Raw genomic sequence first — 54834 nt, forward strand, 5'->3', positions numbered from 1 at the left:
CCGACACCTTGATGTCCGGTTTCGGCATCGCGGTCATCGTGGGGCTGGCCGACGACGTCCAGGTCTATCCGAGCCAGAAGGGCATGTGCATTCGCATGAGCTGGCCCGCCACGGCCAACGGCCTGTCCGCGGTCTGACCGTCCGCACCCCCCACGGCCCGCTCCCGGTTCGGACGTGATCCGGACACGGGATCGGCGAGCGGCTCCACATCGTGATCTGACAGCGTGAGCACCCCGGCAGCCGGGCGCGTCCTCCAGGGCGCGTCCGGCTGTCTGTTTGGGGGGTTCGAAGCGGGGCAAACATAACTTTGATACGTGCAGACCGAAACAGGCGTGAAGGCTGGTGAAGAACCTCCTGTCCCGATTTGAGTCTCCTGTTAACCATGGGAGTCGGGAAGGATTACTGACCCTGTCATCAAATGGCCACGCGCGGAGGCTTCATATCGGCGTCCTCGCTGCGTAGACTCCCGGCACCGGCCAAGGTTTGTCCTTCGGAAACGGCTCGTAGGAGGGCTGAGTTCCGTGGGAGGTCTGCGGACGCAACCGGAAGCGGCATTGCCAACCACCCCGGATGCGCGCCGCTCCCACTGCCGATCATCTATCGCGGCGCAGTCCGGGCAGGACGTGTTCCCGTCTTGCCAAGGAGAGTCGGATGCCTGTGCTCGATCTCGCCGCTGCTGCAGAGCCAGCGGTTTCCCTGAGCGGTTCTCACTTCAACATCGTGATCGTTGTGGCCGTCGTGGCCCTGATAGCACTCGCCGTGGCGGCCGTGCTGGTCCGGGAGGTGCTCGCTGCCAGCCAAGGCACCGAGCGCATGCGGGACATCGCGCGTGCCGTACAGGAAGGGGCTTCCGCGTACTTGACGCGGCAGTTCAGGACCCTGGCGTTGTTCGTGGTCCTCATTCCCTTCCTGCTCTACCTGCTTCCCGCGGACTCGACCGGAGTGGCCGTCGGCCGCTCCGTTTTCTTCGTGGTCGGCGCGGTCTTCTCCGCGCTGACCGGCTTCGTCGGCATGTGGCTCGCGGTCCGGGGGAACGTCCGGGTCGCCGCGGCCGCCCGTGAGTCCGGCGAGAAGGTCGCCATGCGGATCGCCTTCCGCACCGGCGGCGTGGCCGGCATGATCACCGTCGGCCTTGGCCTGCTCGGCGCCGCCATCGTCGTGATCGTCTACGGTGGCGAGGCCCCGGCGGTCCTTGAGGGCTTCGGCTTCGGCGCCGCGCTGCTGGCCATGTTCATGAGGGTCGGCGGCGGCATCTTCACCAAGGCGGCCGACGTCGGCGCCGACCTGGTCGGCAAGGTCGAGCAGGGCATCCCCGAGGACGACCCGCGCAACGCCGCGACCATCGCCGACAACGTGGGCGACAACGTCGGTGACTGCGCCGGCATGGCGGCCGACCTGTTCGAGTCCTACGCGGTCATGCTGGTGGCCAGCCTCATCCTCGGCAAGGTGGCCTTCGGCACGGAGGGCCTGGTCTTCCCGCTGGTCGTGCCCATGATCGGTGTGCTCACCGCCATCATCGGCATCTTCACCACCGCCCCCCGCAAGGGTGACCGCAACGGAATGGCGGCGATCAACCGGGGCTTCTTCATCTCCGCGGCCATCTCCGCCGTCCTGGTCGCCGTCGCGGCCTACCTGTACCTGCCCAGCAGCTTCTCCGCGCTGAGCGGGGTCGACCCGCAGATCGCCGCGATCACCACGGACCCCCGTCTGATCGCCATCGGCGCGGTGCTCATCGGTCTGGTGCTGGCCAGCGCCATCCAGATCCTCACCGGCTACTTCACCGAGACCAACCGGCGTCCGGTCAAGGACATCGGCGAGAGCGCCCGCACCGGCCCCGCGACCGTCATCCTGTCCGGCATCAGTGTCGGCCTTGAGTCTGCGGTCTACTCGGCGCTGGTCATCGGCGCCGCCGTCTACGGGGCGTTCCTGCTCGGCTTCGGCAACGTCACCGTCGCCCTGTTCGCCGTCGCGCTCGCCGGAACCGGCCTGCTGACCACGGTCGGCGTGATCGTGTCGATGGACACCTTCGGCCCGGTCTCCGACAACGCCCAGGGCATCGCCGAGATGTCCGGCGACGTCGAGGGGGAGGGCGCCAGGGTGCTCACCTCGCTCGACGCGGTCGGCAACACCACCAAGGCCATCACCAAGGGCATCGCGATCGCGACCGCCGTACTCGCCGCCACGGCGTTGTTCGGCGCGTTCAGAACCGCGATCGAGACCCAGCTCGCCTCGGCGTCGCAGGGGGTGAAGGACGCGCTCGGCTCGTTCGCCACGTTCAACCTGAGCGTCGACTCGCCGAACGTGCTCGTCGGCCTGGTCGTCGGCGCGGCGGTGGTGTTCATGTTCTCCGGTCTGGCGATCATGGCGGTCGGCAGGGCCGCCGGACGGGTGGTCTTCGAGGTCCGCGAGCAGTTCCGCACCAAGCCGGGCATCATGGCGGGCACCGAGCTGCCCGACTACGGCAGGGTCGTGGACATCTGCACCCGTGACTCGCTGCGGGAGCTGGCCACGCCGGGTCTGCTGGCCGTACTCACCCCGATCGCCGTCGGTTTCGCCCTCGGCTATCCCTCGCTGGGCGCCTTCCTCGCCGGTGCCATCGCCTGCGGCACGCTGATGGCGGTGTTCCTGGCCAACTCCGGCGGCGCCTGGGACAACGCGAAGAAGCTGGTCGAGGATGGCCACCACGGAGGCAAGGGTTCCCCCGCCCACGAGGCGACCATCATCGGCGACACCGTCGGAGACCCGTTCAAGGACACCGCGGGACCGGCGATCAACCCGCTGCTCAAGGTGATGAACCTGGTGGCGCTGCTGATCGCCCCGGCCGTGGTGCTCTACGCCGACAACGTCGCGCTGCGGACCGGGATCGCCCTGGTCGCGGTGGCCATCGTCGTCGGCGCCGTCGTGGTCTCCAAGCGCCGGTCGGCGAGCATCTCCCCGACCGAGGACAACCACGTGGACCGCACGCGGGAGCCGGTCACCAGCTGACGGGCGAGCCGGTGTGAAGGGGTGCACGGTCCTCGTGCACCCCTTTTCACGTACATGAGCCCATCGGTGTGTGCGAGACCCCTCGGTGGAAGACTGATCCGTATGGAACAGCAGCCCTCCGGAGGAGGCAGAACGCTCGTGTTCATCCTGTTGGCGATGGTCGTGGTCTTCGCGGCGATCGCGGGCATGGCGATGTGGGCGTCGCGATGAGCGCCGGGGCGAACGGGGCACGGACGCTGGTCGTCCTCAGGCACGCGAAGGCGGCGCACATCCCCGGGCTGGCCGACAGGGAGCGGCCTCTCACCGAGCGCGGGCGCCGCGACGCGGACCGGGTGGCGCGGGTGCTCGCCGACCTGGGCGTCCAGCCCGACCTGGTGCTCTGCTCGCCGTCCGTGCGCACCAGGCAGACCGCCGAGCTGGCGCTGCCGGGTGCGGACGTCGTCTACGAGTCCGAGATCTACGAGGCCTACGCCGACGAGCTGCTCGCCCTTCTGAGGCGTGGCGACCCCGAGGCCCGCACGCTGGTCCTGGTCGGTCACAACCCCGGTGTCCACGAGCTGGTCCAGTTGCTCACCACGAGAGACGACGAGGGCTTCCCGCCCGGCGCGTTCGCGGTCATCGAGACCGACGACGAGTGGTCCGGCCTCGGCGCCGGGCGTGCCGTCGCGCGCTGGAGCCCCAAGGAGCAGTAGGGGAACACGGGGTGGCATGCGCAGGATCGCCGGGGCGCTACGCGGTGACTTCGCGGTCGCCGCGCGTCCCGCGTGGGGGTACGGCCTGCTGTGCGCCGTGGCCATCTGCCTGCCGCTGGCCGCCGGGGTTCTCACCGGCCACGTCCGCGAGGGCGCGACGGCGGCCCTGGGCGGCTATCTCACCGTCTTCGGCGACGCCCCCGGCCTGCCGTACGGGGAGAGGGCGCGCAAGCTGCTGCGGACCGCGTTCATGGCCACGCTCGGGGTGGGACTCGGGCAGCTGATCCAGCCGTGGCCGTGGCTCGCGGCCGTCGTGATCGGCCTGGTCGCCGCGGCGGGGGCGGTCTGGCCGGTGATCAGCGTCCCGGCCGTGCTCGCGGTGGCCCTGACCTACTTCGCGCCCTCGGAGGCCGGTCTGGCGGCCCGTATGGCGGTCACCGCGGCGGGTGGCCTGCTGATCACGGTGCTGGTCCTGGTGCTGTGGCCGGTGCGCCGCCTCCAGCCGCTCCGCACGGCCTTCGAGGAGGCCGGTACGGCGCTGGCCGACCTTCTGGTCGCGGCGGGACGCGCCCCCCTGTCCGACGAGAGCTGGGAGTCGCTGCGGCGGCGGGCCGTCACGACCCACGACGCCGCGGCCAGGGCCTTCTCCCTCTACCGGGTGTCGCAGGAGGACGACCGGGCCCTCGAACGGCTGCTGACGACCCTGGACCGGATCTTCCGCGAGACCATCGCGCTGCGGGTGCTGCGGGCGGCCGCCGTACAGGAGGATCCGGACGGCCGGTGGGCCGAGGAGCTGGACGAGACGACCGAGGCGCTGGCCCACGCGCTGCGGGAGGCGGTCACACTCGGTGGTCAGGCCGCGGCCCCGGAGGCCATGGACGCGGTCGGGCGCTTCGCCGACCTGAACGAGGAGGTCCGCAGGGCCGCTCACGCCAGGAGGACACCGCTGCCCGCGGCCGTGCTGCTCGGGCAGATCCGCCGCTGCCTGGACCGCGTCGGCACGGCGGTGCGGTCGATCTCCCAGCAGGCGGAGGAGGCGGTCGAGGTCGGGCCGCGCCTGCCCAGGTTCACCCGGCCCCGCCTGCCCGTTCTGTCGACCGGCCACCACCCCGTACGGCTCGGCCTGGCGGTGACCCTGGCGATGGCGTTGATGCTGCTGGCCCACGAGCACTACGCCAAGTGGTTCGTGGTGACCGTGCTGGTCAGTCTCCGTCCCGCCTACCGGGACACGGTCGACCGGGTGACGCTGCGGGTGGTCGGCACCGCGGTCGGGGCGGTCGGGGCGGCCGTCGTGCTCGCGGTCGCGCCGGGCCACACGTACCTGATCGTGTTCATCGGGGTGTGCGCCCTGCTGGGGTTCGCGTTCAGGGGGGTCAGCTACGGCTACTGGACGATGTTCGCCACGCCCCTGTCGCTGATGCTGTCGGACTTCACGCTGCCGCTGGACTGGGGCGCGGCGGCGGCCAGGGTGACGCTCACGGTCGCGGGCGGGGCGCTGGCGCTGGTCGTCGCGCGGCTGCTGTGGCCGAGAGGGCACCGGGCCAGCCTGACCGGCAGGATCGTGGACACCCTCGAACGGCACGCGGCGCTGGTGCGCTCGCTGGTCGACCGGGACCCGAAGGCGGTTCTGGAGCGGATCTCCGACGCCTCGGAGGCGGCGCGGCTGCTCGGCGACTCCCTTGACCGGCTGGACAAGGAGCCGGGCGGAAGCGCTCCACAACGGCTCAGGGACGCCGTGACGGCCGCCAGACGGCTGCGGGACAACGCGCTGGCGCTGCTGGCCGTACCGGCGCCGGTCGAGGAGTCGGGGCCGACGGTCACCCTCCTGGACATGGTCGCCGACCGGCTTGAGGACGTCGCGGAGGCGGTCAGGACGGGCCGGCCGCTGACCAGGGCGGACGACCTCGACCGGGTGCTCGACGAGCTCGGCGCCCAGGTCGACCGGCTGACCGAGCGCCGCCTCGGCGAGGTGGACGAGGGGGCGGCGGACCGGATGACCGGTGTGCGGCGAGGCGTCATGCACGCCGTCGCCGCGCGGCCCGCCCTGAGGGGGCTCGGCGCCGAGGCGCTCGGACTGGCCTCGCTCACCGCCCCGCGCGCCTGAACCGGTCGGCTCAGGCGGTCACGACGCCGTCCTCGGCGTCGGCGGCCTCGACCTCGGCACGTGGGATGCCCAGCAGGTAGAGGATCGCGTCGAGGTAGGGCACGTTGACCGCGGTGTCGGCGGCCTGACGGACCACCGGCTTGGCGTTGAACGCGATACCGAGCCCGGCGGCCGCGATCATGTCCAGATCGTTGGCGCCGTCGCCGATGGCCACGGTCTGGCTGATCGGGATGCCCGCCTCACGCGCGAAGCGTTCGAGCGCCCGCGCCTTGCCGGGACGGTCGACGATCTCGCCGATGACCCGTCCGGTCAGCACGCCGTCCACGACCTCAAGGGTGTTGGCCGCCGAGTAGTCGATGCCGAGGTCCTCGACGAGGGCATCGGTGAGCTGGGTGAAGCCGCCGCTGACGATCGCGAAGCGGTAGTCGAGCCGCTTGAGCGTGCGCACCAGCGTGCGGGCGCCGGGGGTCAGCACGAGCTCCTTGCGGACCTTCTCGAAGGTCTCCTCGCGTAGCCCGGCCAGCAGGGCGACCCGGCGGCGCAGCGACTCGGCGAAGTCGAGCTCCCCGCGCATCGCCTCCTCGGTGACCCTGGCGACCTCCTCAAGGCAGCCCGCGTGCGCGGCCAGCAGCTCGATCACCTCGGCCTGGATGAGCGTGGAGTCGACGTCCATCACGATCAGCCGCTTGGCCCTGCGGTGCAGGCCGCTGCGCTGTACCGCCACGTCGACCTGCTGGGCGGCGGCCTCGACGGCCAGCTCGGCGCGGAGGGTGTCGGGGTCGGCTCCGGAGACGGCCAGCTCGAAGCAGGTCACCGGGTAGTTCGACAGCCGCTCGATCCGGTCGATGTTGGCGCCCGCGGCCGCGATCCGGCCTGAGATGCCCGCCATCGCGGCCGGCTGCAGGGGCGAGCCGAGAACGGTCACGTGCAACCGTCCGCGCCTGCGCTTCTCCTGCAGATCCGAGCCGGTGGACAGCTCGACCTCAAGGCCCAGGTCCCCGGCGGTCCGCTCGACGGCGGTCCACAGGGCACCGAGCGTTCCGCCGGTCCCGGTGGGGGTGTCGCCCGAGTAGGCGACGAGGACGCCGAGGGTGAGCCTGCCGCGGATGACGACCTGTTCGACGTCGGCGACGACTATGGGAAAGCCGGACAGGACGGAGAAGAGCCGCGAGGTTACCCCTGGGCGGTCCGGTCCGGACAACGTGATCAGAAGCGTGCGCTGGTTCATCGGTATCTACGCTACTTGGCCCCCAAAACGATCGTGAATGCGGTTCATCATCCGGACGCCTGACGTTCTCGGCGACCTCCCGTCACCCGTCATCTGGCCCTGCCTTCATATGGTCATGACGACCATCCCCGCGCGGCAGCGGGCCGCCCGTTACGCCGTCGGATACACCGTCGGACTGGCCGAAACCGCCGCCGACATGCGGGAGGCACAACGCCTGCGTCACCAGGTGTTCGCCGAGGAGATGGGCGCTCGGCTGGACACCCCCATAACCGGTCTGGACGTCGACCCCCTCGACGCCTACGGCGACCACCTCCTCGTACGGCACGGCGAGGGCGGCGAGGTCGTGGGGACCCACCGGCTGCTGTCCCCGCGCAGGGCCGACCGGCTGTACGCGGACTCGACCTTCGACCTGCGCCCACTGGCCGGGGTCAGGCCGGACATGGTCGAGGCCGCCAGGGCCTGCGTGCGTTCCGACCACCGCTGCGGCGCCGTGATCGGGCTGATGTGGGCGGCCATCGCGCGCTACGTGGTCGCCGGGGGCCACCGGTGGGTCGCGGGGTGCTGCTCGGTCCCGGTCTCCGGGGTCGCCGGGGTGGACGAGGTCATGCGGCGGCTCCCGCTGTGCCCTCCCGAGTACCGCGTCACCCCGCGCCTGCCCTGGCGCGGCAGCAGGAGGCGGAGAGTGGAGGCGGCGACGGTCCCCGCCCCGCTCAGGGGTTACGCCAGGCTGGGAGCCTGGGTCTGCGGGCCGCCCGCGCACAACCCCGACCTCGGCACCGCCGACTTCTTCGTGCTGCTGTCGATGGCGAACCTGAACCCGCGTTACCGGCGGCACTTCCTGGGAGCCCCGGCATGATCGTGTGGTCTCCCGAGGCGCCGTGCCGGTCGGACACCTGCCTGACGCCCCAGGGCCCGACGGTCGGCCCGCCGCTGCGGGCGCTGCGCCTGGTCGCGGTCTCACTGGTCGTCCTCACGGGCGCGTCGCTCGCCCTGCCGGTCAGGCTCCTCGGTACGGCGGGGCGCGCCCGGCTGGCGAGCGTGTGGTCCAGGCTCGCGCTGTGGGCCCTCGGCGTCCGGGTCGCGGCCAGGCCGGGCTTCGCCTTCCTCGCGGGTTCGGCGTCCGGGCCGCGTGCCCTGCCCGTCTCCGGGGTCGCGCCGCTGATCGTGTCCAACCACGTGTCGTGGCTCGACCCGCTCGTCATGATGGCCGTCGTGCCGTGCCGTGTGCTGGCCAGACGTGAGGTCCGTGGCTGGCCGCTGGTCGGGGAGATGGCCGTCGGCGCGGGGGCGGTGCTCATGGACGGGGACAGGCCGTCCAGGCTGCCGGAGGCGGTCGCCGGGGTGGCCAGGGCACTGGGGGAGGGCGATCCGGTCGCGGCCTTCCCCGAGGGCACCAGGTGGTGCGGCAGGGAGATGGGAGTGTTCAGGCGAGCGGTGTTCCAGGCGGCGCTGGACGCGGGGGCGCCGGTCAGGCCGGTCGCGGTGAGGTATCTGGGACCCGGCGGGATCCCGGCGGCTGAGGCCGCCTACCTGGGCGACGACTCGCTCACCGCCTCGATCCTGCGGGTCGCCGGGCTGCGCGGGCTGACCGTCGAGGTGACGTTGCTGCCGCCGGTCCAGGCCCGTGACCGCAGGTCGCTGGCGTGGGCCGCGGAGTCGTCGATCGCCTCGGTGGTGATCGCCCCGACCGCTCACGGCGCCCAGGTGGCCGCCTGATCCTCCCCGGGCGGTTCGGCCGTCAGCGTGCCCGGCGGCGCGGATGGGCGCCGTGGTTCGCGGACCCCGCCCTCGCCGGGATCGTGGCGCATCCACACGGTCACCGCGCCCCAGCGCTCGATCCGGCTGCCCGGCGGGGGCTTCTGGGCCACCACGAAGTCAGCCAAGTCCCCTCACCCGTGCCGAGCGTACGCCGAGGAAATCGGATCCGCAGCCCCCGCAGAGTTTCGGCCGGCCGGCCGACGGCCGTAATCCGGGGTTTTCGCGGTGGCGAAGTGCGGGCCCGCCCGGCGGACTCCTGAAGATTCACGACTTCGAGGTTTTCCGGGGCCGGTGTCCATGCGGAGGCGGCGAGCGTGGGGTATCCGAAAGGTAAGAGCACCCTGGCCGATTGGGAGGTGTGGGGCTGAGGTGGCGCGGGGGACACTCGTTCCGTCACGCAGAGAAAGTGACTCGTTACACTCCGTTAATGTTCGGCCGGTGGTGACCGGTGCCGTTTCCGGCGGCTGGGAGGCGGTCCGATCGGCCGCCGGCCGGGAAAGGTGATGTATCCGTGCGATCCATACGCCGGATCGGCGCCCTGGCCGCCGCGCTGCCCATCGCGTTGCCCGCCGTGGCCGCGCTGGCTCCCGCCGCCTGCGCCGACCCTCCGGTCTCCTACGTCGGTTCCCGGACCAGTTCGCAGTTCTCCTCCTCGCCCTGGGCGACCGACTCGACCGAGTGGGCCGTTCCGCCGAGCGGGGTCGTCCCCGACCTCGTCTCGGGCGGTCCCTCGGTGGTCCTGGTCACCTTCGCGGCGGAGGGCCGTTGTGTCGCGTCCTCCGGTGCGGGGGCCTGTGAGGTCGCGATCGAGGTCGGCGGGCAGCGAACCCGCCCGCGCACCGTGAAGGGCGCGCCCGACACCGTCTGGCGGAAAGGCGGGTGGGGGAAGCGCGTGCTCAGCCGTGCCGTCTGCGTCCCCTACCAGGAGTCTCTCCGTGACCTCGGAGTAAGGGTCCTGGCCAGGAGTTCCGAGGGGGCCAGTTTCGAGCTGCGCAACCGGCAGCTGAAGGTCGAGCGCCGGGCTCCGGTGCGGGAGGACGGCTGTTCCTGAGGTTCTCGCATTGCGCACAGGTTTGTGTACATCGTAAGCTTACGGCGTACACAAACCTGTGCGTGTGAACCGAGGAGTGCCGCACCATGACCGCCGCCGCGATCGCTGTTCCGTTCGTCTGGCTCGCCTGGTTGATCCTGACCGAGTGGGTGCCGATGTTCCCGCTCAACGACCTGGCCCCGGGCAATCTCAGGAACCGGCTGATCGCGGCGTCGGTGAACTACCCGATCCCCCTGCTGATCGCCGGGGGAGTCGCCCTGCACCGGACCTGGTCGCTGGTCGCGGCCACCGTCCTGTGCTGCCTGATCGTCGCCGGTCACGTCCAGAGCTGGTGGCTGCCCTACTTCGGCGTCAGCTCCGCCGCCCAGCGAGAGCTCTACCGGACCGACTACGCCCGCACCCTGAAGGTCCTGCCGACCGAGGGACGTGACGTCGTCATCGACGTCCAGCACATGGTGGTCGGCGTGCTCTCCGTGGTGATGCTGGCCACCACGCTCACCGCTACCCTGACCGGATGACCCAGACAGCCCGCCGCCGAAGCCAGGGAAGCGGCCGTGGGGGCAGGCCCGCCACGCTCACCCCCGAGCGCATCGTCGCCGCGGCTGTCGAGATCCTGGACGCCGAGGGCCTTGAGGCCCTGACCATGCGCCGTCTCGGCGCGCGCCTGGGCGTGGCCGCGATGTCCCTGTACCGCCACGTCCCCAACCGCGACGCCCTGCTCGCCGAGGTCGTCACCCACCTGTTCTCCGAGGCCGTGATCGAATTCGGCCCCGAGGAGCCATGGCACGAGGCGCTGACCCGCCTGGCCGTGGCCTATCGCGGGACGCTCCTGGCCCACCCGCACGCCGTACCCCTGCTGGCCACCCACCCCGTCGACACCGAAAGGGGGCTGGCGCTGCTGGCCGGGCTGCTGGGGCGCTTCGAGGACTCGGGGATCGGCGAGCAGGACGCCCTGACCGCCGTGCAGTCCGTCGCGGTCTACGTCCTGGGCCACGCCCTGGCCCAGGTCGGCACCCCGTCCGGTACGGCCACGGCCACAGCGACAGCCCCGGCCGCCGACCCCGCCGCGGTCGTGTTCTACGACCGGTGGTTCGAGGCGGGGCTGGCGGCCATGGTCTCCGGGTTCGAGAGGCGGCTCGCCGGAGACCGGTGAGACGACCGCCGGCCCGGCCGCCACACCGAGGCCTGGACCTGCCCGGCCCTGGGGCGCAGGCGGCGCAGACGGCCGGAGAGCGGTCCGGGCAGGGCTTCCGAGGCTCGACGCGGACCCGTGTGGACGTGTTCCGGCTACCGCGGTCCGAGATAGGCGATGACGGCCGCGACCCTGCGGTGGGTGTCCGGGCTGTTCTCCAGGGCCAGTTTCATGAAGATCGAGTTCACGTGCTTCTCGATGGCGGAGACCGACAGGTGCAGGGCGCGGGCGATGCCGCCGTTCGACAGGCCGTGCGCCATCTCCCTGAGCACGTCCAGCTCGCGGGGGGTCAGCTCGGCGGGCGGCGGGCTGTCCCTGACGCCGCGTTTGGCCAACAGGCCCTCGACCACCTTGGGGTCGATCACCGAACCACCCGTGGCCACCGAGCGGATCGCGCCGAGCAGCTCGTCGATGTCGCCGACCCGGTCCTTGAGCAGGTAGGCGCGGCCCTCGGTGCCGTCCCTGAACAGGTCGAGCGCGAACAGCGCGTCGGAGAACTGGGAGAGCACCACGACCCCGATGTCCCGTGAGGCCGCCCTGATCCGGTGGGCGGCGTCGATGCCCTCCATGCCGGGCCGTACGAGGTCGGGGGAGCCGGGCATCCGGATGTCGGTCACCACCACGTCGGGGCGCAGCCGCCTGGCGGCGTCCAGCAGGTCGTCGGCGGTGCCCACGGCCGCGACCACGCCGATCTCGCCCGAGGCCTCAAGCAGTCTGCGGGTGCCCTCGCGCACCAGGTAGTGGTCCTCGGCCAGGACGACCCTCAGCTCAGTCATAAGGAGATGCTGCCTGGTGAGGGGTCACGCCGTACATGGGGCTGTCCGCACAACCGCCGGGAACGCCACGGACCCCCGTCCGGTGGGACGGGGGTCCGTGGGCGGGACGATCAGGGAGGGGTCCTCGTTGACCCCCGTGAGGGTCCCGGTGCTCGTCGTAGGGAGGTGCCGGGTACGGCTAGCGCAGGATGCGGGTCCTGACCTTGACGTACTTCAGGTCGACACCGGCGTCGATGCCGTGGATGTTCAGGGTGTCGATGCCGCCCGCGGGGACGTCGATGGAGGCCGTGGCGAACTCGGCCGTCGCGGTGCCCCGGGCGCTTCCCCTGAGCCACACCTTCACCTTGATGGTCGCGGTCCTGCCGGGCCGCAGTCTGTCGAGCAGGCAGCCGACCTCGCGCCCGTCGGCCTCGCAGTAGGAACCGGAGGGGCCGGTGATCTGGACGCGACGCGCCTGCTTGGGGACGTAACCCCCGACGTAGGCGATGTCGGTCGGCCAGCTGCCCACGTTCCTGGTCTTGAGCGTGTAGACGATCGTGTCACCCGCCCATGCCCTGCGCGGGTAGTAGGCGGTCAGCTTCAGCGGAGAGAGCGGGGGAGAGGCGAGGGCTCCCGCGGAGGCTCCCACGGAGGCCACGGTGGGTGGCGTCACGGCGGCGTTCGCGCTCTGCGGGACGAACAGCAGGCTTCCGGCCATGGCTGTGGCGGCGAAGGCGATAAGGTGCCGGCGCATTTCATACTCCAGTCGGAAATGTGGTTTCCCGTTTTGTTCGCTGGAGCAAGCATGTGGTGTCCCACTTGAGAACCTCTTGCGGATGACTGACTCACCCGAGAATGAGGTGAATGTCGCCGAACTCGTGCCAGAGATAACCCTCTTTGAGCGCCTCCGCGTACGACCGTACGAGCAAATCCTCCCCGGTGATCGCCGACAGCATCAGCAGATGGCTGGAGCGCGGTTCGTGCAGGCCGGTGATCAGCCCGTTCACCACCCGCGTCCCCGAGGAGGGGGTGACCAGGTGCGAGGTCCAGCCGCGTGCCGCCCGCACCCGGCCCTTTACGGGGCCCTCCGCCAGGCCCGCCGTCTCCAGTGCCCTGACCACGGTGGTGCCGACCGCGATCACCCGCCTGCCGGAGGCCCTGGTGAACTCCACCTGGCGCGCCGTGGCCTCCGACACCTCGAAGCGCTCCGGATAGGGCGGTTCGTCCCGTTCCGGGGAGGCCACACCGGTGTGCAGGGTGATCGGCGCCACCCCGATCCCGTGCGTCACCAGGCGGGTCACCAGTTCTGTGGTGAACGGCCGTCCCGCGCTGGGCATCTCCGCGCTGCCGGGTCGTACCCCGAAGACGGTCTGGTAGTGCGACAGCGGCCAGTCCCTGCCCACGTAGGAGTAGCGGATCGGCACTCCGTACCGGTGCAGGTAGGCGGGGACGTCACGGTCCAGTACGGCCCGCCACAGCCGAGGCGTGTGCCGCTCCAGCAGCCGCAGCGTCGCGCCCCCCGGCAGCGGCAGCCACTCCCCGACGGCCCCGCCCCGGTACGGCTCACCCGCGGGCTCATCCCCCGAGCCCGCCGAAGCCCCCGAACCCCTTGGGGCCCCCGAGCCCGCCGAAGTCCCCGAGTCCCGTGAGTCGCGGGGCACGCCACGGCGGCGTAGTTCGACCAGCCACGTCCCGTCCTCGTGCTCCGTCGAGAAGTGCACCGCGAGCCGGTCGAGCCGTACCGCGGCGGGCAGCGTGGCCGAGTCGTTGACCACCAGCAGGTCCCCGGGGCGCAGCAGACCGGGCAGGTCGGTGAACCTGTGGTGGCCGATCTCCCCCGTACGGCCCCGCGAGACCAGCAGTCGCACCTCGTCACGAGCCAGCCCCCGTGCCTCCGGTGGCTCGTGCGCCTCAAGTTCGGGAGGAAGCGTGAAGTCCGCGGCCAGAGCGTTCACCGGACCCCGATCCGTCCACTCGCCGGGCGCTCCTCGATCAGCCGCCGCAGGGCCGCCGCGCTCTTGTCAGGGCCCGGGGCCGTCCCCGCCTCCTCGGCGCCGACCGCCGCCGCGAGCATGGCCGTGTTCATCTCCCCGGGATCGACCCACCAGACCGTGACGTCCGGCTCCTCCACGGCCAGCACGTTGGACAGCTGTTCGAGCGCGGCCTTGGTCGCCCCGTAACCGCCCCAGCCCGCGTACGCCTCGACCGCGGCGTCGGAGGAGATGTTGACGACCGCGCCGCCGCTGCTCCTCAGCGAGGGCAGCGTCGCCTGGATCAGCGCGAGCGGCGCCAGCGTGTTGACCAGGAACAGCTCCCCGAGCTGGTCGAGCGGGTAGTCGGCCAGCGAGGGCAGCGGGAGCGCCCCGAGCCCCGAGGCGTTGTTGACCAGCAGGTCGAGTCCGTCCCGCACGGCCAGCGCCAGCCGTTCCCGGTGGGCGGGGTCGGCGACGTCCCCGGCGATGGTGAGGACGCCCTCGCCGAGTTCGGCGGCGGCGGATTCGAGCGCGTCCGCGCCCCGTGCGGTGAGGACGAGCCGCCAGCCGTCGGCGGCCAGCGAACGGGCCAGCTCCAGGCCGAGACCACGGGAGGCGCCGGTGATGAGTGCCGTCTTCGTCATGTCTCGACGGTAGGAACCGGAAGGCGCCGTCCGCATCGGCCGAGGGACCGGGCTGAAGGTCCTAGGACCTGCGGCCCAGAGGTTCCGCCCGGTGAGCGCCTAGAGTTTCACCGTGGAGAGTGTGGGAGACGACCGGGACGTGGTGCTGCACGCGGTCAGTTCCGCCGTCCTGGCGGTGACCAGGCACCTGTCCGTCAGGGAGGTGCTCCAGGTCATCGTGCGCTCGGCGAGGCGGCTGCTGGACGCCCGTTACGCCGCGCTCGGCGTGCCCGACGACGAGGGAGCCTTCGCCGAGTTCGTCGCCGAGGGCATCTCGGACGAGGAGTGGGACGCGATCGGGCCGATGCCCCGTCAGCACGGCATGCTCGGCGCGATGTTGCGCGAGGGCGCGCCGGTCAGGCTGGCCGACATCCGCAGGGACCACCGCTTCGAGTACTGGCCGAGAGCACATCCGGTGCTCACGGACTTCCTCGGGGTGCCGATCCGCGACGGCGAGGCGGTGCTGGGCATCATCTTCCTGTCCAACAAACGCTCGCCGGGCGGCTTCACCGAGGCGGACCAGGACCTGCTCACCATGTTCGCCGCGCACGCCGCGATCGCCCTCACCAACGCGCGCCTCTACGAACGCGGCAGGGAACTCGCGCTGGTCGAGGAGCGCACCCGGATGGCCAGGGAACTGCACGACGCGGTGACCCAGAAGCTCTTCTCCCTCAGGCTCACCGCCCAGGCGGCCTCCTCGCTGGTGCGCCGCGACCCTGACCGGGCGCTCGGCGAGCTGGAGCGGGTCGAACGGCTCGCCGGGGAGGCGCTCGCCGAGTTGCGCGCGGTGATCGTCGAGCTGCGTCCCGCCGAACTCGACCGGCACGGCCTGGCCGAGACGCTCCGTAAGCACGTCCGCCTGCTCGACCGGCTGCACCCGGCGTCGTTCACGTTCGAGGAGAGGCCGGTGTGCGAGCTGGACCCGGCCACCGAGGCCGCCGTGCTGCGGGTGGCCCAGGAGGCGCTGCACAACGCCTCCCGGCACGCCGGGGCCGTCGCCGTCGCCGTACGGCTCGGCTGTGAGGCGGGCAGGGTGGTCCTTGAGGTGCGCGACGACGGGACGGGCTTCGACGTGGCCGCCGCGACGGGCCGTGGCCTGGGCATCGCCTCGATGGAGGACAGGGCGCACGCCCTGGGCGGGGACGTGCTCGTCAGGTCGGCCCCGGGGGAGGGCACGCTGGTGCGGATGGAGGTGCCGGTGTGATCCGGGTGCTCATCGCGGACGACCACCCCGTGGTCAGGCAGGGTCTGCGGACCTTCCTCGCGCTGCAGGACGACCTCGACGTGGTGGGGGAGGCCGCGGACGGCGCCGAGGCCGTCGCGTTGACGGAGTCGCTCAACCCGGACGTGCTGCTGCTCGACCTGAAGATGCCGGTTCTGGACGGCCACGGCACGCTGCTGCGGCTCAGGGAACTGGGCCTGTCCCCCCGCGTGCTGGTACTGACCTCGGTCGGAGACCGCCAGGACGTCGCCCCGGCCATCAGGGCGGGCGCGACCGGGTTCCTCTACAAGGACGTCGATCCCGCCGCGCTCGTCCAGGCCATCCGCGCGGTCAGCGGCGGGCAGGTGCTGCTGGCGGCCGAGGCGGCCGAGGCGATGCTGACGACCCCCGGCGCCGTGCCCCCGCGCACGGCCCCGGCCCCGGCGTCCTCGCTCACCGAACGTGAGCGTGAGGTCCTGGCGTTGATCGCCTCGGGCCGCTCCAACCGGGAGATCGCCCGTGAGCTGACCGTGGCCGAGAAGACCGTCAAGACCCACGTCTCCAACGTGCTGATGAAACTCGGCGTCCAGGACCGCACCCAGGCCGCCCTCTACGCGGTACGGCACGGCCTGGCCTGAGAGGCCCTGGGGGCCGGGATCAGACCAGTTCGGAGATGGCGTGGTGGGCGGCCACGCGGGCTCGCCGTACGGCACGGTCGAGGGCGCGCAGCGCCTGGGCCCTGACCGCGACCTGATCGGAGGTGAGGCCCCGCTCGTCGGCGATCCTGAGCACCGCGGTGAGCCGGGCCGACAGGGCGGCGACGCGGTGGGCACGGGCGGGGTAGCCCGGCGCCAGGCCGTCGTCGAGGGGCTGGGTGTTCCGGTGCCCCTGGGCGGGCCCGCCGACCCCCGTCAGGGCGTCCGTGGCCTCGCGCATCGCCATGGTCAGGGCGTGCTCGGCCTCCGCCAGGGAGGGAATGTCCGGAATGTTAATGCTGGCCTCAAGCACGCTCCAGCGCACCCCGGCGTACGATGAGCCGCGGCGGTCCCTTGCGGGGACCAGGCCCAGGCATCTACCGGGGAAAACGGCTGTCGCCGCCTGCCCGGCCTCGATCGCCGCGGAGTTGAAGGAGGGCGGTCCGGTGAGACCGAGCGGGTCGCCCGCGACGGGAAGCGCCAGGCGCAGCGAACGCATGCCCTCGACCCGCAGGTCGGCGAGGAATCCGCGCAGGGAGACGTCGCCCGTCTCCCCGGCGACGAGTTGGGGGCCGGCCTGTCGCTCCACCCGGTCGGCGGCCTCGTCGAGGCCGACCTGTCCGGTGAGCCAGGCGTTGCCCCAGCAGACCAAGGTGGCCGAGATCTGTGAATCAGGGTGCACCGATCCACGATATGCGCTTGTCCTGCAATAGGTTTTGTTCGAGCGATACTCAAGGAGGCGTAAGGGATGGGCGGTCAGGTGCTTCGGCTACAGGACGTCACCGTCCGCAGGGACGGGGCGGCCCTGCTGCGGGACATCGACTGGACCGTTCACGAGGACGAGCGGTGGGTCGTCATCGGTCCCAACGGCGCGGGGAAGACGACGCTGTTGCAGGTCGCCGGGACGATGCTGTTCCCGGCTGAGGGCGTCGTCGAGATCCTTGGAGAACGGCTCGGCCAGACGGACGTGTTCGACCTACGGCCCCGGATCGGCCTGGCGAGCGCCGCGCTCGCCGAGAAGGTCCCGCCGGACGAGAAGGTCATCGACCTGGTGCTCACCGCGTCGTACGCGATCCTCGGGCGCTGGACGGAGGAGTACGACTCCAACGACGTCACCAGGGCCGTCGAGCTGATCGACCAGCTCGGCTGCGCCCACCTGATCAGGCGCAGGTTCAACACCCTGTCGGAGGGCGAGCGCAAGAGGGTGCAGATCGCCAGGGCGCTCATGCCCGATCCCGAGCTGCTGCTGCTGGACGAGCCCGCCGCGGGCCTGGACCTCGGTGGCAGGGAGGACCTGGTCCGCCGCCTCTCGGTGCTGGCCAACGACCCGAAGGCGCCGACCATGGTGCTGGTCACCCATCACGTCGAGGAGGTGCCCAGCGGTTTCACCCACGCGCTTCTGCTGCGGCACGGCTCGATCGTCGCGCAGGGGCCGATGGATCAGGTGATGACCGCGGAGAACCTCTCGCGCACCTTCGCCGTTCCGCTCACCCTGGAACGCGGCCAAGGCGACCGGTGGTACGCCCGCGCCTACCAGTTCTGAAAGCTGTTTACGCTGTTCAGGGGTCGGTAACGCGAAAACCAAATACCATTCCGAATGAGAGAGATCCACTTGACTCGACCGTCCGGAGTGGCTCATGGAAACGCTTCTTGTCACGCTCGCCGCGGTGGCTGTCGCAGGTTTCGTCCTTTTTAAGGCGATTCACATCATCCCTCAGGCCACCGCGGGAGTAGTGGAGCGCCTCGGGCGCTACCATCGGACGCTCTCCCCAGGCCTGAATCTCGTGCTCCCCTTCGTCGATCGCCTCAAGCGTACGGTCGACCTGCGCGAACAGGTCGTGTCCTTCCCTCCGCAGCCCGTGGTGACCTCGGACAACCTCGTCGTCTCCGTCGACACGGTCGTGCACCTGCGGGTCGTCGACGCCAAGGCCGCGACCTACGAGGTCTCCGACTTCCTGACCGGGGTCGAGCAACTCACCGTGACCACGCTGCGTAACGTGATCGGCGACATGGAGCTCGAACGGGTGCTGACCTCCCGAGACGAGATCAACACCGAGCTGCGCGTGGCGCTCGACGGCGCGGGCAGCTGGGGGATCAAGGTCGGCAGGGTCAGGCTCAAGGCCATCCAGCCCTCCGCGGAGATCCAGGAGTCGATGGAGCGCCAGATCCGCGCAGACCGGGACAGGAAGGCGGCCCTGCTCGCGGCCGACGGCCAGAAGCAGGCGGCCATCCTCAGCGCGGAGGGGCTCAAGCAGGCCGCGGTGCTCAAGGCGCGTGGCGAGGCGGAGGCCGTGGTGCTCAGGGCGCAGGCCGACGCCGAGGCCAAGGCGGTGCGGGCGAGGGGCGAGGCGGACGCGATCGGCATGGTCTTCCGCGCGATCCACGACGGCAAGCCCGACCAGAGGCTCCTCGCCTACCAGTACCTCAGGACCCTTCCCGAGATCGCCAAGGGCGACGCGAACAAGATTTGGATCGTTCCATCCGAAATGGCCAAGGCTGTGGAGAACCTCGGCGGCCTGTTCTCGACCAAGGACAGGACCGCCGAGGAGACCGGCTGACGGCCGTCCGGGGGCTCACAGCAACAGCAGGCGACAGTCGAGGGCGACCGCGAAGAAGGCGACCGCGCTCAGGGTGAGCAGGGTGTAGGCGATCCGGGCGGGTGGCCTCCACCAGCGGGCGCGCCAGGCCAGCGCCGTGGCCGGGACCATCGGTACGGCGAAGGCCAACGCGAGGGTGCCCAGCACGGGCAGGACGGCCAGTCTCGGGGAGTACAGCGGGATGTCGGCCATGAGGACGTTGGGGTCGGCCATCAGCAGGCCGAACCCGGCGAGGAAGGCGGCGACCAGGGCGGCGCAGGCCCAGGCGGTGAGGACGGCCAGGCGGGCGGGCGGCGGCTGTACTCCCTGACGGCGCCGTGCTCCCCGCAGGCGGCGGACGGCGGCGGTCAGGGGCAGGAAGAGCGCCGCCAGCGACAGGGCCAGGGAACCGGTCACGAAGAGCGGCATGGCCAGGTTCTCGTACCCCGGGACCCGCTCGTAGGTCTCCGAGGGGAGCATCGAGGAGACGAGGACGCCGTCGCGGGGGAAGGAGACGCGGGCCGGGCCGCCGCGTTCGGCGAAGAGGCCGGGGGCGGTCTGGACCCAGTGCTGGACCGGCCGTCCGGGGTCGGGGGAGAGACCGGTCGTGGTGAGGGTTCCGTCGGGGCCCGCGGTGACGACCGGGGTGGCGAACAGGGTGGAGACCCTCGTCAGCGCGGTGCGGCTGGTGCGGGCCGACCGGTAGGAGCCCGCGTAACGGGAGACGTCCGTGGTGAGCGGGGCGGGCGTGGCCGTACGGCCTGCGGGGTCGGGGAAGCGCAGATCGACGATCCGGCCCATGAGCCACTGCGCGTCCCAGGCTCCCACGCCCGAGGTTCCGTCGCCGTTGAGGACGACGTAGACGCCGAATCCCTGGTCGGGCATGAGGGCCATGGCGTTGTGGTAGCCGGGGACGTCGCCGTCCTTGTAGAGAAGCCTCCTGCCGCCCCGGGGACGCTCCTCAAGGACGTAGCCCATGCCGGGCATCCGGTCGTCCACGGTGAAGTGCCGCTCCCGCATCATCTGGGCGACGGGGTCGTCCCCCAGCTGGTCGATCATGTAGTTGGCCATGTCGGCCGGGGTGACGGCGGGGCCGGTTCCCGAAGGCGTCCAGGGGGAGTACTGGCCCCTCTGCTCGACGTAGCCGTCTCCGTCCGGCCGGTAGCCCCTGGCGAGCCGCGCCTCGATCGCGGCGGGGTGCGGCAGGGCGGCGGTCGAGCCGGTCATCCGGTGCGCGGCGAAGACCTGCTCGGCGACGTTGCGCGCGTACGGCTCACCGGAGGCGATCTCCACGAGGTGGCCGGTGAGGGCGAGGGCGTAGTTGTCGTAGGCGACCAGGGTGCCCGGTGGCCGTACCCGGGGCGGCGTGCGGGTGCGCAGGCTCTCGGCGAGGGAGGGCAGCTTCGCCGGGTCGTCGTTTGCGAGGCCGACGATGTCGTCGTCGAATCCCGCCGTGTAGGTGAGCAGGTTCTCCAGGGTCACCGGGTGGCCCGGCCAGGTGTCCTCGATCTTGAACGAGGTGAGGTAGCGGTTGACGTCGGCGCGCAGGTCGAGCCTGCCCTTCCGGACCAGGCGCAGTACGGCCTCGGCTGTGAAGATCTTGGCCAGCGACCCGGTGAGGAAGGGGGTTGTGAGATCGACGGGACGGTTCGAGGTCGTTTCGGCCAGTCCGTATCCCCTGCCGAACACCATCCGGCCGTTCTCCACGACGACGACGGCCGCGCCGGGAATCCTGTCCCTGGCGAGAAGTTCGGGGACGAGGCGGTCGAGGGCCGCGCCGAGGTCGCCCGCCCGGCTCTGGGACGCCGGGGGTGCCTGGGGTGCCGCTCCGGCGGTGTGCGGGGTGAGAAGGACCACCAGGGCTGCGAGGGCGGCGGTCATCGCTCTCTTCATGCCCGTCAGCGTGCCGTTTCGTCGGGACCCGCCATCAGTGTCCTGCACCTGTGTTCGACGTGGAGAATGCACGATCGGGGCATATGGTGCATAAAGTGCTGATCGTTGTGGTGGTCCTCGTCGGTGCCGCGTTCGATCCGCTCCATCCGGTGCCGAGCGCGCCGTTCGCCCTCGTCGTCGCCCTGCAGGTGCTGCACTGTCTGACGCCGTGGCGAAGCCGCTGGTCACTGGCCGTTCAGGCACTGCTCCTGCCCTGGGCGGGCCCCGCGGCGGCGGGCATGGTCGCGGCGTCGGCGCTGCTGATCCTGCGCGGGACGGTTCGCTGGTGCGTGTTCGCCACAGTGATCGTCACAGCGGTCGTCACGGCCGCCGTGCTCGCGCCCGCGACGCCGTTCGGGATCACGCTCGCGGCGTTGAACGCCGTCTGCCAGGGGCTTGTCCTGTTCGGGGTGACCCGGCTCGGCGACACGCGTGCCGCCCTCCACGCGGCCCGCGCGGAACTGGCCGCCGGGTCGGTCTCCGACGAGCGCTCACGGGCCGCCCGGGAGCTGGAATCCGTCCTCGGGACCGCGCTGTCCACGATCGTCTCCCTCGCCGGACGCGGTGAGGCGGCGAAGATCGCCGAGATCTCCCGGGCGACGGCCGCGCGGGCCCGCGCGGTCCCGGCCTCGGCGGCAGCGGCGGCTCCCGAACCGGACCTCATGCCCAGGCTCGCACTGCCGATCCTGGTCGCGGTGCACGCCGGATATCTCGTGACGGCGTTGATCTACCTCGGCGGGCGTCCGGTCCTGTCCCTGCTCGCCGCCGGGATCCTCGGGCTGCACCTGCACCACGCGCTGCCCCGCCCGTACGGCGCCCGCCCCAGACACGGCGTCTGGACGGCATGCCTGCTGCTCCTGCTCACGGCCGTCACACTTCTGCTCCCGGGACAGGCCCATCCACAGCTGGCCGGGTTCGCGGTGGCCGGGTTCCTGACCCTCGGGCGGGCCTGGTGGCCCGTGGCCGGGGCGGTCGTGGCCGCGCTGGCGGTCGTGCTGGCCGTACGGGGACAGGCCCCGGCGGAGAACCTGTACTGGACGTTCGACGCCGTGGCCGTCGCGGCCATGTTCCACGGGCTGGCCGTACAGACCTCGCTGGTCCTGCGGGCGAGACGGGCCCAGTGGGCGCTGGCGGCGCTGGCGGCGGCCGACGAGCGCAGGCGCATCTCCAGGGACGTCCACGACCTGCTCGGATACGGGCTTTCCGCCATCACGGTCAAGGCCGAGCTGGCCGTACGGGCGGGGGAGGAGGACGCGAGGGGGCAGCTCGTGGAGATCGCCGCGATCGCCCGCCGCTCGCTGGCCGCGCTACGGGGCATCCCGGACGAGTCCGACCCCCGGCTCTCGCTGGCCGCCGAGGTCGACTCGGCCCGCTCCGTCCTGCGGGCGGCGGGTGTCGAGGTCACCGTCCGCCGGGAGTCGGACAGGGACGACGCGCTGCTGGCGATCGTCCTGCGGGAGGCCGTCACCAACGTGCTGCGGCACAGCGAGGCCGGGCACTGCCTCATCGAGATCACCGGGAACGGACTGCTGGTCGTCAACGACGGCGTCCGTGACGTCCGCGGCGTCGGGGGAGGTGGGAGTGGGACGGCGAACCTCACCGCGCGGGTCACCGCGGCGGGAGGCACGCTGACCGCCGGGCACGACGGCGGTGAATACCGGCTTGCGGTGCTATATCCAGCCGTTCTCGGCGGCGATGCGGACGGCGTCGAGCCGGTTGCGCGCGTCTAGCTTCGTGACGACCGCCCCGAGGTAGTTGCGCACCGTCCCCTTGCTGAGGAACAGCTCGGCGGCGATCTCGGCCAGGTCGGCGCCCTCACCCGCCCGGCGCAGCACCTCGGCCTCGCGCGGGCTCAGCGGGTTCGGCCGGCCGGTGATGGCCGCGGCGGCCAGTCCGGGGTCGACGACGGTCTCCCCCGAGGCGACCCGCCGGATCGCCTCGGCCAGCCGGGCCGGTGGCGCGTCCTTCAGCATGAATCCGCGCGCTCCGATCTCCAGCGCCCTGCGCAGGGTCTCGGTGCCGCCCGCCGAGGTCAGCATGAGCAGCCCGCACTCCGGCGCCCCCGCCCGTAGTTCCCGTGCCGCGTCGAGCCCGTCGAGTTCCCCCGGCAGCTGGATGTCCAGAACCACCACCTCGGGGCGGAGTTCGAGCCCCAGCGTGACCGCCTCCCGCCCGGTCGACACCTCCCCGACGATCCGCATGTCGTCCTCAAGCCCGATCAGCGCGGCCAGTGCCCCTCTGATGAGGTGCATGTCCTCGACCAGCAGAACCCTGATCACGATCCTCCCTCCACACGTCCTCAGTGCCAATGATCCCGGTGTTCCTGTCGGGGGCACCGCCCACCCCGCCGCCGGGCGGAGAGCGTTCCCCTCCTAGCATCCGGTAAGGCAGTGCACCGGTTCACGGGCGCGAGCCGTACAAGTGAGGAGAGGCATGACACCGTGGGAGGCGGTCGCGATCTTCGCGGCCGGAATCGGAGCCGGGGGCATCAACGCCGTCGTCGGCTCGGGGTCACTGATCACGTTCCCGACGATGGTCGCGGTGGGGATACCGCCGGTCGTCGCGAACGTCTCCAACAACATCGGACTGGTTCCCGGGTCGCTGACCAGCGTGCTCGGCTACCGGGCGGAGCTGAAGGGCCAGCGTGCCCGGCTCGTCAGGCTGGGGGTCGGCTCCGTCATCGGGTCGCTCGTCGGCGGTCTGCTGCTGCTCTCCCTGCCCGCCAAGACGTTCAACGTCGTGGTCCCGATCCTGATCGGCCTGTCGTGTGTGCTGGTGGTCGTCCAGCCCAGGCTCAACCGGTGGCTCGCCGCCCGGAGGGAGAGCGCCCACCCGCACGGCGGCCCGTGGCTGTGGCTGGGGGTCCTGGGCGCGGGGGCCTACGGCGGCTACTTCGGCGCGGCCCAGGGGGTGCTGCTCATCGGGCTGCTCGGCAGCGTCCTCGACGAGGACCTGCAGCGGATCAACGCCGCGAAGAACGTGCTCGCGCTGCTGGTCAACGGGACCGCGGCCCTGCTGTTCATCCTGGTCGCGGACGTGGACTGGCGGGCGGTCGCGCTGGTCGCGCTCGGGGCGACGATCGGCGGTTTCTTCGGCGCGAGGTTCGGCAGGAAACTGCCCGCCCCGGTGCTGCGCGGGATCATCGTCGTCGTCGGCATCGTGGCGATGGTCAAGCTGATATACGCCTAGATTCTCCTGCTAATGGGCATGAATAAGGCATGAAGGGCGATCGGGTAGAGATCGTTATCGACGCGGGCGACAGTTCGCGTACCTACGAAGTCATCGCCACCCGCGCGGGCCGCCGCGTCGAGGTGGCCAACAGCCGGGGCGGCGTGATCGAGGTCACCGAGGTCACCCGCAGCGGTACGGCGGTGCGCACCGCCCGCTTCATGTCCAGCAGGATTCTCGCCCTGGTCGAACACCCCGCCGACGGCGAGGCGGACTGACCGCCGGGCCGCCTCACCAGGAGGCGGCCCGGACACCGTACGGCCGGTGCCGGGGCGGTCAGGCCGGGGCGGGACGGACCTGGAGCACGCCGTCACGGCGGATCCGGGTCTCGAAGTACGGCTGCGGCGCCGTGGCCGGACCGTGGGCGACCGTGCCGTCCGCCAGGCGGAAGGCGCTGCCGTGCCACGGGCACACCACGCAGACCATGCCGTCGTCGGAGATCAACTGACCCTGGTGCAGCGGTCCGGCCAGGTGGGAACAGTGGTCGGCGAGTACGGTGACCCCCTCGCCGACCCTCAGCACGAACAGGTCGATGTAGCCGAGACGCCTGGCCACGGGACGCCCGTCCGGCAGGTCCTTGAGCTCGCACAGGTCGTGCCAGCCCAGCGGGACGAGGTGGGCGACCGACTCGGCGTGGTTGGAGCCAGCGGCCTGCCGGTAGGCCAGGTGCCCCCCGAGGTAGCCGCCCGCGCCCGCGGCGCCCAGGCCGATGAACGACAGCAGTTTGCCGCGTCTGTCGTGCCCCGCGAGCCGGAAGGCCAGGGAGCCCACGTACAGTCCCAGCGCGGTGACGTTGGCGATCGCGTGCACGAACCCGACCCGCTGCTGCTCCCGGTGGAGCGCCGACCAGTCGGTGATCCCGGAGGCCGCGGTGGGAATCGCCCCCGCGATGCCCGTGGCGAGCACGGCGCGCGCCGCCCGGGGGTCGGCCCCGGCCAGGTCGAGCACCGCGGTCGCCAGCCAGCAGCCCAGGCTGAGGTCGGTGAGTGGTGGATGGAGCGGTTTCCCCGTCGGCACCCCGTGCAGCAGGTCGCGCAGCCACCCCGGGCCGATGCGCTGCCGTACGGCCTTGGCCAGGACCCGGATGGGCCTGTCCATTCTTTCCGACCGTTCGATACGGCCGGCGATGTCGACCGGGGGTACGAGATGCCGGAAACTGCGGCGGTTCGTTTTGACTGATTCCTTCACGATCGCCCCCTTCTCAACCCTTTAGGGACCTACCCGGGAACCGCATCACGCACGCGCCAGGTGCCCCCGGCTGACGGAGAGCTCGATGATCTCCTTGGCGTAGGAGCCGAGCGTCGGCGAACCCTCCTCGATGATCTTCACCTTCTCCAGGACCTGGTCGGCCGTCACCTTGTACAACGACCAGGTGCCACCCTCGTTGTGGTGGTTGGCCATGATCGGCGCGATCCTGTCGAGTGCCTTGGCGAACTTCGCCTCAGCGGTTTCGCGCTCCTCGAACTCGTCCCACAGCGCGCGCAGCCGCGTCGACTGGTCCTCGGGGAGCAGGCCGAAGATGCGGTCGGCCGCCTTGCGTTCGATGCCGAGCTGGGCCTCGACGGCCCCGGCGTCGTAGATGAAGGTGTCTCCCGCGTCGATCTCGACGATGTCGTGGACGAGCAGCATCGCGACGACCTTGTCCATGTCGGTGCCCGGCGGCGCGTGCTCGGCCAGGATCATGGCCAGCATCCCGACGTACCACGAGTGCTCGGCGTCGTTCTCCCGCCGGGACCCGTCCATGAGGGTGTTACGGCGAACGACACGTCTGAGCTTGTCGATCTCCATGGCGAAGGTGAGCTGGGCGTGGAGGCGGTCCTGTTCTGGAGGGGTGGTCACGCGCGCAAGCCTAGTGCGCGCCGATCGCCGGTCATCGGACGGTCAGGCGATGACACGGGACCCAGAGTGACCACGACCCCGCTGAACACGCCTTTCCCACCGTACGGCGGGCACCCCGCGTGTCGCGTCGCCGTACGGCATGGCACGGCCCGCGCCGGAGAGCCGGCGCGGGCCGTGACGTCGTCACTCGGTGACGCCGAGCCCCTGGGCGACGCCCTGGCCCAGGTCCTTGTGGATGTTGGTCCAGTACTCGACGACACGCTTCTTCGTCTCGTCCGTCACCTCGGGGGCCGAGGCGTGGCCGACGACGTTGCTCACCAGGTGGGAGCGGTCGGTGTCGGACAGCACGTTCTCCCACAGCGCGCGCGGCTGGACGTAGTCGTCGTCCTCGCGGTGCAGGGTGTAGGCGGATCGGATGATCTCACCGCTGACGTGGTAGTCCTCGCCCGCGTACAGCGCCGGGTCGGCCACGGGGCCACCGACGGTGTTGGGGGCGTAGACCGGGTCCCCCGGGTTGTTGAAGGCCATCTGACCGTCCTTGTTGTAGCTGTGGACGGGCGAGAGCGGCCGGTTGATCGGCAGCTGCAGATAGTTGGTGCCGATGCGGTAGCGGTGGGCGTCCGGGTAGGAGAACAGCCGTCCCTGGAGCATCTTGTCCGGGGAGGGGCCGATGCCGGGCACGAGGTTGGCGGGCTCGAAGCTCGACTGCTCGACCTCGGCGAAGTAGTTCTCCGGGTTCCGGTTCAGGACGAACTTGCCGATCGTGATCTCGGGGTAGTCGGAGTGCGGCCACACCTTGGTCAGGTCGAACGGGTTGAACCGGTAGTCGGCGGCGTCCTCGAACGGCATGACCTGGACGTTGACCGTCCAGGACGGATGGTCGCCGTTCTTGATCGCGGTGTGCAGGTCGCGGATGTGGTGGTCGGCGTCCTGCGCGACGAGCGCGCCCGCCTCGGCGTCGGTCAGGTTCTTGATGCCCTGGTCGGTCTTGAAGTGGTACTTGATCCAGAACTTCTCACCGGCCGCGTTGTACCACAGGAACGTGTGCGAGCCGAAGCCGTGCATATGCCGCCAGGAGGCCGGGGTGCCGCGGTCGGTCATCAGGAAGGTGACCTGGTGGGCGCTCTCCGGGGAGAGCGTCCAGAAGTCCCACTGGATGTTGTGGTCGCGGAGGTTGGTGTCCGCGCGGCGCTTCTGGCTGTGGATGAAGTCGGAGAACTTCTGCGGGTCGCGAATGAAGAAGATCGGCGTGTTGTTGCCGACGATGTCGTAGTTGCCCTCTTCGGTGTAGAACTTGATCGCGAACCCGCGCGGGTCACGCTGGGTGTCGGCGCTGCCGAGTTCCCCGGCGACCGAGGAGAAGCGCAGGAAGAGCGGGGTCTCCTTGCCCTTCTGGAACAGTCCGGCCCTGGTGAACTGGCTGACGTCCTCGGTGATCTGAAGGATGCCGTGGGCGCCACCACCCTTGGCGTGGACCACTCGCTCGGGAACCCGTTCCCGGTTGAAGTGGGCCATCTTCTGGATCAGGTAGTGGTCCTGCAGCAGCAGGGGCCCGTTCGGTCCGACCGACTGGGAGTGCTCGTCACTGGGGGCGGGAATTCCGGCATCGGTCGTGGTAGTGGGCCTGGTGCTCATGATCGGTCCTCCGGGTTCTCTTCATCGAGCATCTTCGGAACGACACTCGGGACACACGCCCCAGTAGATGACGTCCGCCTCGTCGACCAGATAGCCGGCGTCCGAGGCGGGGTCGAGGCATGGGGCGTGTCCGACGGCGCAGTCAACGTCGGCGACCCGCCCACACCGTCTGCAGACGAGGTGGTGATGGTTGTCACCGACCCGCGTCTCGTATCGGGCGGGGCTGCCCGCCGGTTCGACCCGGCGCAGCAACCCCTCACGATGCAGCGCGTGAAGGGAGTCGTAGACGGCTTGCAGGGAGACATGACCCACCCGCTCCCGTACGCCGCGGTGGACGGCGTCCACGTCAAGATGATCGCCCTCCCGTACGGTCTGCATGATCGCCAGGCGCGCCGCGGTCACCCGTAGGCCCGCCTGCCGGAGCCGGTCCTCGTCCTCCATGAAGTCCACGCTATGCACCAAACCTGAACGATTCAACCAATTGACGTATTCCATTTTGTCTGGTTCAGGTAACCGCTTTGTCTGCTTAGGGTCATCACGGCCTGCCTGTTCCCCATCGCGAGGCCGGGATGGCATCCTCGGATAGCGATGAACACGTATATCCCCCGCCGCCTGACAGTGGCCGCGGTCGTCGCAGCCTCAGCCCTCCTCGGTACGGCCTGCTCAGCGGCCGAATCGGCGACCCCGGGAGCCTCGGGGAGCACGCCCGACGTCGTCGAGAAGCCGGTCTCCTCCTCCTCGACCGAGCCGGAGACCAAGCCGGAACGCAAGCCGTACACCATCTCCTTCGGAGGGGACGTGCACTTCGAGGGGGTGCTGCGCAGCAGGCTCAACGCCAACCCGAGGACCGCTCTCGGCCCCATCGCCAAGGTGCTCGGCGCCGCCGACATCGCGATGGTGAACCTGGAGACCGCGATCACCACCGGCGGGACACCGGCGCCCGGCAAGCAGTACACCTTCCGCGCCCCGGCCAGCGCGCTGACCGCCCTGAAGGCGGCGGGGGTCGACGTGGCGTCCATGGCCAACAACCACGGCATGGACTACATGCAGAGCGGCCTGGCCGACTCGCTGGCCGCGATCAAACGTTCCAGGTTCCCGGTCGTCGGCATCGGCAGGAACGCCGCCGAGGCCTACAAACCGTGGCGGACCACGGTGAACGGCAACCGGGTGGCCGTCATCGGCGCGACCCAGGTGCTCGACGCCGAGTTCGTCCAGGCGTGGACCGCCACCGACCGGCAGGGCGGCCTGGCCTCCGCCAAGAACGAGGCACGGCTGCTGCAGGAGGTGCGCAAGGCGCGCAAGAACTCCGACACGGTGATCGTCCATCTGCACTGGGGCACCGAGCTGCAGAAATGCCCGAACGAGGCCCAGCGCTCGCTGGCCCCCAAACTGGTCGCGGCGGGCGCCGACGTCGTGGTCGGCGGGCACGCGCACATCCTGCTCGGCAGCGGCTACCTCGGCAGGGGCTACGTCAACTACGGCATGGGCAACTTCGTCTTCTACAACTGGGGACCGGAAACCGGCAGGACCGGCGTCCTCACCCTGACGATCAACGGGCGTCGGGTGATCAAGGACCGCTGGACCCCGGCGACCATCCAGGGCGGCGTTCCCGTCCCGGTCACCGGTACGAACGGACAGCGGGCGACGGCGAACTGGAAGACGCTGCGTGGCTGCACGGGCCTGACGCCGACTCCGAGCTGACCCCGAGACGGCCCGGGCTGACTCTGGGCTGACCCCTCGGCCGGGCCGGAAATTGACAGGGCTCATATGGGATGTACGGGGAAAATCATGCGATTGACAGAGAGAACCTGACCGGAAGGGGGACGGGCGGGCAAGATGGGTGGGTGACCATGCCTGCCGAGGAGACATGTGAGGCCCCGCTGCGGCGCCAGCCGACCCAGCGACGCAGCGCACGCCGTGTCGAGAAGATGCTCGACGCCTGTGCCGAACTGCTGGACGAGATCGGATACGAGGCGCTGTCGACCACCAGGATCGCCGAACGCGCGGGTGTCGCGATCGGTTCGATCTACCAGTTCTTTCCCGACAAGCGGGCCATCACCCAGGCGGTGACCAGGCGCCATGTCGAACGGTTCGTCTCCCGAGTCGGCAGGCGCTTCCTGTCGGAGGACTACGGCGGCTGGTGGGACGCGGTCGACGCGATCATCGACGAGTACGTCGACATGCACAGGACCGTTCCAGGCTTCGGCGTCCTGCACTTCGGTGACGTCGTCGGCCTCAACCTGCTCGACGGGGTCTCCGACAGCAACACGGTGATCGCGGGCAGGCTGCGCGGCCTCCTGCTCCAGGAGTACGGCCTGACCGACAGCGAGGAGCTGGACCTGGCCATCCTCGTCGCGGTCGAGGCCGCCGACGCGGTGCTGAAGCTGGCCTTCCGGCGTGACTCAGAGGGCGACCCCCAGATCGTCGCCGAGGCGAAACGCCTGATCAGGGGCTATCTGAACCGTCAGTTCGCCGGAGCCTCCGCCTGAGAGGGACCGCTCACGGAGTCGGCCGGCGCCCCGTCGGAGGTGCTGTCGGAGGTGCCGGTGGGGGCGTCGGCCGCGGGCTCTCCGGGAGCCGCCGCGCACAGCCGTTCCTGCCGGTGCCTGCGCCGCTGCTCGCGCTCCGCGGCCCGAGCCTGCGCGGCCTCGGTGACCGAGGCCCCCGCCGAGGCGGAGACCCGTGCCCCGGAGACGATCCCCGGGCGGCCGTCGGAGGCGGCGTCGGCGGCGTCAGGGGTTCGGACGCCGTCGGCGAGGGTTCCGGCCTCTCGCTCCCGGCGGTTCTCCGCCTGTGGGCGCTTCCCGGGGCCGCACAGCGTCACGCCCGGTACGGCGACCGTCTCGTTGCGGAACCGTGCCGGGGAGTCCTCCGCCTCGGCGACCGGCGAGGTGAGCTGTTCCTGACGTATCCGGCTCTCCAGGGAGACGAGCTCCCGATGGGCCCGTTCGACGGCGTCCATCCTCGCCGAGAGGTATCCGGCACACCCCGGGACGATCACGGAGAGTCCCGCGAGGAAGGTCAGAGTGAAGGTTGTCTGCTTGGACATGCCCATCGCAGCCCCTCCGAACATAACGCTCCACGAGCAGGAGACGCCTGCCATATGCCCGCTTTCCTGGCGAAACACGCGCTTGGTAGTCAATCGTTTACAACTGGTGGATGAAGGAATACCTGCCGTTGTGCGGACGAAACCAAGCGCCGCTCGCTACTCTCGCGATGTGGCGCATGTGACACGTGGGCAACTTGATCGGTTGCTTGAGCAGGCACTTTTGGCCGACGATCACGGAGACCTCGCCCGGCGGTTGGAAGGGCTGGTCGAGGAGTACGTGTCCGGAGACATCTCGCGGGCCGCGATCCTGGTGCTCGCCGCCGAGGAGTGGCGGCAGGCCGGGCAGCCGGCCCATGCCCTCGTCTGCTTCCAGCGGGCCGTGGACGACGGTGGGGAGGTGGGCGTCGATCCGAGGGCGGGCATCGCCGACACCCTCTTCGAGCTCGAACGGCCGGACGAGGCACGGCAGGTCATCGAGACGATCAGACATGAGGGGGAGGTGACAGCCTCGACCGCTCTCACGGTCGCCGAGACCCTCGTCGCCTACGGCGATCTGCGGCAGGCGCATCTGTGGGCCACTGAGGGGGCGCACAGGGCGGTGCGGGACAGCGGGGAGCATACGGCTCTACTCCGCACCCGTTACCGGATCAGGGTCGATCTGGGGCTTCCCGAGGACGAGCTGGACGCGCTGCTCGACCTCTCACGCTGAGGTCGGGCCGTGGTCCCCGCGCAGAGAGAGCCACGGCCCACAGGTCATCCCAGGCCGCCCAGGCCCAGGAGCGGAAGCAGCGTTCCCAACGGGGACAGCAGCTGAGGCTTCGGCGCCGGCTTCGGAGCCGCGGGCCGGGTGGCGGGCGGCTGGACGTACTGCTCCGGCTCGGCCGAGGGGCGCTCGTCGCCGATCTCCCTGGCCGAGGCGGGGCGGGGCAGCGGCGTCAGCTCGTAGGGGTTGTCCGACCGGCCCTGGGTCTCCGGTGGCACGGGGGCCGACCGCGGACGGCCGCCGTTGACGTTCTTGCGTGTCTCGCCGACGCTCACGCCGTAGGCGGGCGGGTCGGACAGGTTGCCCTCGGCGACATTGACCGACTGGGTCCTGGCGGACTCAGTGGCGTTCTTGGCGAAATTGCTGTACTTGGGGTCCATGATGCCCTCGGCGGCGACGACCTCGTTCACCAGACCGAAGAGGTTCTTGGCGAACGAGAGCGCGTTCGCCGCCTGGGGGCCTATCACCTTGTCGGTGACCCGTAGCGGAGCCTTCCCGGCCGCGAGTCCGTTGGCGACCGTCGTCCGCTGCGCGTCCAGGAAATCGTTGGTTCCCTCACAGACCGTCGGTGCGGTCCCGGGCGCCTGCAGAAGGCATGGCACCAGCGAGTCCACGACGGAGGCCGAAGCAGCCGCCGGAAGTCCGAACCCGGCCGCGAGTCCGCCGACGAGGGCGGTGCTGAGCACCGCCCCCGCGAGGATCCCGCGGGTCTTGCGTGACCCGTTCGACATGCGCGTCTCCCTGTTACTTTCGGTTGTCGGAAGAATGCTGAAAGTAACAGGAAGAGCCCCGCGCCGGGAGCGTTTGGACCGATGCTGGTCAAACTCTTGCCGACGGCCCCACGGCCAGGGTGTCCCCCTTCTCGTCGAGATCGACCAGAACCTCGTCACCGTCCTGGATCTCCCCGGCCAGCACCTTCTTGGCCAGCGTGTCGCCGATCGCCGACTGCACCAGACGACGTAGCGGACGCGCGCCGTACAGGGGGTCGTAGCCGGTCAGCGCCAGCCAGTCACGCGCGGCCGGGGTGACCGTCAGCGTCAGCCTCCGGTCGGCCAGGCGCCTGGCCAGGTGGGCCACCTGGAGGTCGACGATCCTGGACAGCTCCTCGGTGCCGAGCGTGTCGAACAGGATGACCTCGTCGAGCCGGTTGAGGAACTCCGGCTTGAAGGAGCTCCTGACCGTGTCCAGCACCGCCTTGCGCTGGGTCTCCCTGTCGAGGCCCGGGTCCACCAGGAACTGCGAGCCGATGTTGGAGGTGAGGATCAGGATCACGTTGCGGAAGTCGACGGTCCTGCCCTGCCCGTCGGTGAGCCGCCCGTCGTCGAGCACCTGGAGCAGGATGTCGAAGACCTCGGGGTGGGCCTTCTCGACCTCGTCGAGCAGCACCACGCCGTACGGCCTGCGCCGGACCGCCTCGGTGAGCTGGCCGCCCTCCTCGTAGCCGACGTAGCCGGGAGGGGCGCCCACGAGACGCGCCACGCTGTGCTTCTCGCCGTACTCGCTCATGTCGATGCGGACCATCGCCCGCTCGTCGTCGAACAGGAAGTCGGCCAGCGACTTGGCGAGCTCGGTCTTGCCGACGCCGGTCGGGCCGAGGAACAGGAAGCTTCCTGTCGGCCGGTCGGGGTCGGCGATGCCCGCGCGGGCGCGCCGTACGGCGTCGGAGACCGCCTGCACGGCCTGACGCTGGCCGATCAGGCGCCTGCCGAGTTCGTCCTCCATGCGCAGCAGCTTGGAGCTCTCGCCTTCGAGCAGACGGCCGGCGGGGATGCCCGTCCACGAGGAGATGACCTGGGCGATGTCGTCCGGGCCGACCTCCTCCTTGACCATCGGGTCCTCGGGCTGGGAGGCGGCGGTCGCCTCGGCCAGCTCCTCCTCCAGCCTGGGCACCTCGGCGTACATCAGCCGGGAGGCGGCCTCGAAGTCGCCGTCGCGCTGGGCACGTTCGGCGGCGCCGCGCACCTCGTCGAGCTTCTTCTTCAGGTCGCCGACCCGGTTCAGGCCCGCCTTCTCCCGCTCCCAGCGGCCGACCAGGCCGTTGAGCTCCTCCTGCCGGTCGGCGAGCTCCCTGCGCAGCCGTTCGAGGCGCTGCAGGCTGCTCTCGTCGGTCTCCTTGGCGAGCGCCAGCTCCTCCATCTTCATCCGGTCCACGTTCCGCTGGAGCTGGTCGATCTCCACGGGACGGGAGTCGATCTCCATGCGCAGCCGGGAGGCGGCCTCGTCGACGAGGTCGATCGCCTTGTCCGGCAGGAACCGGGAGGTGATGTAGCGGTCGGACAGCGCCGCCGCGGCCACCAGCGCGCCGTCGGCGATCTGCACCTGGTGGTGGGCCTCGTAGCGGCCCTTGAGGCCACGCAGGATCGCGATGGTGTCCTCGACGGTCGGCTCGCCGACGTAGACCTGCTGGAAACGCCGTTCGAGGGCGGGGTCCTTCTCGATCCGCTCGCGGTACTCGTCGAGCGTCGTCGCGCCGATCATCCGCAGCTCGCCGCGGGCCAGCATGGGCTTGAGCATGTTGCCCGCGTCCATGGCGCCCTCGGCCGCGCCCGCGCCGACCATGGTGTGCAGCTCGTCGATGAAGGTGATGACCTGCCCGTCGCTCCCCTTGATCTCGCCGAGCACGGCCTTGAGGCGCTCCTCGAACTCACCGCGGTACTTCGCCCCGGCGACCATCGCGCCCAGGTCGAGCGCGACCAGGCGCTTGTCGCGCAGGCTTGAGGGCACGTCACCCGCGACGATCCGCTGGGCCAGCCCCTCGACGACGGCGGTCTTGCCGACGCCGGGCTCACCGATCAGCACGGGGTTGTTCTTGGTCCTGCGGCTGAGCACCTGGATCACCCTGCGGATCTCCGAGTCACGGCCGATCACCGGGTCCAGCTTGCCCGCCCTGGCCCGCTCGGTCAGGTCGACGCCGTACTTCTCCAGCGCCTGGTAGGTGTCCTCGGGCGTCTCGCTGGTCACCCTGGCGTGCCCGCGGACCTTCTCGAAGGCGTCGAGCAGGGCGTTCGGGGTCGCGCCGTCGCGTCTGAGCAGCTCGGCGATCGGGCCGCCGTCCGCGGCGAGGCCGACCAGGAGGTGCTCGGTCGAGACGTACAGGTCCTCAAGCTGGGTCGCCCGCTGGGCGGCGGTGTTCAGCACCGTCAGCAGCTGCCGCGAGCTGGACGGGGCGCTGACCGTCGAACCCTGCGCCTTCGGCAGGGCCGCCAGCTGCGTCTCCGCCTCGGTGCGCAGCTTCTTCCAGTCGGTGCCGACGGCCTCAAGCAGGGGTACGGCGGTGCCGCCGGTCTGGGCGAGCAGCGAGGTGAACAGGTGGGCGGGGGCGACCTCCGGGTTGCCCTCCGCGGCCGCCCGCCTGATCGCTGAGGAGAGAGCCTCCTGGCTCTTCTGGGTGAGCTTGTAGTCCATGCTTGTCTGCCTTGCTCCGTTCGGCGGCTACGGCGCCGGGCGGGCCGGCGCGATGATGTCCCCCCGGCCTTCGAGTTGGAGTGTCAGGCGGGCGGCAGTTGGTACTGGATCAGAGCGCGGATCATGGCCATCTCCGCGCGCAGGCGATGGTTCTCGTCACGAAGGCGGAGCGCCTCGGTCTCCAGCGCCAGGATGCGTTTGATGCCCGCGAGGTTGATGCCCTCCTCCTGGGAGAGCCGCTGCACCTCGCGGAGCATGACGATGTCGCGTGTCGAGTACAGGCGTCCGCGCCCCGCCGTACGGCCCGGGCTGACCAGGCCGAGACGGTCGTACTGGCGCAGGGTCTGGGGATGGAGGCCGGACAGCTGGGCCGCCACCGAGATCACATATACGGGGGTGTCGTCCGACAGGTCGAAGTAGTTGGCGTCCATGGCTACTCGCTTCTGGCCAGTTCGATGAGCTCGGCTCTCGGGTCACCACCAGCCGTCGCGTCGCGGAAGTCCTCAAGGGCCCCCCTGGCCTTGTCCTCCAGCTGTTGAGGCACCAGGACCTCGACCGTGACGAGCAGGTCGCCCTTCGTGCCGTCCTTACGGGCCACACCCCTGCCCCGCACCCGGAAGGTGCGGCCGTTGGGGGTGCCCTCGGGGATGCGCAGCGTGACCGGCAGCCCCTTCAGGATCGGCACCTTGATCTCGGCCCCGAGCGCCGCCTCGGTGAAGGTGACGGGCACGGTGATCGTCAGATTCTCGCCGGTCCTGCCGAAGACAGGGTGCGGCTTGACGTGGATCTGGACGTACAGATCACCGGCGGGACCGCCGTTCTCGCCCGGTGCGCCCTTGGCCTTGATCTTGATGCGCTGACCGTCGCCGACCCCCGCCGGGATGCGCGCCTGGATCGTCCGGGTGCTCTTGCCCCGTCCGCTGCCCTCGCAGACCTCGCACGGGTTGTCGACCAGCAGCCCCCTGCCCTTGCAGTCACGGCACGGCTCGGAGAAGGCGAAGTTGCCGAGGTTCCTGCTGGCCGCCCCGGTGCCCTCGCAGGTCGGGCAGACCCTCGGGGTCGTCCCGGCCTTCGCCCCCGTGCCCGCGCAGGCCGTACAGGCCGAGGAACTGGTCAGGCGGAGCGAGACCGTGGTCCCCTCGACCGCCTGGCCGAAGGAGAGCGTGACCTCGGACTCGATGTCCTGGCCACGCCGCGCCCTCGTGGTCGTCCCCCCGGAGCGCTGGGCGCCACCCCGGTTGAAGATGCCTCCGAAGATGTCGCCGATGCCACCCCCGCCGCCCGTGCCGCCCTGCTGGGTGCCTCCGAACAGGTCTCCCAGGTCGAAGGGGAACCCACCCCCACGCGAGGCCCCCCCGGCCCCCGCGTATCCGCCGAGTCCTGATCCGAACAGCGTCCGCGCCTCGTCGTACTCCTTGCGGCGCTTGGTGTCGGACAGGATGTCGTAGGCCTCGGAGACCTCCTTGAACTTCGACTCGGTCTCCGTGCTGCCTTGGTTGGCGTCCGGGTGGTACTGCCTGGCCAGCTTCCGGTACGCCTTCTTGATCTCTTCGGCGGTGGCGGTCTTGGGCACACCAAGGACGGCGTAGTAGTCCTTCTCCAGGTAGTCCTTGGTGCTCATCTCGGTTCCTTTTCAGATCTCAGATACGGGGGGTTCAGCTGTCGCTCGCGACGGGCTCTTCTTCGGGCTCGGCGACCGCGACCCGCGCGGGGCGGAGCACACGGTCGCCGATTCGGTAGCCGGGCTGCAGGATCTCCACGCAGGTCGGCTCGGTGACATCGGAGGAGTAGCTGTGCATGAGGGCCTCATGCACCGTCGGGTCGAAGGGCTCGCCCTTGGTCCCGAAGGCGCTCAGCCCCAGCTTGCCCGTCGCGGCCTCAAGTGACTCGCTCACCTTGGCGAACCCGCCGGTGAGCTCGCCGTGGTCGCGGGCCCTGCCGATGTCGTCGAGAACCGGGAGCAGCTCGGTCAGCACACCGGCCACCCCCTGCTCCTTGATCAGGCTCCTGTCTCGATCGACCCGCTTGCGGTAGTTGGAGTACTCCGCCTGGAGACGCTGCAGGTCCGCGGTGCGCTCGGCGAGCTGGATCGCCAGCTCGGCCGAGGCCAGGTCGGTGGCCGGAGCGGGCTGTTCGGCCTGCTCCTTGACCGGCTCACCGTCCGTCGCGCGCGCCTGCCCCGTCTCGGGGTCGATCTTGCGGTTGTCGCGGATCACCGGCTCCTGCTCGGAACCGTTCTCACGCGTGTTCACGCTCGTGCTCCCCTCGGCCTGCGACGTCACTTCGCTCCGTTGTCGCGCTTCGGCTCGTCGTCCACGATCTCAGCCTCGACCACGTCGTCGTCGGCCTTCTGGCCGTCGGCGCCCGCGGCGCCCGCCGCACCGGCCTGGCCCTCGGAGGCCTGGGACTGGGCGTAGATGGCGGAACCCATCTTCTGGCTGACCGTGGCGAGCTTCTCCGCGGAGGCGCGGATCGTCGCCGAGTCGGTGCCCTCAAGGGACTTCTTCAGCTCGGCGAGGGCCTCGTTGACCTCGTTCTTGATGTCGTCGGGGACCTTCTCCGCGTTCTCACCGAGGAACTTCTCGGTCTGGTAGACCAGCGACTCGGCGTTGTTGCGGGTCTCGGCCTCCTCGCGGCGGCGCTTGTCCTCCTCGGCGTAGGACTCGGCCTCGCGCATCATGCGCTCGATGTCGTCCTTCGGCAGCGCGGAGCCGCCGGTGATGGTCATCGTCTGCTCCTTGCCGGTGCCGAGGTCCTTGGCGGAGACGTTGACGATGCCGTTGGCGTCGATGTCGAAGGTGACCTCGATCTGCGGGATGCCGCGCGGCGCCGGGGCGATGCCGGTCAGCTCGAAGGTGGCCAGCTTCTTGTTGTAGGCCGCGATCTCACGCTCGCCCTGGTAGACCTGGATCTGCACCGACGGCTGGTTGTCCTCGGCCGTGGTGAAGACCTCGGAGCGCTTGGTGGGGATCGTCGTGTTGCGCTCGATGATCTTGGTGAAGATGCCGCCCTTGGTCTCGATGCCCAGCGAGAGCGGGGTCACGTCGAGCAGCAGGACGTCCTTGACCTCGCCCTTGAGCACACCGGCCTGCAGGGCGGCGCCGATGGCCACGACCTCGTCCGGGTTGACGCCCTTGTTGGGGTCCTTGCCGCCGGTCAGCTCCTTGACGAGCTCGGCGACCGCGGGCATACGGGTCGAGCCGCCGACGAGGACCACGTGGGCGATGTCGGAGACCTTGATGCCGGCGTCCTTGACGACCTGGTTGAACGGGCCCTTGCACCGTTCGAGCAGGTCGGCGGTCAGCCGCTGGAACTCGGCCCGGGTGAGCTTCTCGTCCAGGTGCAGCGGACCCTCGGCGGAGGCCGTGATGTAGGGAAGGTTGATCGAGGTCTCGGACTGGCTGGACAGCTCGATCTTGGCCTTCTCGGCGGCCTCGCGCAGACGCTGCAGGGCCATCTTGTCCTTGGTCAGGTCGACGCCGTGCGCGTTCTTGAAGCGGTTGGCCAGCTCGTCGACGACGCGCTGGTCCCAGTCGTCACCACCGAGGTGGTTGTCGCCGCTGGTGGCCTTGACCTCGACGAAGCCGTGGCCGTCCTCCTGGCCGACGTCGAGCAGGGACACGTCGAAGGTGCCGCCGCCGAGGTCGAAGACGAGGATGGTCTCGTCCTTCTCCTTGTCGAGGCCGTAGGCGAGCGCGGCCGCCGTCGGCTCGTTGATGATGCGCAGCACGTTGAGGCCGGCGATGGTGCCCGCCTCCTGGGTGGCCTGACGCTGGGCGTCGTTGAAGTAGGCCGGGACGGTGATCACCGCGTCGGTGATCTTCTCACCCAGGTAGGCCTCGGCGTCCTGCTTGAGCTTCTGCAGGACGAAGGCGCTGATCTGCTGCGGGGAGAACTTCTTGCCGTCGATCTCCTGAGCCCAGGTGGTGCCCATCTCGCGCTTGACCGAGCGGATGGTCCGGTCGACGTTGGTGACGGCCTGCCGCTTGGCGACCTCACCCACGAGGACTTCACCGTTCTTCGCGAAGGCGACCACGGACGGGGTGGTCCGCGAGCCCTGAGCGTTGGCGATGACCGTGGGCTCACCGCCTTCGAGAATCGAGACGACGGAGTTGGTCGTCCCCAGGTCGATACCTACCGCACGTGCCATGAGTACGTCCTTGTAGTCAAAGTTGAGTGGGTCAGACTCATAGTGGAGCTTCGAGTGGTGTTTGTCAAACGACTTGAGTCTATGCCGCTCAACCCTGGAGTGCGTGAAAGGGTTCCCGGAATCCGGGAAACAACGGGCGATCCACATCCCCCAACGAAGGAAAACGCATGATCGCTCCCGGGACGGCCCCGACATGATCGACCCCTCCGATGTGGACCTGGCGGAGGGGATCGGGGAGGCCTTCGACCGGGTCTTCGACGCCCACTTCGCCGAGATCCACCGCTATGTCGCCAGACGCCTGGACACCGACGTCGCCGACGATCTCGCGGCGGACACCTTCCTGATCGCCTTCCGCGACCGTCACCGCTTCGACGCGGCCAGGGGCGCCGTCAGACCGTGGCTGTACGGCATCGCCACCAACCTCGTCGCCAGGCACCGGCGCCAGGAGGTGCGCCGTTGGAGGGCGCTCAGCCGTACCGGCGCCCCGTGGGGCCGGGCGCACGAGGGACACGAGGACGCGGTGACGGCGAGGGTCACCGCGGAGCGGGTGACGGGCAGGCTCGCGGGGGCGCTCGCCGGTCTGGCCAAGCGGGACCGCGACGTGGTGCTGCTCCTGGCGCTCGGCGGCCTGGCGCACGCCGAGGTGGCCGAGGCGCTCGGCATCCCCTACGGAACCGTGGCCTCCCGGCTGAACCGGGCCCGTAAACAGCTACGCAAGGCACTGGGCGGCGTCAACCCGCTGGAGGAGGCCCACGATGGATGAGATCACCCTGCTGGCGTCCCACCTGCCCGACGCGCCGCCGCCCACGCCCGAGGTCGTGGCCCGGGCCAGGGCGCGCCTGAAGGCCCCCGGCACCCGTACGGCCAGGGCCGGGGCGCGGCGATGGACACCGGTCGCCGGGGTGGCCACCGCGACCGTCGCGGTCGCCGTGGCGGTCACGGTCGTCGTGTCCGGCCTGGGCGACGCCGTACCGCCGACCGTGGTGGTCCCGGCGAAGGGAGGGCAGGTCCTCCTGGACCTCGCGGACAAGGTGGAGAAGGCCCCCGTGGGGACGGGCGCCTACTGGCGGCGCCGTTCCGTCGTCGGGTCACTCCTCCCGGTGGACGCCGTCTCCAGCGGCGTCGTGATCAACACCTACGACGTCGTGCTCTGGGCGCCGCGGAAGCCCGGTGATTCCACCCTCGTCATCTCCGAGGCGCAGCCGAAACGCTCCCTGGTCCTGCCGCGTGGAAAGGCGCGCAAGCCGTGGAACCCGGCCGAGAAGTACGACTACACGCTGGGTGATACGTCGAACATGTGCGGATACTCCTGGAACACCGGGTCCGGGAGGATCCTGTATGACCGCAGGGCGGCCGAGCTGACCTTCGCCGAACTGCAGGCGCTGCCGACGGAACCGGCGGCGCTGCTCGAACGGCTGAGGACCCTGCGGACCCGCCCGCGCCATGCGCCCCCCGTTTCCGGAAGGGCGGCGAGGAGGGAGGTGCCGAAGGACGCGGGGGAGGAGGAGTATCTGAGCCTCGCCGCGGTCTCGCTGCTGGACCTGCCGAGCCCTCCCGCCCTGCGGGCCGCGGCGCTGAGGATCCTCGCGGGCCGTCCCGGCACGGAGGTCGTCGGGAAGGTCGTCGACGCGCTCGGCCGTACCGAGGTGGCGGTGCGGATCAACGCCGACCGGCCGTCCGAGGTCAGGATCCCCACCGACTACCAGATCATGGTCGACCCCCGGACGGGGGAGCTGGCCGGGGACAGGAGCACCGCGACGACGAACCGTGGCGGGCTGCCCCGGGGCACGGTGCTCGACTACACGGCCTACACCGAGCAGGGCTGGACCGACGAGCGGCCCGCCCGGCCCGGCGGGTGCGGGCGGGTGACGAACGTTCCCTGACGGGGGGTCAGTTCTTGGGCTTGGGGGCGGGCTTGGCGCCGTCCACGACCTTGCGGTGCCCGAGGGGGGCCTTGAGCTTGACGGTCGTCACCTTCTTGATGGCGATGTCGATGCAGACCGGGTTCTGGATCTTTCCGCTCTGGCCCTCCCAGAGGGTGACGGTCACCCGCTTGGAGGTCTGTTTGACGGTCACCCGGTCGAGCACCTGGCAGGGCTCCACCCCGGACCACCAGACGACCCGCAGGCTCCGGCCGTCCTTCGACGGCTTGGCGGACAGCCAGGCCACCTTGCGCGGGCCGATGGCGTGGCCTTCCGGCTTGACCGGCTTGGGGGCGCCCTTCTCGGTCGGTTCGACCCGGGGGGCGACGGTGTGGCCCACCGAGAGGGAGGGGACGGCGCCGCCCGCGGCGCCCGCGGGAGCCTCGGAGACGGCGGCGCCGTTCTGGACGCTCTGGGTGCCGCAGGCCGCCGTCAGCAGCAGGCCTCCGGCCAGGACGGGAATCACGATCCTACGCATAACCCTGTCAACGGATCAGGGCCCCGTACGGTTCAACCACCCGCGTCGTGGCTCGTCAGGGCTGCCCTTAGGCTGGTCATCCGCTTCTCCTCATGCAAGGTGCGTTGACGTGATCGCGATTCTGGGAACCGGGAAGATGGGCGAGGCCCTGCTGTCGGGCCTGCTGCGGGCCGGGTTCGAGCCGGACGAGGTGCTGGCGACGGCGCGGCGCCCGGAGCGGGCCGCCGACCTCGGCAAGCGGTACGGCGTGCGCATCGTGACCAACGCCGAGGCCGCGGAGAGCGCCGAGACGATCATCCTCGCGGTCAAGCCGCAGGACATGGGCTCCCTGCTGACCGAGATCGCCCCGCACGTCTCCGCGGACCGGCTGGTGATCTCGGCGGCGGCGGGCATCACGACCTCGTTCGTGGAGTCGAGGCTGGCCGGCGACGTCCCGGTCGTGCGGGTCATGTCGAACACCCCGGTGCTGGTCGACGAGGCGATGAGCGTGATCTCCGCGGGCGCCCACGCCGCGGAGGAGCACCTGCGGCTGACCGAGGACCTGCTGCGGCCGGTCGGCAAGGTGCTGCGCATCCCCGAGTCCCAGCAGGACGCCGCGACCGCGCTGTCCGGCAGCGGCCCGGCCTACTTCTTCTATCTCGTCGAGGCCATGGTCGACGCGGGCATCCTGCTCGGCATGCCCCGCTCCGCCGCCCTCGACATGGTCACCCAGTCGATCGTCGGCGCGGCCATCATGCTCCGTGACTCCGGCGAGCACCCGGTGATCCTCCGCGAGGCGGTCACCTCGCCGGGCGGCACGACCATCGCGGCCATCGCCGAGCTGGAGCGCCACAGCGTCCGCGCGGCCTTCCTGGCCGCCATCGAGGCCGCCAGGGACCGAAGCCGTCAGCTCGCCGGTGGGTGATATCCCCTATTAGTCAGTAAAGTTTCCTTTTCTTGTGATAAGCGGCATCATCTCCACGGAAGTCTCGGGGAGTGATGTGATGGGCGGGCAAGCCGCACGAGCCGTCGGCCAGGAGGAACAGGAGAGACCCGCGGTCTGGTCGCGGGGTTTCGGCCTCTTCTTCACCGCCCGTTCGGTCTCCATGCTCGGCAGCGCGATGGTGCCGATCGCGACCGCGCTCGGCGTCGGCGGCCTGGGGTACGGCCCGACCGGCGTCGGGCTGGCACTGGCCGCCTGGATGGCGCCGGTCGCGTTGCTGATCCTGTTCGGCGGGGTGTTCGCCGACAGGTTCACCCCGCGCCGCATGATGATCGGCGCGGACGTCGTCAGGGTCGCGACCCAGGCGCTGCTGGCCGCACTGTTCGTCTTCGGCACGCCCGGGCTGTGGCAGGTGCTGGTCATCTCGGCGATCAACGGCGCCGCGGCCGCCATGTACCAGCCGGGCGTCGCCAGCACGATCCCCAGGGTGGCCAGGGACGTGCAGCGGGCCAACGCCACCCTGCGCGTCTCCGAGTCGATCATGATGCTGGTCGGGCCGGGGGTCGCCGGGGCCGTGGCGGGCTTCGTCAACGTCGGGGTGGTCTTCGCGCTCGACGCCGTGGGGTTCGCGATCAGCGCCGTCTGCCTGCTCCTGCTGCGCCTGCCCCCGGGCTCCCCGGTCGTCGTCGAGGAGTCGATGTGGCGCAACCTGCGCGGAGGCTGGCTGGAGTTCCGGTCCAGGACCTGGATGTGGTCGGTGATCCTGGTCTGGATCATCTTCGGCGCCACCCTGTTCGGCCCGCTGATCCCGCTGGGCTCGGTGCTGGTCGGCGGTAGGCTGGGGGACCAGGCGTACGGGCTGGTCATGTCGGCCTCGGGCGCGGGCACGATCCTGGGCGGCCTGCTCGCGATGCGGGTACGTCCCGCCCGCCCGCTGATGGCCGGGGCGATCGGCATGTTCGGCTTCGCGCTCGAACCGCTGACGATCGCGATCGGGGCACCGCTGGGGGTCCTGATGGCCGGGCACGTGGTCGGCGGTGTCGGGTGGGCGTTCTGGTCGGTCATGTGGGCCACGAGCATCCAGACGCAGGTGCCGCCGGAGGCGCTCAACCGGGTCACCGCCTACGAGGTCGGCGGTTCGACGCTCGCCGTACCGGTCGGGCAGGTGCTCGCCGGGCCTCTCGCCGGGGTGTTCGGCGCGCGGGAGACACTGGCCGTCTCCGCGGTGGTCGCGGTGTGCGGCTGCGTCTGCCTGCTGCTGGTGCCCGCGGTCAGGAGACTGCGCAGGGTCGCCGAGGTCGTGCCTGCCTGAGTCCCGGGGCGGTGCCTGTCCGGGAGGCCGCCTGAGGGGCCGCCGGAGGCCGGATGGGTCTGTGCGTCTGCACGTGCGGTAACGTCGGCCGGGGTGGGGAGATCCGGGGGCGGAGCCGTACCGGAGCGCCCGTTTCTCGCGTCGCGGTCGAACAGGGAGGGCGCATGAGCCGGTCCGTGAGGGTCGTCTGGGACGACGCGCTCACCGGATACGACTTCGGGCCGGGGCATCCGCTCGCGCCCGTGCGGGTCGAGCTGACCATGGCGCTGGCCAGGGAGCTGGGAGTGCTCGACGCCGTCGAGGTGGCAGGCTGCGTGGCCGCGACCGACGACGAGCTGGCGATGGTCCACGGGCGCGGCTACATCGAGGCCGTCAGGCGGGCCTCCGCCACGGGGCGGCCGGACCGGGCCCACGGGATCGGCACCGAGGACACCCCGGCCTTCGCCGGGATGCACGAGGCCTCCGCGCTGATCACCGGCGCCACCCTCGCCGCGGCCCGCGCCGTGTGGCACGGCGAGGCCGAGCACGCGGTCAACGTCGCCGGCGGGCTGCACCACGCGATGCCCGACGCGGCGAGCGGGTTCTGCGTCTACAACGACCCGGCGGTGGCGATCGCCTGGCTGCTGGCCCAGGGCGCGACCCGGGTGGCCTACGTCGACGTGGACGTGCACCACGGAGACGGGGTCCAGGCCGCCTTCCACGACGACCCCAGGGTCCTGACGATCAGCCTGCACGAGAGCCCCCGCACGCTCTTCCCCGGGACGGGCTTCCCCGACGAGCGCGGGGCGGAGGGGACGGCGGTCAACGTCGCGCTGCCCGCCGGATGCGGGGACATCGGCTGGCTGAGGGCCTTCGGCGCGGTCGTGCCGCCGCTGCTGCGGGAGTTCGCCCCCGAGGTCCTGGTCACCCAGCACGGCTGCGACAGCCACGCGCTGGACCCGCTGGCCCACCTCATGCTCAGCCTGGACGGCCAGCGCGCCGCCTACGCCGCCCTGCACGAGCTGGCGCACGAGACCGCGGGAGGGCGCTGGGTCGTCACCGGCGGCGGGGGGTACGAACTGGTCCGGGTGGTGCCCAGGGCGTGGACCCACCTGATCGCCGAGGTCTCCGGCCATCCGCTCGACCCGGAGACCGAGACGCCTCCCGGCTGGCGGCGGTTCGTCGCCGAGCGGACGGGGGAGACGGCGCCGCTCACGCTGACCGACGGCAGAAACCCGGAATTTCGGGATTTTTCTGCTGGTTATGACCCAGCAGACCCGATCGACAGAGCCATCATGGCGACAAGGAAGGCCGTCTTCCCCTTCCACGGACTGGACCCCCTCCCATGACCGTGACGGTGGGAGAACACGCCGAGACAGGAGGGGAAGGACGGATGAGCGACCGGCGGCCGATGCCGCGTGAGAACCTCCGCGCGCACCTGGTCCGCACCCGCATCGCCGGGGACGTGGCCACCAGCAGGGAGAACAACCTCGACCACTACCGGGCACTGGCCGAGCGGGAGCCGCGCCACCTGTTCGGGCTGAGGCCGGAGGGCCGCTGGGACGAGCGGGACGTCCTCGAACTGATGGCCAAGTCCGCCGGGGTCGTGGCCGACCCCGACCACCGCGGCGGCCAGGACACCATCGACCCCGACCTGACGATCGACGCCGTCGAGGCGATGGGAGACACGATCGCCGGGGCGCTGCGCGTCGGCTCGCCGAGGGTGCTGATCGCCACCGGCCACCCGACCGGGCTGCTGGCCGTGCACCTGGTGCTGGCCGGGCTGCTCAGCAGGCATGGCGCGACGCTGCTCGACCCGGCAGAGGGCTGGTCCCACCGCAGCCCCTCCTCGGGCCGCAAGCACGAGATCCGCTATCTGGGCGGCGTCGCCATGGTCGCGGACCGGGGCAGCCTCGCGCACACCCACGACGCGGCCCCCATGGAGGCCATGCTCGCCGAACTCGGCGACGGGCGTCCAGACCTGGTGATCGCCGACCACGGCTGGGCCGGGGCGGCCGGGGAGGCGGGCGTCCTCACGGTCGGTTTCGCCGACAGCAACGACCCCGCCCTCTTCGTCGGCGAGGCCGAGGGGAAGATCGCGGTCACCGTACCCCTTGACGACAACGTGCTACCGAGGTATTACGCTCCGCTTACGGATCATCTGATCGAGAGAGTCGTACGGGCTCTCTGAGACGGACGTTGCACGAATCGGCCTGACCCTTACGTGCTTTTCGCGCCTGCATTCCATCTGCCTCGCCACCCGTTTGCCAAATTTTTGACCGTTGTGGGCGACTCTGAGAAGAGACAGTTGGTCCGTTCCAAGCCCAGGGGGAGAGGTGGGTTCCGGCTGCTGGCCAGCGTTTTCTTCCGTTTCGCTGACGTGGGACTGCGAAGACTGAGACAGTAGGGGGTTTGCACACTCGGAGTCCCGTCTTACGCTGACGGCAGTACACGTGCGTGAGCAATGGCACCAGTGGGGATAACCCGGAAACACGTGCGGAAGAGGCGTCCGATGGGTGCAGGCGAAAGACCTCTCAGTGAGGTGAAGTTCCTGACCGTGGCCGAAGTGGCCACTGTCATGAGGGTGTCCAAGATGACGGTGTACCGACTCGTGCATTCGGGCGAGCTGCCGGCCATCCGGGTCGGCCGATCCTTCAGAGTGCCGGAGCAGGCGGTCCACGACTATCTCAGGGACGCCTACATCGAGGCTGGTTGAAGCGGTGCGAGCCCGACGGGTGAGCCCGGCGGCCGGGGTCCTGGGTGACCCGGCCACCGGGCGAGCGAAGACGGGCGAACGGCCGACGGGTTCCGGTCCCGGGTGAGATCCGGTGACGGGAACCCGGCCTTCGACAAGACGACGGTGGGGTAGCGGCGTGCGTGTCACGCCGTGAGTTCCGGTACCCGGGCTCCCCCCAGGGGGCGATCTACCACGGATCGCCGGTAGTCTGTTGAGCCGGTGTGCTCGCGCGCACCGGTCTGACAAACTCGGCTACCAGCTACCTGGGGGTCCCGTGGGCTCTGTGATCAAGAAGCGCCGTAAGCGCATGGCGAAGAAGAAGCACCGTAAGCTGCTCAAGAAGACCCGCATCCAGCGGCGTAACAAGAAGTAGCGACGCGGATCTGCGAGGCGCCGATGACCCATACCGTGCTTGTCACCGGGGTCTCGCGCCACATCGGCGCCCGAGTGGCGAGCGTTCTCGCGGCTGACCCGGCCATCGACCGGGTCATCGGAGTGGACACGGTGCCGCCGCCCTCGCTCTCACGTGATGGCGGCGTACCTCCCGGCCGGACGGAGTTCGTCCGTGTCGATCTGCGCAGCCCCGACATCGCCCAGGTGATCGCGGCCGCCGACATCGACACTGTGGTCCACATGAGCCTGGTCAGCGCTCCCCCGCGGAGCGGTGGCAGGGCCCTCATGAAAGAGCACAACGTCATCGGCACCATGCAACTGCTCGGTGCCTGTCAGCGGTCCGCGACGGTCCGCCGTGTCGTGATCCGCTCGACCACGGCGGTGTACGGTTCCTCCCCGCACGACCCGGCGGTCTTCGCCGAGGACAGTGATCCCGGCGAACACCCGGGCCATGGCTACGCCAAGGACGCCTCAGAGGTCGAGGGCTACGTCCGCGGCTTCGCCAGGCGACGCGCGGACGTGGTCGTCTCGACACTCAGGTTCGCCAACTTCATGGGACCGGGCATCGACTCGCCCCTGACGCGTTACCTCACCCAGCCGGTCCTGCCGACCGTGCTCGGCTTCGACCCCCGGCTGCAGTTCGTCCACGAGGACGACGCCGTCGAGGTGCTCAGGCGGATGGCCACCGAGGACCACCCCGGAACGTTCAACGTGGCCGGGGACGGTGTGCTGCTGCTGTCCCAGTGCGCCCGCAGGGCGGGCCTGCCGACGATCCCTCTGCCCTCACCGGCCTTCCGGCTCATGGGAGACCTCATGGGCGACCTGGTCAAGGGCACGGGGCTGACCGGCTACTCCGCCGAGCAGGTACGCCTGATGCGTTACGGACGCGTGGTCGACACCAGCAGGCTCGCCGCGGAACTCGGCTGGCGGCCCAAGTTCTCCACCGCCGCCGCGTTCGAGGACTTCGTCCGTTCGCGGGGCCTGGCCTCCCGGCTTCTCCCGACGGTGGCCGGACGGTGAGCGAGAAGGACGACCGCGTCGCGGGACTGCTGGACTTCCTGCGGCGCCGGGTCGCCGGGCAGTACGACGTGGACGAGTTCGGCTTCGACCCCGAGCTCACCGACCGGGTGCTGCTCGAACTCATCCGCCCGCTGTACCGGCACTGGTTCCGCGTCCAGACCGTCGGGATGGACAACGTCCCCGACGACTCCGGCGCCCTGGTCGTGGCCAACCACTCGGGCACCCTCCCGCTCGACGCGCTCATGCTCCAGGTGGCGCTGCACGACGACCACCCGAGCCACCGCGCCGTACGGCTGCTCGGCGCGGACCTGGTCTACCAGCTTCCCGTGCTCGGGCACCTGTCCCGCAAGACCGGGCACACCCTGGCCTGCCCGGAGGACGCCGACCGCCTGCTGCGCAAGGGCGAGCTCGTCGGGGTCTTCCCCGAGGGGTTCAAGGGCGTGGGCAAGCCGTTCTCCGAGCGTTACCGGCTGCAGCGCTTCGGCCGTGGCGGGTTCGTCGCCTCGGCCATCAGGGCGGGGGTGCCGATCATCCCCTGCGCGATCGTGGGGGCCGAGGAGATCTACCCCAAGATCGGTGACCTGCGTTTCCTGGCCAGGGCGTTCGGCCTGCCGTACCTGCCGATCACGCCGTTCTTCCCCTGGCTCGGCCCGCTCGGGCTGGTGCCGCTGCCGTCCAAGTGGGTGATCGGCTTCGGCGAGCCCATCAGGACCGACGAGTTCGCCCCCTCGGACGCCGACGACCCCATGCTGGTCTTCAACCTCACCGACCAGGTCCGCGAGGTCATCCAGCAGCAGCTGAACGAGCTGCGCCTGCGGCGGGGACACGCCTTCCCGCCGTTCCTCTGACCCTTTCCGGCCACCTGGAACGGGTCACCTGGAACGGTAGAAACGGCGCAGGGCGACGGCCGCGGCGACTCCGCCCGCGACCGCCCCGGCGCCCGCAGCGATGGGCAGCCCGATCATGGTCGCCTTACGGCCGGTACGGAAGTCCCTGATGTCCCAGCCGTTCTCCCTGGCGTACTCGCGCAGCTCGGTGTCCGGGTTGACCGCGGTCGCGTGACCGACGAGCGAGAGCAGCGGCAGGTCGTTGGCCGAGTCGCTGTAGGCGGAGCAGCGGTCCAGGTCGAGCCCCTCCCGGCGGGCCAGCGCCCGTACGGCCGCCGCCTTGGCGGGACCGTGGAGCAGGTCGCCGACCAGGCGCCCGGTGTAGACGCCGTCCCTGGTCTCGGCGACCGTGCCCAGGGCACCGGTCAGGCCGAGGCGCTGGGCGATGACCCGGGCCAGCTCGACCGGTGTCGCGGTGACCAGCCACACCCGTCTGCCGGCGTCCAGGTGGCTCTGGGCGAGGGCGCGGGTGCCCGCCCAGATGCGGTCGGCCATCACCTCGTCGTAGATCTCCTCGCCGAGCCTGACGATCTCCTCGACCTTGCTGCCCGCGACGAACGCCAGCGCGGTCTCCCTGGCCTTGGCGATGTGGTCGGGGTTCTCGTCGCCGCGGACGCGGAAGATGACCTGGCCGAGGGCGAACCTGAGCAGGTCCTTGGTGGTGAACAGGCCACGGGAGGCCAGCCCCCTGGCGAAGTGGTAGATGGAGGCGCCGCGCATCATCGTGTTGTCGACGTCGAAGAAGGCGGCCGAGGACGGGTCGGTCTCGGCCATCGGCATGGCCACCGCCGCCGCGGCCGCCACCTCTCCGGCCGTCCGAGGTTCGTCCCGCCGTCGTAGTAGCCGCCTCATAGCCCCTCAGCTTAACCGCGCCCGTGCACCGCGCCCGTGCGCCGCTCTCTAGTCCCCGTGACAGTCGTCGTGACGCCCTGTGACGTCCAGGTGTGGATCAGTCCCTGGTGACGGGCCGCGAGTCGGGCTGGGTCAGGCCGTCGATGTAGTCGAGGTAGCCGTTGGCCCTGCGGCGGTCCTCCTCGTTCATCTTGGGGAGCATGATCTCGATCTGGTTGCGCTGCTTCTGGACGAAACGCTTGAGCTGCCCGGTGCTCCTGCCGCTGCGGCGCTCGACCCGGGTGAGGGAGGTGACCGCGGAGCGGGTGGTGTCCTCCATGTCCTTGAGGGTCTCGTCGATCAGGCCGCTCTCCCGCTTGGTCGCGCCGAGAAGCTCCTCGACCTCGTGGGCGCGCGTCTCGGCGTAGCCGAAGGAACGGTCGGCCCGCTCGGCGTCGTCGGTGCTCAGGTGGAACAGCGTGCTCTCCGCCGCGCGCTTGAGGGGGTAGAGCGCGTCACCGGGCATCGACCGGTAGGTCCCCACGCCTCCCGCGACCAGCGCGCCCGCCAACGCCAGGCTCACCAGCTGGGGCACCAGCGCCGTACGGCGCCGCGCCCGCCGGGGGACGTCCGGGACGTCGGCGACGACGGGCTCGGGGGACAGGTCCTCCTCGGCGGCGTTCATCAGGCGTTCACGCAGTTCGGCGCGGAACTCGGGCCGGGGGTCGCCGCTCATGTCGGCACCGAGCCGGGACACGCGATCCTGGATGTGTGTCCGCGATCTGTGTGAGATGCCGGGCAGCCACTTACCCATGAACGCTCCCTGCCGCCCCCAGGTCATGATCCGTCTGTGCACTTGCCTAACGACAGCCCCGCGTGCCAGGTTACGCGATCCCCTGCCATCGGTACGGTCAGCCGAGATCCGAGGGCAGCGTACGAGCCAGCGCCCGGATGGCACGGAACTGCAGGGCCTTGATCGCCCCGCTCTTCTTGCCCATGACGAGAGCGGTCTCCGCCAGGGACATGCCGTGCAGGAACCGCAGGACCACGCACTCCTGCTGCTCGGGACCGAGCGCGCGTACCGCGCTGAGCACCCGATCGTTGATCATCGCGGTGACGACGGCGTTCTCCGGGATGTGCGGGCCGTCGAGGGGCACGTCGAACACCTGGGCGGTTGAGACCTCAAGGCGGTATCTGCCCGACTTGAAGTGGTCGGCGACCAGGTTCCTGGCGATGGTCACCAGCCAGGCCCCGAAGTCGCGGCCCTGCCAGGTGAAGTCGGCGATCCGGCGCAGGGCCCTCAGGAAGGTCTCGCTGGTGAGGTCCTCGGCCAGTGGATGGGAGCCGACCCGGAAGTAGACGTACCGGTAGACCAGGTCCAGGTAGCGGTCGTAGAGCGTGCCAAAGGCGTCCGTGTCCCCTGTCTTGGCACGCAGAACAAGCCTCCGGAGTTCCTCCGAGGCGTCCTCGCGTGCGGCGAGCTCATTACTGCGGGCAGGCTGGGTCACCCCGGTGGTCGTGGGGAGGGGCCCGGCGAACGGCCACGTGTCTGGCATCCGGTATCCCTTGGGGGAGGGGGCACGGCGTGCTCGAACACTCTAGGAAAACAACCTGAAATTCCACAATCCACTGGGCAATGTCGTGACTGCCGGTAATCGCTCGGTACGGTAGGGCGCCGGTGGTTTTACGTCGGTCCGAGCAGCCCGTCATCAGTTCGGCTACCGGTTAGCGGGTAATGTCCGGCAGCATTGGAGGCACCATGAATCTCCTTGTCGCTGTCATCGCGTTCGCCGGGGCGCTGCTCGCGATCATCGCCACAGTCGCTCTCATCAGCCGTATCCGGGATGAGCGCAAGGGATGGCTGATCGCCTGGAGCCTCACGACGGCGACGTTGGGCGTGTCACTCGCAGTAATCGGAACCGGCTGTCTCATTGGATTTGGGGCGACCACATTCCGCGTTTTCCAGCTTTCCGGATCATTGCTCGCCCCGCTCTGGCTGGCCGTCGGAGTGGTTCAGCTCATTGGACGCGGGTCCGCGGGAAGGTTCGCCTCCTGGCTTCTCGGCGTGGCGTTCACCATTGTCGGAACGGTCATCATGATCTCCGACCGGGTGGACCTCGAACGGGAGTTCACCACCAGCCTGCCGCTGGGCAGCCGCCACTGGGACGTCTTCCCGGCCTACCTGCTCTGGGCGGTTCACGCGGGCGCCGCGCTCGTCCTGCTGGGCGCCCTGATCCTCGCGGTGCTGCGCCGCAACGGCGACGACTACGACGCCGACAACCTGCACGCCATGCTCGTGCTCGGCCCCGTGGGCCTGGCCACGATCGGGGCGGTCAGTTTCACGGTCCCCGGGATGCTCACCATCGTCCTGCTCGCCGTCGCCGGGGCCGCCGTGTGGTACGTCGTGCTGCGCCCGCTGGCGCCGTACGAGGACGAGGACGAGGAGGAACCGGTGGAGGACGCGCGACGCGCGACGCGGTCGGCGGGCCGCAGGGCCGCGCCGGAACAGCCGCCCTTCCAGGACGTCCAGGTCGCCGGGCGCCGGGCCGTACCCGAGGACTCCACGCGTCATTCCGGTCTCGGTGACCTGGTGGCCGAATATCGGGCCGGAGAGCGGGAGGCCGACTACGCGGCGCACACACGGCAGGCACCGATCCCGCAGAACGCGCCGCCCGTGGGGAACGAGTTCGGCGGGCCCGCGACGGGCATGTTCATGGCCGGCGACTACGCGGCGCCACCCGCGGTGCCGCCTGGGGGGCCCGCCATGGCGCCGCCCCCGGGAGGCGCGTACGGCCCTCAGCCGCAGGTGAACGGCCAGTTCGGCATGACCTCCGGCGGCCCGGCCACCGGCGAGTACGACATCCAGACCAACGAGTACGGCAGGCGCGGCGGCGGCAGGCGCGCCAAACCCGTCGATCCCGCGGTCGGCCCCGGCACCGGCGAGTTCGCCGCCGACCCCCTGTACGGCGGCAGGCACAACAACGGCCTCGCCCCCATGCCCGCGGACCAGGCCTTCGGCGCCCCGCCCGTCCCGCCCGGCGGCCCCGACCTCTCACGGGGCGCCAGGCACGGCCAGGCGCCCGAACAGCCCCAGCCGGGGGTGCCCGCCTTCGGCGCCTACGGCCAGCCGCCCATGGCCGCCCCGGAGACCGGTGCCGTGTATCCCGGTGCCAGGCCCGAGCAGGCGGACGGCGGAGGCCGTCCCTCCCCGGCCATCTTCGGGCTGCTGACCGTGTTCACCCTCCTCGACGGCACCGGGGAGAGGTTCGACCGGCTGGCCGAGGAGACGCTTGAGGCCGTACGACGCGCCGAGCCGGACACGCTGATCTACGCGTGCCACTCGGTGAAGTCGGCCCCGTTGCAGCGCATCGTCTACGAGCTGTACCGCGACGAGGTGGCCTACGCCGAGCACCAGCGGCAGCCCCACGTCGAGCGCTTCGTCGCCGAGCGGCAGAGCATGGTGCTGGCGACCAACGTGATCGAACTCACGGTCAACGCCGCCAAGGTGATGCCGCTGCCCACGGCCTTCAGGATCTAGCGAGCCAGCGCGGCGCGCAGGCGGCCCTCGTCGACCCGCCAGAAGTCGTGCTGGACGCCGTCGATCAGTGTGACCGGGATCATCTCCCAGTACTTCGCCTGGTCCTCCTCGGAGAGCGTGATGTCACGCTCCTCCCACGGAACGCCCAGTTCCGCCGCCACGCGGCCTATCACCGCCCGCGCGTCGTCACACAGGTGACAGCCGGGCTTGCCGTACAGCGTGATGCGGTGATCCTGCGGTGCCATGTCCGTCACGCTAGCCCAGGACACGGCCGCTCCAGGAACGTGGGGGACAGGAGAGCAACCTGGGAGTTCTCGCCGTCCCGTTCCGTGCCCGACACTGGGAAGACCCACTTTGTGCACCGGTTCACAAAGGGACTAACCTGAAAGACAGTGGCCTCACCTCGTCATCCGTCGCGTCCGGGCCGCGCCGGCCGCCTGTCCCCCTGGAGCTCCGGCACGTGATTCGCCGTCTTTCCCAAGCTCGTGAACGTGGCATTCCCGAGGCGACCGTCGCCCGGTTGCCGCTCTATCTGCGAGCGCTCAACGGCATGGCCGAGCGGGGCCTGGCGACCGTGAGCTCGGAGGACCTGGCCGTCGCCGCCGGAGTGAACTCGGCCAAGCTTCGCAAGGATCTCTCACATCTGGGCTCGTACGGCACCCGCGGGGTAGGGTACGAGGTCGAGTACCTCATCTACCAGATCTCCCGTGAACTGGGTCTGACCCAGGACTGGGCGGTCGCGATCGTCGGGGTGGGTAACCTCGGGCGCGCGCTCGCCAACTACGGAGGGTTCGTCTCCAGGGGGTTCCGGGTCGCGGCGCTCCTGGACGCCGACCCGGAGGTGGTTGGTGACCACATCGCGGGACTGACCGTCGAGCACATCGACGAGCTCGAGGCCGTCATCAGGCGGCGAGCCGTGTCGATCGTCGTGCTCGCGACCCCGGGCGCGGCGGCGCAGCAACTGGCCGACCGGGTCATCGCCGCCGGTGTGACGAGCATTCTGAACTTCGCCCCGGTCGTACTCGCTGTACCCGAAGGCGTCGATATCCGTAAAGTCGACCTATCCATTGAACTGCAGATCCTCGCGTTCCACGAACAACGTAAGACGGATCGGATGACTGGGGGGCCCGCGATGGCCGAGGAGTGGCCCGAGGCGGTGGACTTGTGAACGACAGAGCCCGAAGGCACGACGTCTCCCGCGGGGAGACCACGGGTTCACCACGACCCGAGGAGGCCCGGTGAGCGTCCTCGTCGTCGGTCTGAGTCACAGGACCGCCCCCGTCGCACTGCTCGAACAGGTCTCCGTCACCGGTGACGCGCTGGTCAAACTGCTGCACGACGTGCAACAGGACGTCCGGGTCGCCGAGGCCATGGTCGTCTCGACCTGCAACCGGGTGGAGGTCTACGCCACCGTCGACCGCTTCCACGCGGCCGTCAACGCGATCTCCGAGCTGCTCTCCGTCCACTCCGGCGTCCCCATGGAGCGGCTGGCCGGCCACCTGTACGTCCACTACGAGGACCGGGCCGTCGAACACCTGTTCTCCGTCGGCTCGGGGCTCGACTCGATGGTCCTCGGCGAGGGGCAGATCCTCGGCCAGATCCGCTCGGCGCTCAAGCTCGCCCAGGAGCAGGGCACCGTGGGCCCGACGCTCAACGAGCTGGTCCAGCAGGCCCTGCGGGTCGGCAAGCGTTCCCACACCGAGACCGGTATCGACCGGGCGGGCGCCTCCCTCGTCGGCGTCGGCCTCACCCTCGCCGAACGCGCCCTCGGCCCCATCCAGGGCAGGCGCGCCCTGGTCGTCGGCGCGGGCTCGATGAGCGCCCTGTCGGCCGCGACCCTCCAGCGGGCCGGCGTCACCGACATCGTGATCGTCAACCGCACCCACGAGCGCGCCGTACGGCTGGCGCAGACGGTCGGCGG

Annotated in this window: 56 protein-coding genes and 1 pseudogene (2 of these 57 running past the window's edge); 32 read left to right on the top strand and 25 right to left on the bottom strand. The window is 70.4% G+C overall.

Features of this window, described 5'->3' with window-relative positions; translation table 11 throughout:
• The 4 genes from ACFYY8_RS14800 to ACFYY8_RS14815 all read left to right on the top strand — a co-directional run.
• A protein-coding gene (locus ACFYY8_RS14800; protein ID WP_390040873.1) for an ATP-binding protein crosses the window boundary here: on the top strand, positions 1 to 137 show its final stretch. Its footprint begins 310 nt before the window's first position; the window shows 137 of its 447 coding nt (coding positions 311–447); its start codon lies beyond the left edge, outside the window; its stop codon occupies positions 135 to 137.
• A gap of 514 nt (positions 138 to 651) precedes the next feature.
• Entirely contained in the window at positions 652 to 2985 is a 2334-nt protein-coding gene (locus tag ACFYY8_RS14805) for a sodium-translocating pyrophosphatase (protein WP_390040875.1), read from the top strand.
• A gap of 206 nt (positions 2986 to 3191) precedes the next feature.
• The gene (locus ACFYY8_RS14810; protein ID WP_390040876.1) at positions 3192 to 3677 is read left to right on the top strand and encodes a SixA phosphatase family protein; all 486 of its coding nucleotides are present in this window, start codon (positions 3192 to 3194) and stop codon (positions 3675 to 3677) included.
• Positions 3678 to 3693: 16 nt separating this feature from the next.
• The gene (locus ACFYY8_RS14815; RefSeq protein WP_390040878.1) at positions 3694 to 5781 is read left to right on the top strand and encodes an FUSC family protein; all 2088 of its coding nucleotides are present in this window, start codon (positions 3694 to 3696) and stop codon (positions 5779 to 5781) included.
• A gap of 10 nt (positions 5782 to 5791) precedes the next feature.
• Here the strand turns inward: ACFYY8_RS14815 and serB are convergent, their stop codons facing one another.
• Positions 5792 to 7009, bottom strand: coding sequence for a phosphoserine phosphatase SerB (gene serB / locus ACFYY8_RS14820; RefSeq protein ID WP_390040880.1), 1218 nt, complete (start codon positions 7007 to 7009; stop codon positions 5792 to 5794).
• A gap of 115 nt (positions 7010 to 7124) precedes the next feature.
• Here serB and ACFYY8_RS14825 point away from each other — a divergent pair, with 115 nt between their 5' ends.
• Entirely contained in the window at positions 7125 to 7865 is a 741-nt protein-coding gene (locus tag ACFYY8_RS14825) for a GNAT family N-acetyltransferase (protein WP_390040882.1), read from the top strand.
• Positions 7862 to 8725 (top strand): lysophospholipid acyltransferase family protein, encoded by an 864-nt coding sequence (locus ACFYY8_RS14830; RefSeq protein ID WP_390040884.1) that lies wholly within the window; start codon positions 7862 to 7864, stop codon positions 8723 to 8725. Before ACFYY8_RS14825 ends, ACFYY8_RS14830 begins: the two co-directional genes overlap by 4 nt.
• Here the strand turns inward: ACFYY8_RS14830 and ACFYY8_RS14835 are convergent.
• Entirely contained in the window at positions 8701 to 8892 is a 192-nt protein-coding gene (locus ACFYY8_RS14835) for a hypothetical protein (RefSeq protein WP_390040886.1), read from the bottom strand. The genes ACFYY8_RS14830 and ACFYY8_RS14835 overlap by 25 nt on opposite strands.
• A gap of 386 nt (positions 8893 to 9278) precedes the next feature.
• On the opposite strand from ACFYY8_RS14835, the gene ACFYY8_RS14840 reads away from it, so the two are divergent.
• The 3 genes from ACFYY8_RS14840 to ACFYY8_RS14850 all read left to right on the top strand — a co-directional run bounded on the left by ACFYY8_RS14840 (position 9279) and on the right by ACFYY8_RS14850 (position 10971).
• Positions 9279 to 9818: a hypothetical protein gene (locus ACFYY8_RS14840; RefSeq protein ID WP_390040888.1), complete on the top strand. Its 540-nt coding sequence runs from the start codon at positions 9279 to 9281 to the stop codon at positions 9816 to 9818.
• An 86-nt stretch (positions 9819 to 9904) separates the two neighbouring features.
• Positions 9905 to 10336 carry a hypothetical protein gene (locus ACFYY8_RS14845; protein ID WP_390040890.1) on the top strand — a complete coding sequence of 144 codons (432 nt, stop codon included), beginning with the start codon at positions 9905 to 9907 and terminating at the stop codon, positions 10334 to 10336.
• Positions 10333 to 10971, top strand: coding sequence for a TetR/AcrR family transcriptional regulator (locus ACFYY8_RS14850; protein WP_390040892.1), 639 nt, complete (start codon positions 10333 to 10335; stop codon positions 10969 to 10971). The genes ACFYY8_RS14845 and ACFYY8_RS14850 overlap by 4 nt, the downstream gene beginning before the upstream one ends.
• Before the next feature lie 134 nt (positions 10972 to 11105).
• Here ACFYY8_RS14850 and ACFYY8_RS14855 read toward each other — a convergent pair whose 3' ends face one another.
• The 4 genes from ACFYY8_RS14855 to ACFYY8_RS14870 all read right to left on the bottom strand — a co-directional run bounded on the left by ACFYY8_RS14855 (position 11106) and on the right by ACFYY8_RS14870 (position 14382).
• Positions 11106 to 11786: a response regulator gene (locus ACFYY8_RS14855; RefSeq protein WP_390040894.1), complete on the bottom strand. Its 681-nt coding sequence runs from the start codon at positions 11784 to 11786 to the stop codon at positions 11106 to 11108.
• A 178-nt stretch (positions 11787 to 11964) separates the two neighbouring features.
• Positions 11965 to 12519, bottom strand: a complete 555-nt coding sequence (locus ACFYY8_RS14860; RefSeq protein WP_390040896.1) for a hypothetical protein — start codon at positions 12517 to 12519, stop codon at positions 11965 to 11967.
• A 91-nt stretch (positions 12520 to 12610) separates the two neighbouring features.
• Positions 12611 to 13720 (bottom strand): S-adenosylmethionine:tRNA ribosyltransferase-isomerase, encoded by a 1110-nt coding sequence (locus ACFYY8_RS14865; RefSeq protein WP_390040898.1) that lies wholly within the window; start codon positions 13718 to 13720, stop codon positions 12611 to 12613.
• The gene (locus ACFYY8_RS14870; protein WP_390040900.1) at positions 13717 to 14382 is read right to left on the bottom strand and encodes an SDR family NAD(P)-dependent oxidoreductase; all 666 of its coding nucleotides are present in this window, start codon (positions 14380 to 14382) and stop codon (positions 13717 to 13719) included. Before ACFYY8_RS14870 ends, ACFYY8_RS14865 begins: the two co-directional genes overlap by 4 nt.
• 112 nt (positions 14383 to 14494) lie before the next feature.
• On the opposite strand from ACFYY8_RS14870, the gene ACFYY8_RS14875 reads away from it, so the two are divergent.
• Positions 14495 to 15625 (top strand): GAF domain-containing sensor histidine kinase, encoded by a 1131-nt coding sequence (locus tag ACFYY8_RS14875; protein WP_390040902.1) that lies wholly within the window; start codon positions 14495 to 14497, stop codon positions 15623 to 15625.
• Positions 15622 to 16260, top strand: coding sequence for a response regulator (locus ACFYY8_RS14880; RefSeq protein WP_390040904.1), 639 nt, complete (start codon positions 15622 to 15624; stop codon positions 16258 to 16260). The genes ACFYY8_RS14875 and ACFYY8_RS14880 overlap by 4 nt, the downstream gene beginning before the upstream one ends.
• A 19-nt stretch (positions 16261 to 16279) precedes the next feature.
• Here the strand turns inward: ACFYY8_RS14880 and ACFYY8_RS14885 are convergent, their stop codons facing one another.
• The gene (locus ACFYY8_RS14885) at positions 16280 to 16999 is read right to left on the bottom strand and encodes a hypothetical protein (RefSeq protein WP_390040906.1); all 720 of its coding nucleotides are present in this window, start codon (positions 16997 to 16999) and stop codon (positions 16280 to 16282) included.
• Between the two features lie 66 nt (positions 17000 to 17065).
• Between ACFYY8_RS14885 and ACFYY8_RS14890 the strand changes: the two genes are divergently transcribed.
• Together ACFYY8_RS14890 and ACFYY8_RS14895 are read left to right on the top strand one after the other, a co-directional pair.
• On the top strand, positions 17066 to 17860 hold the full coding sequence (locus tag ACFYY8_RS14890) for an ABC transporter ATP-binding protein (protein WP_352010974.1): 795 nt from the start codon (positions 17066 to 17068) through the stop codon (positions 17858 to 17860).
• 94 nt (positions 17861 to 17954) lie between these two features.
• Complete coding sequence (locus ACFYY8_RS14895; protein ID WP_390040909.1) at positions 17955 to 18875, top strand: SPFH domain-containing protein; 921 nt, start codon at positions 17955 to 17957, stop codon at positions 18873 to 18875.
• Between the two features lie 15 nt (positions 18876 to 18890).
• On the opposite strand, the gene ACFYY8_RS14900 is transcribed toward ACFYY8_RS14895, so the two are convergent.
• Complete coding sequence (locus ACFYY8_RS14900; protein ID WP_390040911.1) at positions 18891 to 20786, bottom strand: serine hydrolase domain-containing protein; 1896 nt, start codon at positions 20784 to 20786, stop codon at positions 18891 to 18893.
• 95 nt (positions 20787 to 20881) lie between these two features.
• Between ACFYY8_RS14900 and ACFYY8_RS14905 the strand changes: the two genes are divergently transcribed.
• On the top strand, positions 20882 to 22555 hold the full coding sequence (locus ACFYY8_RS14905) for a sensor histidine kinase (protein WP_390040913.1): 1674 nt from the start codon (positions 20882 to 20884) through the stop codon (positions 22553 to 22555).
• Here the strand turns inward: ACFYY8_RS14905 and ACFYY8_RS14910 are convergent.
• Positions 22496 to 23104: a DNA-binding response regulator gene (locus tag ACFYY8_RS14910; protein WP_390040915.1), complete on the bottom strand. Its 609-nt coding sequence runs from the start codon at positions 23102 to 23104 to the stop codon at positions 22496 to 22498. The genes ACFYY8_RS14905 and ACFYY8_RS14910 overlap by 60 nt on opposite strands.
• Before the next feature lie 154 nt (positions 23105 to 23258).
• Between ACFYY8_RS14910 and ACFYY8_RS14915 the strand changes: the two genes are divergently transcribed.
• Both ACFYY8_RS14915 and ACFYY8_RS14920 read left to right on the top strand, forming a co-directional pair.
• Positions 23259 to 24014 (top strand): sulfite exporter TauE/SafE family protein, encoded by a 756-nt coding sequence (locus ACFYY8_RS14915; RefSeq protein WP_390040917.1) that lies wholly within the window; start codon positions 23259 to 23261, stop codon positions 24012 to 24014.
• Positions 24015 to 24043: 29 nt separating this feature from the next.
• Positions 24044 to 24271, top strand: a complete 228-nt coding sequence (locus ACFYY8_RS14920) for a hypothetical protein (RefSeq protein ID WP_390040919.1) — start codon at positions 24044 to 24046, stop codon at positions 24269 to 24271.
• Positions 24272 to 24329: 58 nt separating this feature from the next.
• On the opposite strand, the gene ACFYY8_RS14925 is transcribed toward ACFYY8_RS14920, so the two are convergent.
• The 4 genes from ACFYY8_RS14925 to ACFYY8_RS14940 form a co-directional block, all read right to left on the bottom strand.
• On the bottom strand, positions 24330 to 25151 hold the full coding sequence (locus ACFYY8_RS14925; RefSeq protein WP_390040921.1) for a Rieske 2Fe-2S domain-containing protein: 822 nt from the start codon (positions 25149 to 25151) through the stop codon (positions 24330 to 24332).
• Between the two features lie 135 nt (positions 25152 to 25286).
• Positions 25287 to 25841, bottom strand: coding sequence for an HD domain-containing protein (locus ACFYY8_RS14930; protein ID WP_352011281.1), 555 nt, complete (start codon positions 25839 to 25841; stop codon positions 25287 to 25289).
• Positions 25842 to 26075: 234 nt separating this feature from the next.
• Complete coding sequence (locus tag ACFYY8_RS14935) at positions 26076 to 27527, bottom strand: catalase (RefSeq protein WP_390040923.1); 1452 nt, start codon at positions 27525 to 27527, stop codon at positions 26076 to 26078.
• A gap of 21 nt (positions 27528 to 27548) precedes the next feature.
• Positions 27549 to 27968, bottom strand: coding sequence for a Fur family transcriptional regulator (locus ACFYY8_RS14940; RefSeq protein ID WP_352010965.1), 420 nt, complete (start codon positions 27966 to 27968; stop codon positions 27549 to 27551).
• Between the two features lie 147 nt (positions 27969 to 28115).
• Between ACFYY8_RS14940 and ACFYY8_RS14945 the strand changes: the two genes are divergently transcribed.
• Together ACFYY8_RS14945 and ACFYY8_RS14950 are read left to right on the top strand one after the other, a co-directional pair.
• The gene (locus ACFYY8_RS14945) at positions 28116 to 29228 is read left to right on the top strand and encodes a CapA family protein (protein WP_390040925.1); all 1113 of its coding nucleotides are present in this window, start codon (positions 28116 to 28118) and stop codon (positions 29226 to 29228) included.
• Between the two features lie 149 nt (positions 29229 to 29377).
• Positions 29378 to 30016 carry a TetR family transcriptional regulator gene (locus tag ACFYY8_RS14950; RefSeq protein ID WP_352011280.1) on the top strand — a complete coding sequence of 213 codons (639 nt, stop codon included), beginning with the start codon at positions 29378 to 29380 and terminating at the stop codon, positions 30014 to 30016.
• Here ACFYY8_RS14950 and ACFYY8_RS14955 read toward each other — a convergent pair.
• A complete protein-coding gene (locus ACFYY8_RS14955) occupies positions 29992 to 30576 on the bottom strand; it encodes a hypothetical protein (protein WP_390040927.1) in 585 nt (194 codons plus the stop codon). The two genes, ACFYY8_RS14950 and ACFYY8_RS14955, sit on opposite strands and share 25 nt — an antisense overlap.
• Positions 30577 to 30796: 220 nt before the next feature.
• On the opposite strand from ACFYY8_RS14955, the gene ACFYY8_RS14960 reads away from it, so the two are divergent.
• Positions 30797 to 31285, top strand: coding sequence for a hypothetical protein (locus ACFYY8_RS14960; protein ID WP_390040929.1), 489 nt, complete (start codon positions 30797 to 30799; stop codon positions 31283 to 31285).
• Positions 31286 to 31329: 44 nt separating this feature from the next.
• Here ACFYY8_RS14960 and ACFYY8_RS14965 read toward each other — a convergent pair whose 3' ends face one another.
• From ACFYY8_RS14965 to dnaK, 6 genes and pseudogenes are all read right to left on the bottom strand, one after another.
• A complete protein-coding gene (locus ACFYY8_RS14965) occupies positions 31330 to 32070 on the bottom strand; it encodes a hypothetical protein (protein WP_390040931.1) in 741 nt (246 codons plus the stop codon).
• A gap of 88 nt (positions 32071 to 32158) precedes the next feature.
• Positions 32159 to 34744: an ATP-dependent chaperone ClpB gene (gene clpB, locus ACFYY8_RS14970; protein WP_390040933.1), complete on the bottom strand. Its 2586-nt coding sequence runs from the start codon at positions 34742 to 34744 to the stop codon at positions 32159 to 32161.
• Positions 34745 to 34922: 178 nt separating this feature from the next.
• A pseudogene (locus ACFYY8_RS14975) lies at positions 34923 to 35175 on the bottom strand (heat shock protein transcriptional repressor HspR); the annotation flags it as partial.
• A 2-nt stretch (positions 35176 to 35177) separates the two neighbouring features.
• Positions 35178 to 36365: a molecular chaperone DnaJ gene (gene dnaJ / locus ACFYY8_RS14980; RefSeq protein WP_352010959.1), complete on the bottom strand. Its 1188-nt coding sequence runs from the start codon at positions 36363 to 36365 to the stop codon at positions 35178 to 35180.
• Between the two features lie 34 nt (positions 36366 to 36399).
• Positions 36400 to 36996, bottom strand: coding sequence for a nucleotide exchange factor GrpE (grpE, locus tag ACFYY8_RS14985; RefSeq protein ID WP_390040935.1), 597 nt, complete (start codon positions 36994 to 36996; stop codon positions 36400 to 36402).
• A gap of 26 nt (positions 36997 to 37022) precedes the next feature.
• Positions 37023 to 38894: a molecular chaperone DnaK gene (gene dnaK, locus ACFYY8_RS14990; protein ID WP_390040937.1), complete on the bottom strand. Its 1872-nt coding sequence runs from the start codon at positions 38892 to 38894 to the stop codon at positions 37023 to 37025.
• Positions 38895 to 39087: 193 nt separating this feature from the next.
• On the opposite strand from dnaK, the gene ACFYY8_RS14995 reads away from it, so the two are divergent.
• Together ACFYY8_RS14995 and ACFYY8_RS15000 are read left to right on the top strand one after the other, a co-directional pair.
• A complete protein-coding gene (locus ACFYY8_RS14995; protein ID WP_390040938.1) occupies positions 39088 to 39657 on the top strand; it encodes an RNA polymerase sigma factor in 570 nt (189 codons plus the stop codon).
• The gene (locus ACFYY8_RS15000) at positions 39650 to 40777 is read left to right on the top strand and encodes a CU044_5270 family protein (protein ID WP_390040940.1); all 1128 of its coding nucleotides are present in this window, start codon (positions 39650 to 39652) and stop codon (positions 40775 to 40777) included. Before ACFYY8_RS14995 ends, ACFYY8_RS15000 begins: the two co-directional genes overlap by 8 nt.
• Positions 40778 to 40784: 7 nt before the next feature.
• Here the strand turns inward: ACFYY8_RS15000 and ACFYY8_RS15005 are convergent, their stop codons facing one another.
• A complete protein-coding gene (locus ACFYY8_RS15005) occupies positions 40785 to 41282 on the bottom strand; it encodes a hypothetical protein (protein ID WP_390040942.1) in 498 nt (165 codons plus the stop codon).
• A gap of 121 nt (positions 41283 to 41403) precedes the next feature.
• On the opposite strand from ACFYY8_RS15005, the gene proC reads away from it, so the two are divergent.
• The 8 genes from proC (at position 41404) to ACFYY8_RS15045 (ending at position 48505) form a co-directional block, all read left to right on the top strand.
• Positions 41404 to 42198, top strand: coding sequence for a pyrroline-5-carboxylate reductase (gene proC, locus ACFYY8_RS15010; RefSeq protein ID WP_362778011.1), 795 nt, complete (start codon positions 41404 to 41406; stop codon positions 42196 to 42198).
• A gap of 79 nt (positions 42199 to 42277) precedes the next feature.
• Positions 42278 to 43528: an MFS transporter gene (locus tag ACFYY8_RS15015; RefSeq protein WP_390040944.1), complete on the top strand. Its 1251-nt coding sequence runs from the start codon at positions 42278 to 42280 to the stop codon at positions 43526 to 43528.
• A gap of 164 nt (positions 43529 to 43692) precedes the next feature.
• Positions 43693 to 44856, top strand: a complete 1164-nt coding sequence (locus ACFYY8_RS15020; protein WP_390040946.1) for an acetoin utilization protein AcuC — start codon at positions 43693 to 43695, stop codon at positions 44854 to 44856.
• A 44-nt stretch (positions 44857 to 44900) separates the two neighbouring features.
• Entirely contained in the window at positions 44901 to 45698 is a 798-nt protein-coding gene (locus tag ACFYY8_RS15025; RefSeq protein WP_390040948.1) for a phosphatase, read from the top strand.
• A gap of 321 nt (positions 45699 to 46019) precedes the next feature.
• The gene (locus tag ACFYY8_RS15030) at positions 46020 to 46223 is read left to right on the top strand and encodes a helix-turn-helix domain-containing protein (RefSeq protein ID WP_012887307.1); all 204 of its coding nucleotides are present in this window, start codon (positions 46020 to 46022) and stop codon (positions 46221 to 46223) included.
• Positions 46224 to 46518: 295 nt separating this feature from the next.
• Complete coding sequence (locus tag ACFYY8_RS15035) at positions 46519 to 46617, top strand: 30S ribosomal protein bS22 (protein WP_018654693.1); 99 nt, start codon at positions 46519 to 46521, stop codon at positions 46615 to 46617.
• 23 nt (positions 46618 to 46640) lie between these two features.
• On the top strand, positions 46641 to 47657 hold the full coding sequence (locus tag ACFYY8_RS15040) for an NAD-dependent epimerase/dehydratase family protein (RefSeq protein WP_390040950.1): 1017 nt from the start codon (positions 46641 to 46643) through the stop codon (positions 47655 to 47657).
• A complete protein-coding gene (locus tag ACFYY8_RS15045; protein ID WP_390040952.1) occupies positions 47654 to 48505 on the top strand; it encodes a lysophospholipid acyltransferase family protein in 852 nt (283 codons plus the stop codon). The genes ACFYY8_RS15040 and ACFYY8_RS15045 overlap by 4 nt, the downstream gene beginning before the upstream one ends.
• Positions 48506 to 48529: 24 nt before the next feature.
• Here ACFYY8_RS15045 and ACFYY8_RS15050 read toward each other — a convergent pair whose 3' ends face one another.
• From ACFYY8_RS15050 to ACFYY8_RS15060, 3 genes are all read right to left on the bottom strand, one after another.
• Entirely contained in the window at positions 48530 to 49396 is an 867-nt protein-coding gene (locus ACFYY8_RS15050) for an HAD family hydrolase (RefSeq protein WP_390040954.1), read from the bottom strand.
• Between the two features lie 97 nt (positions 49397 to 49493).
• Complete coding sequence (locus tag ACFYY8_RS15055) at positions 49494 to 50132, bottom strand: DUF5667 domain-containing protein (RefSeq protein ID WP_390040956.1); 639 nt, start codon at positions 50130 to 50132, stop codon at positions 49494 to 49496.
• 154 nt (positions 50133 to 50286) lie between these two features.
• Positions 50287 to 50931 (bottom strand): sigma-70 family RNA polymerase sigma factor, encoded by a 645-nt coding sequence (locus ACFYY8_RS15060; protein ID WP_352010945.1) that lies wholly within the window; start codon positions 50929 to 50931, stop codon positions 50287 to 50289.
• Between the two features lie 203 nt (positions 50932 to 51134).
• Here ACFYY8_RS15060 and ACFYY8_RS15065 point away from each other — a divergent pair, with 203 nt between their 5' ends.
• Complete coding sequence (locus tag ACFYY8_RS15065) at positions 51135 to 52913, top strand: putative quinol monooxygenase (protein ID WP_390040958.1); 1779 nt, start codon at positions 51135 to 51137, stop codon at positions 52911 to 52913.
• Here the strand turns inward: ACFYY8_RS15065 and ACFYY8_RS15070 are convergent.
• Positions 52910 to 53158, bottom strand: a complete 249-nt coding sequence (locus ACFYY8_RS15070; protein ID WP_184711971.1) for a glutaredoxin family protein — start codon at positions 53156 to 53158, stop codon at positions 52910 to 52912. The genes ACFYY8_RS15065 and ACFYY8_RS15070 overlap by 4 nt on opposite strands.
• A 215-nt stretch (positions 53159 to 53373) precedes the next feature.
• Between ACFYY8_RS15070 and ACFYY8_RS15075 the strand changes: the two genes are divergently transcribed.
• Positions 53374 to 54081 (top strand): redox-sensing transcriptional repressor Rex, encoded by a 708-nt coding sequence (locus tag ACFYY8_RS15075; RefSeq protein ID WP_390040960.1) that lies wholly within the window; start codon positions 53374 to 53376, stop codon positions 54079 to 54081.
• Positions 54082 to 54151: 70 nt separating this feature from the next.
• Positions 54152 to 54834 carry the 5' portion of a glutamyl-tRNA reductase gene (locus tag ACFYY8_RS15080; RefSeq protein WP_390040962.1) on the top strand. Its footprint extends 637 nt past the window's final position, so 683 of the gene's 1320 nt are visible here — the first part of the coding sequence; its start codon is at positions 54152 to 54154; the stop codon falls past the right edge of the window.

This window comes from Streptosporangium sp. NPDC001559, from assembly GCF_042893955.1.
Classification (GTDB): Bacteria; Actinomycetota; Actinomycetes; order Streptosporangiales; family Streptosporangiaceae; genus Streptosporangium.

What these genes read in the sequence shown, in the direction of transcription:
- ACFYY8_RS14900 (WP_390040911.1), bottom strand. Translation starts at nt 20,786, where the DNA reads ATGAAGAGAGCGATGACCGCCGCCCTCGCAGCCCTGGTGGTCCTTCTC.
- dnaJ (WP_352010959.1), bottom strand. Translation starts at nt 36,365, where the DNA reads ATGAGCACCAAGGACTACCTGGAGAAGGACTACTACGCCGTCCTTGGT.
- ACFYY8_RS14850 (WP_390040892.1), top strand. Translation starts at nt 10,333, where the DNA reads ATGACCCAGACAGCCCGCCGCCGAAGCCAGGGAAGCGGCCGTGGGGGC.
- ACFYY8_RS14935 (WP_390040923.1), bottom strand. Translation starts at nt 27,527, where the DNA reads ATGAGCACCAGGCCCACTACCACGACCGATGCCGGAATTCCCGCCCCC.
- ACFYY8_RS14950 (WP_352011280.1), top strand. Translation starts at nt 29,378, where the DNA reads ATGCCTGCCGAGGAGACATGTGAGGCCCCGCTGCGGCGCCAGCCGACC.
- ACFYY8_RS14930 (WP_352011281.1), bottom strand. Translation starts at nt 25,841, where the DNA reads ATGGAGATCGACAAGCTCAGACGTGTCGTTCGCCGTAACACCCTCATG.
- ACFYY8_RS14845 (WP_390040890.1), top strand. Translation starts at nt 9,905, where the DNA reads ATGACCGCCGCCGCGATCGCTGTTCCGTTCGTCTGGCTCGCCTGGTTG.
- ACFYY8_RS14995 (WP_390040938.1), top strand. Translation starts at nt 39,088, where the DNA reads ATGATCGACCCCTCCGATGTGGACCTGGCGGAGGGGATCGGGGAGGCC.
- ACFYY8_RS14855 (WP_390040894.1), bottom strand. Translation starts at nt 11,786, where the DNA reads ATGACTGAGCTGAGGGTCGTCCTGGCCGAGGACCACTACCTGGTGCGC.
- clpB (WP_390040933.1), bottom strand. Translation starts at nt 34,744, where the DNA reads ATGGACTACAAGCTCACCCAGAAGAGCCAGGAGGCTCTCTCCTCAGCG.
- dnaK (WP_390040937.1), bottom strand. Translation starts at nt 38,894, where the DNA reads ATGGCACGTGCGGTAGGTATCGACCTGGGGACGACCAACTCCGTCGTC.
- ACFYY8_RS14815 (WP_390040878.1), top strand. Translation starts at nt 3,694, where the DNA reads ATGCGCAGGATCGCCGGGGCGCTACGCGGTGACTTCGCGGTCGCCGCG.
- ACFYY8_RS15040 (WP_390040950.1), top strand. Translation starts at nt 46,641, where the DNA reads ATGACCCATACCGTGCTTGTCACCGGGGTCTCGCGCCACATCGGCGCC.
- ACFYY8_RS14810 (WP_390040876.1), top strand. Translation starts at nt 3,192, where the DNA reads ATGAGCGCCGGGGCGAACGGGGCACGGACGCTGGTCGTCCTCAGGCAC.
- ACFYY8_RS14945 (WP_390040925.1), top strand. Translation starts at nt 28,116, where the DNA reads ATGAACACGTATATCCCCCGCCGCCTGACAGTGGCCGCGGTCGTCGCA.
- ACFYY8_RS15025 (WP_390040948.1), top strand. Translation starts at nt 44,901, where the DNA reads ATGAGCGACCGGCGGCCGATGCCGCGTGAGAACCTCCGCGCGCACCTG.
- ACFYY8_RS15060 (WP_352010945.1), bottom strand. Translation starts at nt 50,931, where the DNA reads ATGCCAGACACGTGGCCGTTCGCCGGGCCCCTCCCCACGACCACCGGG.
- ACFYY8_RS15015 (WP_390040944.1), top strand. Translation starts at nt 42,278, where the DNA reads ATGGGCGGGCAAGCCGCACGAGCCGTCGGCCAGGAGGAACAGGAGAGA.
- ACFYY8_RS14925 (WP_390040921.1), bottom strand. Translation starts at nt 25,151, where the DNA reads ATGGACAGGCCCATCCGGGTCCTGGCCAAGGCCGTACGGCAGCGCATC.
- ACFYY8_RS14920 (WP_390040919.1), top strand. Translation starts at nt 24,044, where the DNA reads ATGAAGGGCGATCGGGTAGAGATCGTTATCGACGCGGGCGACAGTTCG.
- ACFYY8_RS15065 (WP_390040958.1), top strand. Translation starts at nt 51,135, where the DNA reads ATGAATCTCCTTGTCGCTGTCATCGCGTTCGCCGGGGCGCTGCTCGCG.
- ACFYY8_RS15000 (WP_390040940.1), top strand. Translation starts at nt 39,650, where the DNA reads ATGGATGAGATCACCCTGCTGGCGTCCCACCTGCCCGACGCGCCGCCG.
- serB (WP_390040880.1), bottom strand. Translation starts at nt 7,009, where the DNA reads ATGAACCAGCGCACGCTTCTGATCACGTTGTCCGGACCGGACCGCCCA.
- ACFYY8_RS14870 (WP_390040900.1), bottom strand. Translation starts at nt 14,382, where the DNA reads ATGACGAAGACGGCACTCATCACCGGCGCCTCCCGTGGTCTCGGCCTG.
- ACFYY8_RS14890 (WP_352010974.1), top strand. Translation starts at nt 17,066, where the DNA reads ATGGGCGGTCAGGTGCTTCGGCTACAGGACGTCACCGTCCGCAGGGAC.
- ACFYY8_RS15030 (WP_012887307.1), top strand. Translation starts at nt 46,020, where the DNA reads ATGGGTGCAGGCGAAAGACCTCTCAGTGAGGTGAAGTTCCTGACCGTG.
- ACFYY8_RS14965 (WP_390040931.1), bottom strand. Translation starts at nt 32,070, where the DNA reads ATGTCGAACGGGTCACGCAAGACCCGCGGGATCCTCGCGGGGGCGGTG.
- ACFYY8_RS14940 (WP_352010965.1), bottom strand. Translation starts at nt 27,968, where the DNA reads ATGGAGGACGAGGACCGGCTCCGGCAGGCGGGCCTACGGGTGACCGCG.
- ACFYY8_RS14825 (WP_390040882.1), top strand. Translation starts at nt 7,125, where the DNA reads ATGACGACCATCCCCGCGCGGCAGCGGGCCGCCCGTTACGCCGTCGGA.
- ACFYY8_RS14805 (WP_390040875.1), top strand. Translation starts at nt 652, where the DNA reads ATGCCTGTGCTCGATCTCGCCGCTGCTGCAGAGCCAGCGGTTTCCCTG.
- ACFYY8_RS14895 (WP_390040909.1), top strand. Translation starts at nt 17,955, where the DNA reads ATGGAAACGCTTCTTGTCACGCTCGCCGCGGTGGCTGTCGCAGGTTTC.
- ACFYY8_RS14955 (WP_390040927.1), bottom strand. Translation starts at nt 30,576, where the DNA reads ATGTCCAAGCAGACAACCTTCACTCTGACCTTCCTCGCGGGACTCTCC.
- ACFYY8_RS15020 (WP_390040946.1), top strand. Translation starts at nt 43,693, where the DNA reads ATGAGCCGGTCCGTGAGGGTCGTCTGGGACGACGCGCTCACCGGATAC.
- ACFYY8_RS14830 (WP_390040884.1), top strand. Translation starts at nt 7,862, where the DNA reads ATGATCGTGTGGTCTCCCGAGGCGCCGTGCCGGTCGGACACCTGCCTG.
- ACFYY8_RS15050 (WP_390040954.1), bottom strand. Translation starts at nt 49,396, where the DNA reads ATGAGGCGGCTACTACGACGGCGGGACGAACCTCGGACGGCCGGAGAG.
- ACFYY8_RS15070 (WP_184711971.1), bottom strand. Translation starts at nt 53,158, where the DNA reads ATGGCACCGCAGGATCACCGCATCACGCTGTACGGCAAGCCCGGCTGT.
- ACFYY8_RS14915 (WP_390040917.1), top strand. Translation starts at nt 23,259, where the DNA reads ATGACACCGTGGGAGGCGGTCGCGATCTTCGCGGCCGGAATCGGAGCC.
- ACFYY8_RS14860 (WP_390040896.1), bottom strand. Translation starts at nt 12,519, where the DNA reads ATGCGCCGGCACCTTATCGCCTTCGCCGCCACAGCCATGGCCGGAAGC.